At 35.5% G+C, this 57,671-nt stretch carries 51 protein-coding genes, 2 pseudogenes, 1 riboswitch and 3 other annotated features (1 of these 57 running past the window's edge); of the genes and pseudogenes, 41 read left to right on the top strand and 12 right to left on the bottom strand.

Features of this window, described 5'->3' with window-relative positions; all coding sequences use genetic code 11:
- The 6 genes from ACODS7_RS06500 to ACODS7_RS06475 all read left to right on the top strand — a co-directional run.
- On the top strand, positions 1 to 729 hold the 3' portion of the coding sequence (locus ACODS7_RS06500) for a cation:dicarboxylate symporter family transporter (protein ID WP_000713291.1). It extends 543 nt beyond the left edge of the window; the window shows 729 of its 1,272 coding nt (coding positions 544-1,272); its start codon lies beyond the left edge, outside the window; its stop codon occupies positions 727 to 729.
- A gap of 24 nt (positions 730 to 753) precedes the next feature.
- Positions 754 to 2,193 (top strand): aspartate ammonia-lyase, encoded by a 1,440-nt coding sequence (aspA, locus tag ACODS7_RS06495; RefSeq protein WP_000224200.1) that lies wholly within the window; start codon positions 754 to 756, stop codon positions 2,191 to 2,193.
- A 75-nt stretch (positions 2,194 to 2,268) separates the two neighbouring features.
- Positions 2,269 to 3,981 carry an oxaloacetate-decarboxylating malate dehydrogenase gene (gene malS / locus ACODS7_RS06490; protein WP_142333764.1) on the top strand — a complete coding sequence of 571 codons (1,713 nt, stop codon included), beginning with the start codon at positions 2,269 to 2,271 and terminating at the stop codon, positions 3,979 to 3,981.
- A gap of 63 nt (positions 3,982 to 4,044) precedes the next feature.
- Positions 4,045 to 5,343: a sensor histidine kinase gene (locus ACODS7_RS06485; protein WP_080681731.1), complete on the top strand. Its 1,299-nt coding sequence runs from the start codon at positions 4,045 to 4,047 to the stop codon at positions 5,341 to 5,343.
- A 2-nt stretch (positions 5,344 to 5,345) separates the two neighbouring features.
- The gene (locus tag ACODS7_RS06480) at positions 5,346 to 6,278 is read left to right on the top strand and encodes a response regulator (RefSeq protein ID WP_016082107.1); all 933 of its coding nucleotides are present in this window, start codon (positions 5,346 to 5,348) and stop codon (positions 6,276 to 6,278) included.
- 117 nt (positions 6,279 to 6,395) lie between these two features.
- Positions 6,396 to 9,590 (top strand): DEAD/DEAH box helicase, encoded by a 3,195-nt coding sequence (locus tag ACODS7_RS06475; RefSeq protein WP_098628963.1) that lies wholly within the window; start codon positions 6,396 to 6,398, stop codon positions 9,588 to 9,590.
- Between the two features lie 102 nt (positions 9,591 to 9,692).
- On the opposite strand, the gene ACODS7_RS06470 is transcribed toward ACODS7_RS06475, so the two are convergent.
- A complete protein-coding gene (locus ACODS7_RS06470) occupies positions 9,693 to 9,827 on the bottom strand; it encodes a DUF3934 domain-containing protein (protein WP_000047588.1) in 135 nt (44 codons plus the stop codon).
- A gap of 406 nt (positions 9,828 to 10,233) precedes the next feature.
- Positions 10,234 to 10,492, top strand: a binding site (T-box leader).
- A gap of 70 nt (positions 10,493 to 10,562) precedes the next feature.
- On the opposite strand from ACODS7_RS06470, the gene asnA reads away from it, so the two are divergent.
- Both asnA and ACODS7_RS06460 read left to right on the top strand, forming a co-directional pair.
- Positions 10,563 to 11,546 carry an aspartate--ammonia ligase gene (gene asnA / locus ACODS7_RS06465; RefSeq protein ID WP_000284912.1) on the top strand — a complete coding sequence of 328 codons (984 nt, stop codon included), beginning with the start codon at positions 10,563 to 10,565 and terminating at the stop codon, positions 11,544 to 11,546.
- A 142-nt stretch (positions 11,547 to 11,688) separates the two neighbouring features.
- Positions 11,689 to 12,138, top strand: coding sequence for a helix-turn-helix domain-containing protein (locus ACODS7_RS06460; RefSeq protein ID WP_098628962.1), 450 nt, complete (start codon positions 11,689 to 11,691; stop codon positions 12,136 to 12,138).
- 266 nt (positions 12,139 to 12,404) lie between these two features.
- Here the strand turns inward: ACODS7_RS06460 and ACODS7_RS06455 are convergent, their stop codons facing one another.
- Positions 12,405 to 12,857, bottom strand: a complete 453-nt coding sequence (locus tag ACODS7_RS06455; RefSeq protein ID WP_016082104.1) for a VOC family protein — start codon at positions 12,855 to 12,857, stop codon at positions 12,405 to 12,407.
- 228 nt (positions 12,858 to 13,085) lie between these two features.
- Positions 13,086 to 14,315: an aspartate kinase gene (locus tag ACODS7_RS06450; RefSeq protein ID WP_098628961.1), complete on the bottom strand. Its 1,230-nt coding sequence runs from the start codon at positions 14,313 to 14,315 to the stop codon at positions 13,086 to 13,088.
- A 202-nt stretch (positions 14,316 to 14,517) separates the two neighbouring features.
- A riboswitch (Lysine riboswitch) is annotated at positions 14,518 to 14,704 on the bottom strand.
- A 191-nt stretch (positions 14,705 to 14,895) separates the two neighbouring features.
- On the opposite strand from ACODS7_RS06450, the pseudogene ACODS7_RS06445 reads away from it, so the two are divergent.
- The 3 genes and pseudogenes from ACODS7_RS06445 to ACODS7_RS06435 all read left to right on the top strand — a co-directional run bounded on the left by ACODS7_RS06445 (position 14,896) and on the right by ACODS7_RS06435 (position 18,050).
- A pseudogene (locus ACODS7_RS06445) lies at positions 14,896 to 15,803 on the top strand (DoxX-like family protein).
- Positions 15,804 to 15,807: 4 nt separating this feature from the next.
- Positions 15,808 to 16,419 carry a DUF4166 domain-containing protein gene (locus ACODS7_RS06440; protein WP_029441962.1) on the top strand — a complete coding sequence of 204 codons (612 nt, stop codon included), beginning with the start codon at positions 15,808 to 15,810 and terminating at the stop codon, positions 16,417 to 16,419.
- Between the two features lie 5 nt (positions 16,420 to 16,424).
- Positions 16,425 to 18,050 (top strand): YndJ family protein, encoded by a 1,626-nt coding sequence (locus ACODS7_RS06435; protein WP_088115714.1) that lies wholly within the window; start codon positions 16,425 to 16,427, stop codon positions 18,048 to 18,050.
- Between the two features lie 29 nt (positions 18,051 to 18,079).
- On the opposite strand, the pseudogene ACODS7_RS06430 reads toward ACODS7_RS06435, so the two are convergent.
- Both ACODS7_RS06430 and ACODS7_RS06425 read right to left on the bottom strand, forming a co-directional pair.
- A pseudogene (locus ACODS7_RS06430) lies at positions 18,080 to 18,235 on the bottom strand (DNA mismatch repair protein MutT); the annotation flags it as partial.
- A gap of 29 nt (positions 18,236 to 18,264) precedes the next feature.
- Positions 18,265 to 18,729 (bottom strand): hypothetical protein, encoded by a 465-nt coding sequence (locus tag ACODS7_RS06425; protein ID WP_000823337.1) that lies wholly within the window; start codon positions 18,727 to 18,729, stop codon positions 18,265 to 18,267.
- 404 nt (positions 18,730 to 19,133) lie between these two features.
- Here ACODS7_RS06425 and ACODS7_RS06420 point away from each other — a divergent pair, with 404 nt between their 5' ends.
- The 4 genes from ACODS7_RS06420 to ACODS7_RS06405 all read left to right on the top strand — a co-directional run bounded on the left by ACODS7_RS06420 (position 19,134) and on the right by ACODS7_RS06405 (position 23,897).
- Positions 19,134 to 19,937 carry a polyphosphate kinase 2 family protein gene (locus tag ACODS7_RS06420; RefSeq protein WP_016082097.1) on the top strand — a complete coding sequence of 268 codons (804 nt, stop codon included), beginning with the start codon at positions 19,134 to 19,136 and terminating at the stop codon, positions 19,935 to 19,937.
- Between the two features lie 152 nt (positions 19,938 to 20,089).
- Entirely contained in the window at positions 20,090 to 20,629 is a 540-nt protein-coding gene (locus tag ACODS7_RS06415; RefSeq protein WP_000678333.1) for a PadR family transcriptional regulator, read from the top strand.
- 36 nt (positions 20,630 to 20,665) lie between these two features.
- A complete protein-coding gene (locus tag ACODS7_RS06410) occupies positions 20,666 to 22,414 on the top strand; it encodes an MDR family MFS transporter (RefSeq protein ID WP_098138294.1) in 1,749 nt (582 codons plus the stop codon).
- 208 nt (positions 22,415 to 22,622) lie between these two features.
- The gene (locus ACODS7_RS06405) at positions 22,623 to 23,897 is read left to right on the top strand and encodes an MFS transporter (RefSeq protein ID WP_016082095.1); all 1,275 of its coding nucleotides are present in this window, start codon (positions 22,623 to 22,625) and stop codon (positions 23,895 to 23,897) included.
- Between the two features lie 46 nt (positions 23,898 to 23,943).
- Here ACODS7_RS06405 and ACODS7_RS06400 read toward each other — a convergent pair whose 3' ends face one another.
- Positions 23,944 to 24,927, bottom strand: a complete 984-nt coding sequence (locus tag ACODS7_RS06400; protein WP_097984032.1) for a ketoacyl-ACP synthase III — start codon at positions 24,925 to 24,927, stop codon at positions 23,944 to 23,946.
- Positions 24,928 to 25,127: 200 nt separating this feature from the next.
- Here ACODS7_RS06400 and ACODS7_RS06395 point away from each other — a divergent pair, with 200 nt between their 5' ends.
- The 8 genes from ACODS7_RS06395 (at position 25,128) to ACODS7_RS06360 (ending at position 33,970) form a co-directional block, all read left to right on the top strand.
- Positions 25,128 to 25,664, top strand: coding sequence for a cobalamin biosynthesis protein CbiN (locus tag ACODS7_RS06395; RefSeq protein WP_142333769.1), 537 nt, complete (start codon positions 25,128 to 25,130; stop codon positions 25,662 to 25,664).
- Positions 25,665 to 26,149: 485 nt separating this feature from the next.
- Positions 26,150 to 27,409: a GTPase HflX gene (hflX, locus tag ACODS7_RS06390; protein WP_098628958.1), complete on the top strand. Its 1,260-nt coding sequence runs from the start codon at positions 26,150 to 26,152 to the stop codon at positions 27,407 to 27,409.
- Between the two features lie 211 nt (positions 27,410 to 27,620).
- Entirely contained in the window at positions 27,621 to 28,832 is a 1,212-nt protein-coding gene (locus tag ACODS7_RS06385) for an MFS transporter (protein ID WP_001149415.1), read from the top strand.
- Between the two features lie 10 nt (positions 28,833 to 28,842).
- Positions 28,843 to 29,760 (top strand): cysteine synthase A, encoded by a 918-nt coding sequence (cysK, locus tag ACODS7_RS06380; protein WP_000762271.1) that lies wholly within the window; start codon positions 28,843 to 28,845, stop codon positions 29,758 to 29,760.
- A gap of 78 nt (positions 29,761 to 29,838) precedes the next feature.
- Positions 29,839 to 30,351, top strand: a complete 513-nt coding sequence (locus ACODS7_RS06375; protein ID WP_098138292.1) for a GNAT family N-acetyltransferase — start codon at positions 29,839 to 29,841, stop codon at positions 30,349 to 30,351.
- Between the two features lie 92 nt (positions 30,352 to 30,443).
- A complete protein-coding gene (locus tag ACODS7_RS06370; protein ID WP_098628957.1) occupies positions 30,444 to 31,271 on the top strand; it encodes a DUF4037 domain-containing protein in 828 nt (275 codons plus the stop codon).
- A gap of 103 nt (positions 31,272 to 31,374) precedes the next feature.
- Positions 31,375 to 31,869, top strand: coding sequence for a hypothetical protein (locus ACODS7_RS06365; protein WP_243168810.1), 495 nt, complete (start codon positions 31,375 to 31,377; stop codon positions 31,867 to 31,869).
- A gap of 245 nt (positions 31,870 to 32,114) precedes the next feature.
- Positions 32,115 to 32,337: a binding site (T-box leader), on the top strand.
- 295 nt (positions 32,338 to 32,632) lie between these two features.
- Positions 32,633 to 33,970: a sodium-dependent transporter gene (locus tag ACODS7_RS06360; protein WP_001088185.1), complete on the top strand. Its 1,338-nt coding sequence runs from the start codon at positions 32,633 to 32,635 to the stop codon at positions 33,968 to 33,970.
- 43 nt (positions 33,971 to 34,013) lie between these two features.
- Here the strand turns inward: ACODS7_RS06360 and ACODS7_RS06355 are convergent, their stop codons facing one another.
- A complete protein-coding gene (locus ACODS7_RS06355; protein ID WP_098628955.1) occupies positions 34,014 to 34,718 on the bottom strand; it encodes a polysaccharide deacetylase family protein in 705 nt (234 codons plus the stop codon).
- Between the two features lie 324 nt (positions 34,719 to 35,042).
- On the opposite strand from ACODS7_RS06355, the gene ACODS7_RS06350 reads away from it, so the two are divergent.
- The 5 genes from ACODS7_RS06350 to ACODS7_RS06330 all read left to right on the top strand — a co-directional run bounded on the left by ACODS7_RS06350 (position 35,043) and on the right by ACODS7_RS06330 (position 38,361).
- The gene (locus tag ACODS7_RS06350) at positions 35,043 to 35,306 is read left to right on the top strand and encodes a CD3324 family protein (RefSeq protein WP_000878325.1); all 264 of its coding nucleotides are present in this window, start codon (positions 35,043 to 35,045) and stop codon (positions 35,304 to 35,306) included.
- A 160-nt stretch (positions 35,307 to 35,466) separates the two neighbouring features.
- Positions 35,467 to 36,153 carry a DUF421 domain-containing protein gene (locus ACODS7_RS06345; protein ID WP_243168809.1) on the top strand — a complete coding sequence of 229 codons (687 nt, stop codon included), beginning with the start codon at positions 35,467 to 35,469 and terminating at the stop codon, positions 36,151 to 36,153.
- A gap of 110 nt (positions 36,154 to 36,263) precedes the next feature.
- Positions 36,264 to 36,905, top strand: coding sequence for a FusB/FusC family EF-G-binding protein (locus ACODS7_RS06340; protein ID WP_000387074.1), 642 nt, complete (start codon positions 36,264 to 36,266; stop codon positions 36,903 to 36,905).
- Between the two features lie 142 nt (positions 36,906 to 37,047).
- Positions 37,048 to 37,935 carry an RCC1 domain-containing protein gene (locus tag ACODS7_RS06335; protein WP_098628953.1) on the top strand — a complete coding sequence of 296 codons (888 nt, stop codon included), beginning with the start codon at positions 37,048 to 37,050 and terminating at the stop codon, positions 37,933 to 37,935.
- Between the two features lie 225 nt (positions 37,936 to 38,160).
- Positions 38,161 to 38,361, top strand: a complete 201-nt coding sequence (locus ACODS7_RS06330) for a hypothetical protein (RefSeq protein WP_000919314.1) — start codon at positions 38,161 to 38,163, stop codon at positions 38,359 to 38,361.
- 163 nt (positions 38,362 to 38,524) lie between these two features.
- Here the strand turns inward: ACODS7_RS06330 and msrA are convergent, their stop codons facing one another.
- Positions 38,525 to 39,061 (bottom strand): peptide-methionine (S)-S-oxide reductase MsrA, encoded by a 537-nt coding sequence (gene msrA, locus ACODS7_RS06325; protein ID WP_001291883.1) that lies wholly within the window; start codon positions 39,059 to 39,061, stop codon positions 38,525 to 38,527.
- Positions 39,062 to 39,151: 90 nt separating this feature from the next.
- On the bottom strand, positions 39,152 to 39,910 hold the full coding sequence (locus ACODS7_RS06320; protein ID WP_000911802.1) for an SDR family oxidoreductase: 759 nt from the start codon (positions 39,908 to 39,910) through the stop codon (positions 39,152 to 39,154).
- A gap of 545 nt (positions 39,911 to 40,455) precedes the next feature.
- Positions 40,456 to 40,695 (top strand) — a binding site (T-box leader).
- A 151-nt stretch (positions 40,696 to 40,846) separates the two neighbouring features.
- Here ACODS7_RS06320 and ilvE point away from each other — a divergent pair.
- The 6 genes from ilvE to ilvA are packed head-to-tail and all read left to right on the top strand — an operon-like array spanning position 40,847 to position 47,747.
- Positions 40,847 to 41,746 carry a branched-chain-amino-acid transaminase gene (ilvE, locus tag ACODS7_RS06315; RefSeq protein WP_098628952.1) on the top strand — a complete coding sequence of 300 codons (900 nt, stop codon included), beginning with the start codon at positions 40,847 to 40,849 and terminating at the stop codon, positions 41,744 to 41,746.
- A 22-nt stretch (positions 41,747 to 41,768) separates the two neighbouring features.
- Positions 41,769 to 43,484 (top strand): acetolactate synthase large subunit, encoded by a 1,716-nt coding sequence (ilvB, locus tag ACODS7_RS06310; RefSeq protein ID WP_243168811.1) that lies wholly within the window; start codon positions 41,769 to 41,771, stop codon positions 43,482 to 43,484.
- Complete coding sequence (locus tag ACODS7_RS06305) at positions 43,481 to 43,711, top strand: ACT domain-containing protein (protein ID WP_016082082.1); 231 nt, start codon at positions 43,481 to 43,483, stop codon at positions 43,709 to 43,711. Before ilvB ends, ACODS7_RS06305 begins: the two co-directional genes overlap by 4 nt.
- A 14-nt stretch (positions 43,712 to 43,725) precedes the next feature.
- The gene (gene ilvC, locus ACODS7_RS06300) at positions 43,726 to 44,733 is read left to right on the top strand and encodes a ketol-acid reductoisomerase (protein WP_053564771.1); all 1,008 of its coding nucleotides are present in this window, start codon (positions 43,726 to 43,728) and stop codon (positions 44,731 to 44,733) included.
- A 46-nt stretch (positions 44,734 to 44,779) separates the two neighbouring features.
- Positions 44,780 to 46,453 (top strand): dihydroxy-acid dehydratase, encoded by a 1,674-nt coding sequence (ilvD, locus tag ACODS7_RS06295; protein ID WP_001255814.1) that lies wholly within the window; start codon positions 44,780 to 44,782, stop codon positions 46,451 to 46,453.
- 31 nt (positions 46,454 to 46,484) lie between these two features.
- The gene (ilvA, locus tag ACODS7_RS06290) at positions 46,485 to 47,747 is read left to right on the top strand and encodes a threonine ammonia-lyase IlvA (protein WP_029441978.1); all 1,263 of its coding nucleotides are present in this window, start codon (positions 46,485 to 46,487) and stop codon (positions 47,745 to 47,747) included.
- 80 nt (positions 47,748 to 47,827) lie between these two features.
- On the opposite strand, the gene ACODS7_RS06285 is transcribed toward ilvA, so the two are convergent.
- A complete protein-coding gene (locus tag ACODS7_RS06285; protein ID WP_000910605.1) occupies positions 47,828 to 48,055 on the bottom strand; it encodes a hypothetical protein in 228 nt (75 codons plus the stop codon).
- Positions 48,056 to 48,107: 52 nt separating this feature from the next.
- Positions 48,108 to 49,211, bottom strand: a complete 1,104-nt coding sequence (locus ACODS7_RS06280) for a CapA family protein (RefSeq protein WP_000854536.1) — start codon at positions 49,209 to 49,211, stop codon at positions 48,108 to 48,110.
- 203 nt (positions 49,212 to 49,414) lie between these two features.
- On the opposite strand from ACODS7_RS06280, the gene ACODS7_RS06275 reads away from it, so the two are divergent.
- The 3 genes from ACODS7_RS06275 (at position 49,415) to ACODS7_RS06265 (ending at position 52,392) form a co-directional block, all read left to right on the top strand.
- Complete coding sequence (locus ACODS7_RS06275) at positions 49,415 to 50,131, top strand: DUF554 domain-containing protein (RefSeq protein WP_098628951.1); 717 nt, start codon at positions 49,415 to 49,417, stop codon at positions 50,129 to 50,131.
- A gap of 18 nt (positions 50,132 to 50,149) precedes the next feature.
- The gene (locus tag ACODS7_RS06270; protein WP_029441980.1) at positions 50,150 to 51,010 is read left to right on the top strand and encodes a GNAT family N-acetyltransferase; all 861 of its coding nucleotides are present in this window, start codon (positions 50,150 to 50,152) and stop codon (positions 51,008 to 51,010) included.
- A gap of 167 nt (positions 51,011 to 51,177) precedes the next feature.
- The gene (locus ACODS7_RS06265) at positions 51,178 to 52,392 is read left to right on the top strand and encodes a multidrug efflux MFS transporter (protein WP_048565308.1); all 1,215 of its coding nucleotides are present in this window, start codon (positions 51,178 to 51,180) and stop codon (positions 52,390 to 52,392) included.
- A gap of 53 nt (positions 52,393 to 52,445) precedes the next feature.
- Here the strand turns inward: ACODS7_RS06265 and ACODS7_RS06260 are convergent, their stop codons facing one another.
- On the bottom strand, positions 52,446 to 53,207 hold the full coding sequence (locus ACODS7_RS06260; protein ID WP_043936845.1) for a DODA-type extradiol aromatic ring-opening family dioxygenase: 762 nt from the start codon (positions 53,205 to 53,207) through the stop codon (positions 52,446 to 52,448).
- 205 nt (positions 53,208 to 53,412) lie between these two features.
- On the opposite strand from ACODS7_RS06260, the gene ACODS7_RS06255 reads away from it, so the two are divergent.
- From ACODS7_RS06255 to scpC, 4 genes are all read left to right on the top strand, one after another.
- Positions 53,413 to 54,336 carry an alpha/beta hydrolase gene (locus ACODS7_RS06255; RefSeq protein ID WP_098628950.1) on the top strand — a complete coding sequence of 308 codons (924 nt, stop codon included), beginning with the start codon at positions 53,413 to 53,415 and terminating at the stop codon, positions 54,334 to 54,336.
- 154 nt (positions 54,337 to 54,490) lie between these two features.
- Entirely contained in the window at positions 54,491 to 55,180 is a 690-nt protein-coding gene (locus ACODS7_RS06250; protein ID WP_098138279.1) for a 5'-methylthioadenosine/adenosylhomocysteine nucleosidase, read from the top strand.
- A 169-nt stretch (positions 55,181 to 55,349) separates the two neighbouring features.
- On the top strand, positions 55,350 to 55,994 hold the full coding sequence (locus ACODS7_RS06245; protein ID WP_029441983.1) for a LytTR family DNA-binding domain-containing protein: 645 nt from the start codon (positions 55,350 to 55,352) through the stop codon (positions 55,992 to 55,994).
- Between the two features lie 127 nt (positions 55,995 to 56,121).
- Positions 56,122 to 57,671, top strand: a 1,550-nt coding sequence (scpC, locus tag ACODS7_RS06240; protein ID WP_488826310.1) for a succinyl-CoA:acetate CoA-transferase ScpC, incomplete at its 3' end; no start/stop codon positions are given.

Raw genomic sequence — 57,671 nt, 5'->3', positions numbered from 1 at the left:
GTACTCGAAGCAATGTTTTGGGTTACAAATCAAGTTATGAAATTTGCACCATTTGGTGTATTCGCATTAATTGCCGTTACGGTTGCAAAATTTGGTGTAGCAACATTACTTCCGCTAGGAAAACTAGTGCTAGCTGTATACGTAACTGTTATACTATTCGTTGTGATTGTATTAGGTATTAATGCACGAATGGTTGGAGTAAACATTTTTACATTAATAAAAATTTTAAAAGAAGAACTGATTCTTTCGTTTACGACAGCAAGTTCAGAAGCTGTTTTACCTAATATAATGAGAAAAATGGAAGAGTTCGGTTGTCCAAAGGCAGTTGCCTCTTTCGTAATTCCGACAGGTTATACATTTAACTTGACTGGATCGGCTATTTATCAAGCGTTAGCGGCATTGTTTGTTGCACAAATGTACGGTGTGCACATGTCACTAACGGAGCAAATAACGTTATTATTCGTTCTCATGTTAACATCCAAAGGTATGGCGGGAGTTCCAGGTGCATCGTTCGTTGTTGTATTAGCAACGTTAGGTTCAATGGGGCTACCACTAGAAGGTATCGCGTTAATTGCGGGAATTGACCGCATTTTAGATATGATTCGCTCATCTGTCAATGTATTAGGAAATGCATTAGCGGCCATTGTTATGTCGAAGTGGGAAGGCGAATTCGATAATGAGAAAGCAAAACAATATGTAGAAACAGTCAAAGAAACAAAAGCAGCATAAGAAATCGTTAAGGAGTGAATAATCATGGCAACATTAACTGAAGTTAAAAATGGTGTTCGAATTGAAAAAGATTTTTTAGGTGAAAAAGAAGTACCAAACTATGCATACTATGGCGTACAAACAATGCGTGCAGTTGAAAACTTCCCAATTACAGGATACAAAATCCATGAAGGTTTAATTAGAGCATTCGCAATTGTAAAAAAAGCAGCAGCACTTGCTAATACAGATGTAGGAAGATTGGAATTGAACAAGGGTGGCGTGATCGCAGAAGCTGCTCAAGAGATTCTTGATGGAAAATGGCATGATCATTTCATCGTAGATCCAATTCAAGGCGGAGCAGGTACTTCAATGAACATGAATGCAAATGAAGTCATTGCCAATCGTGCTCTTGAATTATTAGGAATGGAAAAGGGAGACTATCACTATATTAGTCCAAATAGTCATGTAAACATGGCGCAATCAACAAATGATGCATTCCCAACGGCGATTCATATCGCAACGTTAAATGCATTAGAAGGCTTATTACAAACGATGGGTTATATGCATGATGTATTTGAATTAAAAGCAGAACAATTTGACCATGTTATTAAAATGGGTCGTACACATTTACAAGATGCTGTGCCAATTCGTCTTGGACAAGAGTTTAAAGCATACTCTCGCGTACTTGAACGTGATATGAAACGAATTCAACAATCGCGTCAACATTTATATGAAGTAAATATGGGGGCAACTGCAGTTGGCACAGGCTTAAATGCAGATCCAGAATATATTGAAGCAGTTGTAAAACATTTAGCTGCAATCAGTGAATTACCGCTTGTTGGTGCAGAAGATTTAGTAGATGCGACACAAAATACGGATGCTTATACTGAAGTATCTGCAGCACTTAAAGTATGTATGATGAATATGTCTAAAATTGCGAATGACCTTCGCTTAATGGCATCAGGTCCACGTGTTGGTTTAGCAGAAATTATGTTACCAGCTCGTCAACCAGGTTCATCTATTATGCCAGGGAAAGTAAACCCTGTTATGCCAGAAGTTATTAATCAAATTGCGTTCCAAGTAATTGGTAATGACCATACAATTTGCCTTGCTTCAGAAGCAGGACAATTAGAATTAAACGTTATGGAACCAGTACTTGTTTTCAACTTACTGCAATCAATTAGCATTATGAATAACGGTTTCCGTGCCTTTACAGATAATTGCTTAAAAGGAATTGAAGCGAATGAAGATCGCTTAAAAGAGTATGTTGAGAAAAGTGTAGGAATTATTACAGCCGTGAACCCTCATATCGGTTATGAAGCTGCAGCTCGCGTTGCGAAAGAAGCAATCGCGACAGGGCAATCCGTTCGAGAACTTTGTGTTAAAAATGGTGTACTGTCACAAGAAGACTTAGAGTTAATTCTAGATCCATTCGAAATGACACATCCGGGGATTGCAGGAGCAACTCTTTTAAAGAAAAATTAAAAGAAGAGGGGGGACAAGCCCCTCTTTTTTGTTTACAATATAGAAATGCTATATATGAATAGAGGTAGGGATGTTATGAGCAAGTTTACAGTAGCTTCTAATGGTGCATTAGAAACAACATTAAGAGGAGCAGAAGTATTATCAACACCACTTTTAAATAAAGGGGTAGCTTTCACACAAAATGAAAGAGAAGAGTTAGGTTTAAAAGGGGTATTACCGCCAGCGGTTTTAACGTTAGAAGAACAGGCACGCCGAGCATACGAACAATTTAGTTCTCAGCCGGATGATTTATTAAAGAATGTATACTTAACTGCGTTACATGATCGAAATGAAGTATTATTTTATCGTATATTAACAGATCATTTACGTGAAATGTTACCGATTGTATATACACCAACTGTCGGTGTAGCAATTCAAAGATATAGTCATGAATATCGTAAACCACGTGGTGTTTATTTATCGATTAACGATCCATCAGGTATTGAAGAAGCATTCACCAATATTGGTGCAACAGCTGAGAACATTGATTTAGTCGTTGTAACAGATGGAGAAGGCATATTAGGAATTGGTGACTGGGGCGTTGGTGGTATTAACATTGCAATCGGAAAATTAGCTGTTTATACGGCAGCAGTTGGAATCGATCCTAGCCGCGTATTACCGGTAATTTTAGATGTAGGTACAAACCGTGAGGAACTATTAAACAATCCATTTTATATTGGAAATCGTCATCCTCGTATAACAGGTGAAGCTTACGATGAATTTATTGATACGTTTGTACAAGCAGTAAATAAACAATTCCCGAAAGCACTTTTACATTGGGAAGACTTTAGCTCTCGTAACGCACGAAAAATTTTAGATAAATACCGTCATGACGTTTGTACGTTTAATGATGATATTCAAGGTACAGGTGCAGTTTCACTTGCCGCAGTATTATCGGCAGTGAAAGCTTCTGGTGTACCATTAAGTGAACACCGCGTTGTTGTATTTGGTGCTGGTACGGCTGGAATCGGTATCGCAGATCAAGTTAGAGATGCGATGGTCCGCGTAGGCGTATCTGAAGAAGAATCATATAAGCGTTTCTGGTGTATTGATCGTAACGGGTTAGTTACAGATAATATGGAAGATCTTCTTGATTTCCAAATTCCGTACGCAAGACAAGAAGCGGAAGTAAGTGAGTGGAAGCAAAATGATGTGATCGGACTTGCTGAAGTTGTGAAACATGTAAAACCGACAATTTTAATTGGTACATCAACTGTTGCAGGCGCATTTAAAGAAGAGATTATTAAAGAAATGGCTTCTCACGTAGAAAGACCAATCATTTTACCAATGTCGAATCCAACACCGCTTGCTGAAGCAAAACCAGCAGATGTAATCGAGTGGACAGAAGGAAGAGCGTTAGTTGCAACAGGAAGTCCATTTGAACCAGTTACATATAACGGTGTAACGTATGTGATTGGACAATCAAATAATGCACTTATTTTCCCGGGGCTTGGTCTTGGAACAATTGTAGTACGTGCAAGCATTATGACAGATGGAATGTTCGCAGCAGCTGCTGAAGCAGTTGCAAGTATGGTAGATACAAGTCAGCCAGGAGCACCTATTTTACCAGAGGTCGAAGAATTACGTAATATCTCAGAAATGGTTGCAATTGAAGTAGCGAAAGTTGCAGTTGCAGAAGGTGTTGCAAGAGTGAACTTAAGTGATAACGATATCAAGATGGCAGTGAAAGAAGCAATGTGGAAGCCAGAGTATCGCCAAATAAAAGCGGTAGAAAAGGTTAGAATATAGAAACGAAGCCCGTTTATAACAATAAGCGGGCTTTCGCTTTTACTACTGAAAAAAGTATAGGAAGTGGCACCTTTGAATTGGAATCAATTATGGAAGAAAGATATGTCCCTTTTAATTATATTAATGGTCGTTGTTCCGATTGCTGGGGAGCTGAACTTTCATCCCTTTAATGATACGTTTCGAGTTAGCTTCGGTACACCGCTATTCTTCTTTTTATTATTATTTTTAAGAAGAGTACCAGCAGGAGTTGCAGGTATTCTTGTTGGTATATCTGTAGTCTTATTCCGAGTATGTCTTGACTGGATTATGCAAGGTTCATTTTATATGACAGAATCATTTTATTTGCGTTATCCTGTGTTCTTCTATTATTTTATTTATGGCAGTCTTTTTTCGCTTTGCAGGGTAAATAAGTTCCATCAGAAACCAATCATTATTGGATGCCTTGGAATTTCAATTGAAATTGTTGCAAGTATGTCAGAACTTGCGTTTTATCACATGTTAGTACTCGGTACAACAATAACGATTTCTGAAGTAAATAAACTTATTATTATTGCTATTTTTCGTAGTTTCTTTGCACTTGGTTTTTTAAATATGATGAATTTATATGAAACGAAATTAAAAGAATCGCAAGTTCGAAAAGAAAATGAAAATATGTTAATGCATCTTTCTAATTTATATGTGGAATCTGTTCATTTGAAAAAGACGTTACAAAATGCGGAGTTAATTACACAAGAAGCATATCAACTATATCGAAATTTACAAGTAAGCGCTGATTCAAATAGTAAAACAGCATTGAAAATAGCAGGGGAAGTGCATGAAATAAAAAAGGATAATCAAAGGATATTTGCAGGATTATCTAAACTGTTATTAGATAAAAATGTGGCTGAATATGTAGAAGGACATGAGTTAGCAGAGATGATTGTTAGAATAAATGAGAAGTATGCTGAAATGCTAGAAAAGGATATACGTTTTTCTAAACATATAGAAGGTGAGCATGCTGCATACCATGTGTATACAGTGCTATCAATTTTTAATAACTTAGTTGCGAATGCTGTTGAAGCAATTGAAGATAAAGGTTTCGTTATTATTAAGCTATATAAAAGAAATCAGCATATATTTTTTGAAGTAATTGACGATGGGCCTGGTATTACACAAAAGTATAAGAAATTAGTATTTAAGCCAGGATTTACTTCCAAGTATGATCAAACGGGAACACCGTCAACTGGTATTGGGCTTTCTTACATAAATGAAATGGTAACAGAGCTAGGCGGAGAAGTGAAATTAGAAGACCGAGAAAATAAAAGAGGATGTAAGTTTATCGTTTGTTTACCGGAGGATAGTTTAAAGCGGGAAGGGGAATAGATTTGTTTTATTATATCGTAGACGATGATGAAGTTTTTCGTTCGATGCTTTCGCAAATTATTGAAGATGGAGATCTTGGAGAAGTAATTGGTGAGGCGGATGACGGAGCTTTTATTGAAGCCGATCAACTAAATTTTAAAAAAGTAGATATTTTATTTATTGATTTGTTGATGCCGATGAGGGACGGAATTGAAACAGTTCGTCACATTGCATCAACTTTTACGGGGAAAATCATTATGATTTCTCAGGTGGAATCGAAGCAGCTTATAGGTGAGGCATATACACTTGGTGTAGAATATTATATTACAAAACCATTAAATAAAATCGAAGTTGTATCTGTTGTACGCAAAGTGATGGAGCGTATTAGATTGGAGCGTTCTATACATGATATTCAAAAATCATTGAATAACGTGTTTCAGTGGGAAACACCGCAATTGCGTACTGAATCAGTGCAAGAAGGAAAAAAGATAGGGGATTTAGGGCGCTTTTTACTATCAGAACTCGGTATTGCGGGAGAGAATGGAAGTAAAGATTTACTTAGTATGCTGGAATATTTATATGGTCAAGAAAAGGCACAGGCATTTGAGTTTGGCTTTCCTGCGTTAAAAGAAATTTTTCATCATATTACGATAAGGAAATTAGGGGATATAGCTTTAGATGCGGATATTGATAAAGAGAAAAAAGCGTCTGAACAAAGAGTACGTCGAGCTATTTATCAGTCGTTAAATCATTTGGCTTCTTTAGGATTAACAGACTTTTCAAATCCAAAATTTGAAAGCTATGCTCCAAAATTTTTCGATTTCACTGTAGTTAGAAAACGGATGACAGAAATGACGAAAGATGAACTCGCACCTTCTGGTCATACGCGAATTAATACGAAGAAGTTTATTCAAGTGTTGTATTTTGAGGCGAAGAGGTTGATGGAGATAGAGTGAAAAAGATGCTTATAAATAAGCATCTTTTTTGTTAAATCAACATTTTATATTTTCTCGTGGAGCATGTAAAATGTTAAGTAAGAGAAAATGGTTTTATATTAAGGAAGTGTCAAAGCGATGAGTTTCACATTGAATAAATCGATTATTAAAGAAGTGTGCGGAGAGACCTCATATAAAAGAGGTGAAGCCTATTATAAATCAAATAAAGTGATAATAAATCATTATGATGAAAATAAAGAAATTTGCGAGGCGACAGTAAAAGGGAACGAGGATTTCCATGTTACAGTAGAAAAAGCTAAAAAGGGTGATGTTGTTGCGAAATGTAGTTGTCCTTCATTAGCGTCTTTTCAAACGTACTGTCAACATGTTGCAGCAGTATTAATACAAATAAACTATAATCAACAAACAGGTGGAATGAGTTCCGCTAGTAACAGAAGCGATCAATTGACAAGTGGTATGTTTCAGCTGTTTGCGGACAAACCACTGAGGCCAAAAAGTAAACAACACCGTTTTGATACACGTGAAATATTAGATGTTGAGTTTATATGTACACCAGTAGCTACGAGAAGTGGTGGGGCTCTACTTGGAATTCAATTGAAACTTGCCAAAGTGTATTTCATAAATCATATTAGAGAATTTCTTTCTAAGGTGGAGAAAAGAGAGTTTTTTCATTGTTCAAATGAATTTACATATACACCAGATGTACATAGTTTTAAACAAGAAACGGATGCAATTATTCAGCAGCTCATTAAAATGTATCATAACGAAAAAATGTATGAGGATGCGCTAGAAGTACATGCGAAACAAGATGAAAGTATGATATTTATACCACCAGCTTCATGGAAAGATATGCTCTCTTCACTTTCTAAAGTTGAATATGTACAGCTGAAACAAAATGAACAACTGTTTCAGGGATTACAAGTTTCAAAAGGTTTGTTGCCGTTACACTTTGAATTTACGAAGGGAAATAATGGCGGATTTACACTTCATATAGATGGTCTAAATCGTGTGCAAGTTATGGATATGTATAACAATGCACTTTATGATGGGAAATTATATCACTTACACATTGAAGATTGTATGCGACTTATTGAATTACAAAAGATGATGAGTCGCTCAAATAGTAATCAGTTTTATATTCCAGAAAGTAAGATGGAACATTTCGTCGCGAAAGTTGTACCAGGATTAATGAAACTCGGAACTGTACACATTGATGAAGTAATATCGGATCGTGTTGAAACACCTTCGCTAAAAGCGAAATTGTATTTAGACCGCGTGAAAAATCGCTTATTAGCAGGCCTTGAATTTCACTATGGGAACGTCATGATTAATCCGCTAGAAGAGGATGGACAGCCGTCTGTTTTTAATCGTGATGAGAAAAAAGAAAAAGAGATTTTAGACATTATGAGTGAAAGTGCCTTTGCAAAAACAGAAGGCGGTTACTTTATGCATAATGAAGAAGCTGAGTATAACTTTTTATATCACGTCGTGCCAACATTAAAAGGTTTAGTTGATATTTATGCGACGACAGCAATCAAATTGCGAATTAGTAAAGGGGATGCAGTTCCTCTTATTAGAGTGAGAAGAAAAGAAAGAATTGATTGGTTGTCATTTCGTTTTGATATAAAAGGAATACCAGAAGCAGAAATTAAAGGTGTATTAGCGGCTCTTGAAGAGAAACGTAAATATTATCGATTGGCGAACGGTTCGTTTTTGTCGCTAGAGAGTAAAGAGTTTAATGAAATTAATCAGTTTATAAAAGAATCAGGTATTCGGAAAGAATTTTTACATGGAGAAGAGGTAAATGTTCCGCTTATTCGGAGTGTAAAATGGATGAACGGACTTCATGAAGGTAATGTTTTAAGTTTGGATGATTCAGTTCAAGAGTTAGTAGAAAACATTCAAAACCCGAAAAAATTAAAGTTTGCTGTGCCAAATACTTTAAATGCAGAAATGAGAAAGTATCAAGTATACGGGTTCGAATGGATGAAAACACTTGCTCATTACCGTTTTGGCGGTATTTTAGCAGATGATATGGGACTTGGAAAAACGTTGCAAAGCATTGCTTTTATAGATTCTGTTTTGACTGAGATTCGAGAAAAGAAACTGCCAATATTAGTCGTTTCACCATCATCTCTTGTTTATAATTGGTTTAGTGAATTGAAAAAATTCGCCCCGCATATTAGAGCAGTTATTGCAGATGGAAACCAAGCAGAGCGCCGGAAAATTTTGAAAGATATAACGGAATTTGATGTCGTAATCACGTCATATCCATTACTGAGAAGAGATATAAGATTATATGCAAGACCATTTCATACACTATTTCTTGATGAAGCACAGGCGTTTAAAAACCCTACAACGCAAACGGCAAGAGCTGTGAAAACAATTCAAGCTGAATACCGTTTCGGACTAACTGGTACACCTGTAGAAAATTCATTAGAAGAGCTATGGTCTATCTTCCATGTCATCTTCCCGGAATTATTACCAGGAAGAAAAGAGTTCGGTGATTTAAGGCGTGAAGATATAGCGAAGCGAGTGAAACCATTCGTATTAAGACGATTAAAAGGGGACGTATTAAATGAGTTGCCAGAGAAAATAGAGCACTTACAATCATCGGAGTTATTACCCGATCAAAAGAGTCTCTATGCTGCTTATTTAGCGAAGTTAAGGGAAGAAACGTTAAAGCATTTAGACAAAGACACGTTACGTAAAAATAAAATTAGAATTTTAGCTGGTTTAACGAGATTGCGACAAATTTGTTGTCATCCCGCTTTATTTGTTGATGATTACAAAGGAAGTTCAGCTAAATTTGAACAATTGTTAGAGATTTTAGAGGAATGTAGAAGTGCAGGGAAGAGAATATTAATTTTTTCTCAATTTACGAAGATGCTTTCCATTATTGGTCGTGAGTTAAATCGACAAGCAATTCCATACTTTTATTTAGACGGGAGTACACCAGCGCAGGAACGTGTAGAGCTGTGCGATCGGTTTAACGAAGGAGAAGGAGATCTATTTCTCATTTCTTTAAAAGCTGGTGGTACCGGACTTAATTTAACTGGTGCAGATACAGTAATATTATATGATTTATGGTGGAATCCAGCTGTTGAACAACAAGCGGCCGATAGGGCGTATCGAATGGGACAAAAAAATACAGTGCAAGTTATAAAGCTAGTAGCTCAGGGAACAATTGAGGAGAAAATGCATGAACTGCAAGAAAGTAAGAAAAATTTAATCGCTGAAGTGATTGAGCCGGGAGAAGAGAAATTGTCCTCAATCACAGAGGAAGAAATTCGAGATATTTTAATGATTTAATATAAAAAAGCTATGCCTTCAAATTTATGAGTGCATAGCTTTTTTTGTTGTAATAATTATATTTTGTTTTGTACAAAGTAAAGAAATCAAATGTTATTTAAATTACTTCTTTGTACCTTTACTTTTGTATGGTTTGGCAGCTGCCTTTTTCTTTGCACTTGATTGCCAACGGTTCCATCCTTTACTTCCTGTACCTTGTCCTACACCTTTTTTCGGTTTTGCTTTCGTTTTACTCATATGATCACTCCGTTATATAAAAATCTTATTTGATAATAGTCAATGATTTAGAAAATACTCTTTATAAATGACTATGATTGCTTTAAGTAAAAATAAACTGCTTGAATGCTATAGTATATCATGAAATTGCAAGTAAACTGAAAGGAATTATAAAGAAAATGAAAATAATAAGAAATACTGCGGATTCTATATTCCGAACGATCACATTAATTGTTGTGTATACGTTAGTTTCGGTCAGTGAAACATTTTTTGGATTGACGAGGCAGAAAAAGTAAAGATGTTAAATTAACAACAATCAATAAAGCCGTAAAATAAAGAATTGAAAAACATTTTAAAACTTTTTGTTGACTTTCTTTATTTTTTGTATAGAATAATCATTAATAAAATGTTTCAGAGATGTGACAACAAAACGACTATGAAAGGACGAGTAGTAGTAGGACGTAGTTTAAGCGAGTCAGGGGTGGTGTGAGCCTGATACGAAGCCTATTATGAAGAACCTCCTGGAGTTGCTAACCGAAATCCTTTATAGGAAAGTAGACTTAGCCGGGAACTTCGCCGTTACAAGAAGAACAGTATCGAGATATTTCATCTCCGTATTGTATAAGTGAGCAACCTCTGTTGCTAATTTGGGTGGTACCGCGGAACCAAAGCCTTTCGTCCCAGTTTTTTGGGAAAGAAGGGCTTTTTTTGTTGGCTTCTTTTCACAACATCCAAACATTTTAGGAGGAAACCACCATGTATCAATCATTAATGACAGTAAGAGAGACTCAAATCGCAATTAAGGAAGTTAAAACATTTTTCGAGGACCAATTAGCAAAACGCCTTGAACTATTCCGCGTATCTGCACCATTATTCGTAACGAAAAAATCAGGATTAAACGATCACCTAAACGGTGTAGAACGCCCAATTGAATTTGATATGTTACATTCAGGAGAAGAATTAGAAATTGTTCATTCACTAGCGAAATGGAAACGATTTGCATTACATGAATACGGATACGAAGCTGGTGAAGGTTTATATACAAACATGAACGCGATTCGTCGTGATGAAGAACTTGATGCAACACATTCCATTTACGTTGACCAATGGGATTGGGAAAAAATCGTTCAAAAAGAATGGCGTACTGTCGATTACTTACAAAAAACAGTACAAACAATTTATGGAATATTCAAAGATTTAGAAGATCACTTATTTGAAAAATATCCGTTCCTTGGAAAGTATTTACCAGAAGAGATTGTTTTCATTACTTCTCAAGAACTAGAAGATAAATATCCAGAATTAACACCGAAAGATCGTGAACACGCAATTGCAAAAGAACACGGTGCAGTCTTTATTATCGGAATTGGTGATGCACTTCGTTCAGGTGAAAAGCATGACGGACGCGCGGCTGATTATGACGATTGGAAATTAAACGGTGATATTTTATTCTGGCACCCAGTACTACAATCTTCATTTGAATTATCATCAATGGGAATTCGTGTTGATAGTAAATCACTTGATGAGCAGTTAACGAAAACTGGTGAAGACTTCAAACGTGAGTATGATTTCCATAAAGGTATATTAGAAGACGTACTACCATTAACAATCGGCGGTGGCATTGGACAATCAAGAATGTGCATGTACTTCTTACGTAAAGCACATATCGGTGAAGTTCAATCTTCTGTATGGCCTGACGATTTACGTGCAGCTTGTAAAAAAGAAAACATTCATCTGTTTTAATAGAAGTGAGGGAATAACTTAAATATAGAGCTATTCCCTCTTTTTTTAATTGTGTAAACGAATGGTTTACAGAGAGTTTTACTAATGGTTTCTTTCATTTATATCTCTTTTTATGTAATAATTTGTTAAAGGAGGGGACGTTATGAGCATAAGAGAACAGCTAAAAAAACTACGAGAATCAAAGGGGTTTTCGCAAGAGGATGTTGCTAAAAAGATTGGTGTGACAAGGCAAGCAGTATACAAATGGGAAAATGATAAAAGTTATCCTGATATTGATAATCTAATTTTACTAAGCGAAATGTACAATGTTACGCTTGATGAGTTAATAAAAGGGAAACAGAATATTAAAGAAAAAATACATATTGATGAAGAAGATGAGGATTTTGAAAAAGAGAATGAGTTTGGTTTTTATATTGGATTTGGTTTGTTAATTATGAGTGCGTTTATTGATTATGAAAAAGTACAGGTGGTTGTATTAGGAATGGCGTTATTCATGATGGTTTTTTACTCTGATGTTAAGAAAGTTATTTTGAATGAATATAGATCATTTTTTCAAGGGAAAGAGCGAAAAGATATATGTGATAAAAAGTGAGAAGAGTTAGTTATATTTCCTAGGAAAGGGTATAACGAATATTTTAATTGTTTTATAATGATTTTGGGATATTGGTAATATGAAAGCTATTTGGGTAGATCCTTGAAATCTATATGTAAAATGATAATAAAGTTATTTAATTTTAAAAGCTCAAACAAGCATAACCCCGTTCTAAAGTTAGGACGGGGTCAAAAATATAATAATAAAGTCGCTTAAGAGTCTACGTTTTATTCAATGATAGCGCCTTTTTACAAAACGTCACTTGCTTATTTATTACTGAGTTCTTCCGCTAAACCGATTAAAATTCCTTCGACTCCACGAATGTAGCAGAGACGATACGAGTCCTCGTACTGAATTACTTCGCCAACGAGCTCTGCACCATGCTTAGTGAGTCTGGATACCATTTCTTCAATATCTTGAACGGTGAACATGACGCGTAGATAACCGAGGGCGTTTACAGGAGCATTTCGGTGATCTGCTATAGTAGGAGGGGTGAGAAATCGCGAAAGTTCAATTCGACTGTGGCCATCTGGAGTGACCATCATAGCAATCTCTACGCACTGAGAGCCGAGTCCAGTTACGCGACCAGCCCATTCACCTTCGATAGTGGCTCGCCCTTCGAGGTTCAAGCCAATCTCCTCAAAGAAAGAGATTGCGTTATCAAGGGATTCTACAACGATGCTGACATTGTCCATTCGTAGTAATTTGTTTTTTGCCATATTCTTATCTCCTTATGTATAAAAGTTTATTATTTAATCATCCTCATAATTATACTACTAAGTAGTTACAAATTCCTTTCAGTCAAAAACACCTTGTCGTAGTATAGGAAAAGGTGACAAGGTGTTTTTTTATATGTCATATAGCATCTTGTTAACGAACAGCTTTTATTTAATAGGAAGGAAGTAGATTAATATGATTTTTTTATAAGTGTTACTGAGCATATCAAATTAGCTCATTTGCACTAAAGGCTCAATTTTCGCCATAAATGATTGATGCAGCGCCTCAACCCCTGTTACTAAATGAAGGCGGTCAATAACGACAGACACTTTAATTTCTGATGTACTTACCATTTTAATATGAATATCTTCTTCTTTTAAAGTAGTAAACATATTTGCAGCGACACCAGGGTTAGATACCATGCCAGATCCTACAATTGATACTTTTGCTAAGTGATTTTCATGTTCTACAGATTCGTAGTGAAGAGTTTCTTGATTTTGTTCCAAAACTTTTAAAGTTTCTCTTAAATCATTCGAGTGAATGGAGAAGGAGAGATGTACAGTTCCTTCATTTGTAATACTTTGAATGATGATATCTACATTAATGTGTGCTGCTGCTAATGTAGAGAAAACTGTTGAAAGCGATCCTTGTTCTAGTCCTTTAATTGTGACACGTGTAATGTTATCCTCAAATGCAATACCTTTAACGATTGATTGTTGTTCCATGTTACATTCTCCTTTTACAATTGTTCCGTTTTCTTGTTCCATACTTGAGCGAACTTCTAAAACTACGTTATGATTTTTAGCAAACTCAACAGCTCGCGGGTGTAATACGCCAGCACCAAGATTTGCAAGCTCTAACATTTCGTCATAAGAAATTTCGTCTAATTTGTAAGCATCTTTTACAACTCGTGGGTCCGTTGTATATACGCCTGTCACATCCGTATAAATATCACATTTTTTTGCTTTAAGTGCAGCGGCTAGTGCGACAGCAGTCGTATCAGAACCACCACGGCCAAGCGTTGTAATTTCATTTTCTACACTTATACCTTGGAAACCAGCTACGATAACAATCGTGCCTTCAGCAAGATAAGATTGAATACGATCTGTATGAATGTCAGTAATCCGTGCACTACTATGTACAGATTCTGTCGTAATACCAGCTTGCCACCCTGTTAATGAAATTGCATGATAGCCTTTTGCTTGCAGTGCCATTGTTAATAATGAAATAGTTACTTGTTCTCCTGTAGATAGAAGCATATCCATTTCACGTTTACTTGGATCTTCTGTAATAACGTTAGCGAGTGCGACAAGTTCATCCGTGCTTTTTCCCATTGCTGAAACGACAGAGACAACGCTATGACCTCGTTCATATTCTTCAATGATTAAATTTGCTACATGTTGAATGCGTTCGACGCTTCCGACAGAAGTGCCACCAAATTTTTGAACAATTGTTTCCATTACAAATTCCTTCTTTCGTCTATTTTTAAGAATAGATTAGGAAATATATAGATCCCAATACTCCTGTAGTTACCAGAAAGACAAACAAAAAACACCATCTCAAATAAGTGAGGATGGTGCTGTTACAGGAAAAGGGAAACAGAAAACGGAGCTAATAAAAAAACCGCCAAAAAAGGAATATCATAAAAAATGATATCTCTTTTTTGTAGATAGCTCTTCATACATACACGTCTGTACATATGACAGTTCTGTTTCTATTCGAAAACAGCCCCAATTGATAAATGCAGAGAAACTTATCAATTTCGGCAATACTTCCTTTCATCTAAGTTCATAGACATCTCTGTGTCTCCATTAGAATACTCATAAGTATCGCAACCTCTATCTCACGTTTTAGGCGAGAGTGTTTGATTTATGAAGTTGTTGGTAACATTTGTTTTATAATAATTTAAATTTTTCGGGGAATCAAGTGTTTTATATATATTTTTAAAATTCTTTCTTTTTACAGGGAAGTTTGTGAAAAATGTAGCAAAATAAATTCATTGCATGTACATTAAACTTATAGTGCATAGGAGGTGGGAGAATGAAAAGGAAACAGCCTATTTATGTTGCGACAAAAATGAAAACGAAGATGGAAAAATTATGGGGATATACGCAAGAACCAGATATACATACAGAGTGGGATGCTCGCTTTACTGAAATTTCGTATTTAGAGAAAAAAGAAGGAGAACCACAGAAGTTTTTGTATAAAACAAAGATTGGATTTGGGCTTGAAATAGCTGGAGAAGGGGAATCAATAGGTGAAATAAGAAAAGAAACTGGTGAAAGAATTTCCTCTTTAAAATTTTGGACGGATAATACATTATCTCTTATTCAAATAGGACGTGGTTATTGGAAGTATACGCCGAATAAAGAATACATCCATTTTGAGACACAATATGATTATGATACAAGATTTGGTCGTATAGGAAATGTAATAGATTCCTATATTTTTCGTCCGTTATTAGGTTGGGCGACGGCTTGGAGTTTTGATGCCTTAAAATTATGGTTAGAAAAGGGGCTTCATCCTAGGTTACTAATTAGAAGAACAATGACGTATTGGCTCGTATGTTTTTTATTTGCTTTTGTATGGATATATCAAGGGATAGTGCCAAAACTACTGTTTACTCATTCAGAAGAAGTAAAGATGCTTTCTGTATTAATCGGTTCAAATGAAAATAGTGTATATATACTTAAAATAATTGGGTGTTAGAAATAATTTTCGGTGTCGTATGGCTGTTGCCACTAACAAAACGAAAATTATTTATCCTGCATATTATTGTGTTATTGGTTCTAACGATAGCGGCAGGATTTACGAATATTGCAAGCTTTACAGGTCCGTTTAATCCGATTACATTAAATATTCTTCTAATGGGGTTATCAATTGTCGGTTATATAAATAGTTTCGATTTACCAAGCGCGAAAAATTGCAAGAGGACGAGAAAGGGATAAGTGTATGGCTAATATGTATGAACGATTATTAGGGGATATCTATAAAAATCTTCATCCTGAATTGCAGAAGCGTTATGCGATTACAGAAGAAAATAGTTTTACAGGGGAAGGAAAGATGGATGAAATTTACGGTGGTTCTTTTTTCGTAAAATTCATATTAAAAATTGCATCGAGGTTTCGAATGTTTTTCTCAGAACGAGGAGAGGAAATTCCATTTACGATACAAAATACAGCTGAGCGAGATGAATATGGACAAGAATTAGTAAGGTGGAATCGTACTTTTTATTTTCATAATAAGAAAAGATATTTTAATGCAGTTATGCAATTGGATGAAAAAGAAAATGAAATTGTAGATTATTTTGGCGAACCACATTTACTCGTTTCTACACTGCATTTTCATATCGATGAGTTAGGTGCAATGCATATTTCTTCAAAGAAACAATGGTTTTATATGTTTGGAAGAAAAATTCCGTTACCAAAATTTTTGTATGGTGAAGCAAAAATTGTTGAAAGTTATGATGATGAACTACAATGTTTTCGAATTCATGTACAAGTACGAAACCCGTTAATTGGCTCGCTTTTTTCATATAAGGGAACATTTGTGGAAAGGAAATAAACGATATGAAAAATATAATATTTGGGCTTGCTTGTTATGTTGTTTTTCTATTATGTGAGCGGTCGAATACAAATCCTGTTGAAGCAATTATATTATTATCTGTTTTATTATTTATACCAATATCGTTTTGTATTATTGATAAAAGAAAAAGAGATGGATCGTATTTATTATTTTATAAATTCGTATCGTTTTTATATCCAATCGCAGCAATTTGTGCAATGCTAGCTTTCGTCACAAATCACTATGTATTTGCGCTAGTTTGGTTTGTATATACAGGAATTGTTGCGTTATTTGGTGTAAGTAGATTGCTAGAAAGAGGATGGAAGCCGTTAGAAGAGACCGCCATAGATAGTGCGTTTATTTATTTGTTTTTAGGTGGTTTTTGGTTTTTTGCTTCAGTAGCAAAACTTTCAATTATGCATTTTAGCTCGGACATTGTTTTACTCACAGCTGCACATTTTCATTATTCGGCGTTTCTATTGCCATTATCAGCTGGTTTAATAGGGAGAAAAAGAGAAAAGAGAAGTAAAGTATATGATGCTATTATGTTTATCATCATGATTTCACCTATGACAGTTGCAATAGGAATTACATACTCGAGAATATTTGAATTTTTTGCAGTGTTTCTATATTTATGTGCGATTTATGGATATGGATTTTACGTTTGGAGAGCAAAATTTAATACTATCAGTGCAAAGATTCTTCTAATCATTTCGTCTAGTACGCTCATGGTTACAATTATGTTCTCACTCATATACTCATATGGGAATTTGAAGCATGTAATGACGATTACAATTACCCAAATGGTTTGGATTCACGGTGTTGTCAATGGAATTGGAGTAGCGTTACCAGCATTTGTTGGCTGGATGATCGAAAAGAGTGTTCCGAATTATAAATACTACGGAAAACCAATGAGTAAGTTAAGAGGAAATGTGGCAATTGGTGAAGCGTTTTTATATGGCAGAAATTTAGTAGACAGTAAGGAATACAATGGTTTAGTTGATAAAATGAATGATTTTCATAGTGAGGCATTTGAAGCAACGAAGATTCCTTTAACCATTATTCATTTTTATGAAAATACAACAGAGTATGAGTTGCAATCGAATATTAAATGGGCTCATTGGTTCCGCCCATTTGCATTTTGTTATGAGAAAATGAGCAAGCGTGTAGGACAAATACATTTAGGAATGGGCGACAAGTGGGAACCGATGCATGGCTCTATCATTGGTGTAATGGATGAGGAAGATGGAAGAGAGAATGTAAGAGCTTGGCTAAGGAAAAATGAAGCAGGTGAATCTATTTTTGTAGCTCTTTATTCAAAGCATACAAATAAGGATGAGACATATATGAATATCGCCTTGCCTTTACCTTATTCGAATATGACTGGTATTTTGAGGCTATGTAATGATAATCATGATTTAATCATTACTAGTAAGTTAAGAGAAAATGGCCAGGGAGATGAGGGGATTTATTTACATACTCGGTTCTTAACAATCCGTTTACCGTTAGCAGAGACTTTCATCATTACAGAGGGTAAGGATGAAATGTTAACAGCTCATCATAGCATGTGGCTATTTGGACTTGAATTTTTACATATTCATTATAAGATTGAAAGAATTGCACAGAGGTAAGAAAGGCTTGGATAGGTTTCCAAGCTTTTTTATGTATGGGTAATTGTCATAGAAACTTGTTTATCTAGCTCATCATCCCAAACACGTTGAATTTCAAAAGTGCCTTTTTCAAAAAAAAATGGGAATCTTTCTTTAAACCAATCTTGCATAGGAAGATTTAGTGCTGTATCGATTGGTATCCATAAGAAAGAATAAGCCCTAAAGAAATTAGGACTTATTCTTCATTAAATACAAATGTTTGTTTCATTTTTTTACCTTCATTTACCGGATGGCCGTTATAAGAGAAATTCTTTTCTTCCCAAGTGATCACAACTTTAAAATTATGACTATTAAAGTCTAATGGGAATACCATGTAGTCAAAGCTTGTATGACTTTTAGAAATATTTTCATTAGGTGTAGTAGGTTTAAAGGTAGCCTTAGAGGTAGGATTGTTATCAAGTATTTCCACGGATACGTTTGATACATCATGACCGATGTTTTTTACGAGTAAACTATACGTATCAAATACACCTTGTTTCGGCTGGATTGCTTGCTTGTTTGAGTTATGAGATTTATCAATTTCGACATACCATTGTTTAGACTTTGATGCAATCGGTAGTGACTGAAATGTGTAAGCACTAGCTTGCATTGGTAGTGCTAAACATATAAGCGTAAAGAGAGTTAATATTTTTCGTTTCATTTTTTGAGAGCTCCCATTCTTTAATGGATTTACTTGTTATTATCTTCTTTTTACGAGTAAATATACCATATAATGTAAAGTGGGTATTGTGAGTAGTGAATTAATATCTTATTCACTACTCTTATAGCTGGCATAATTACGTATGTAGTAAGAAAGAATAAATTTATTTTTTCTATACTTAGATTGCCGCCCTTTTTAAAAGGGCTATTTTTACGTTTTAATAAAAAGAATATACTAAGAGTTCCGTATAAATTATTTATTTTAATGTAGTTAAATGTGCTTATATATGTGAAATTAGAGAAGGAAGCTGTGTAGAGATGTTTCTACACAGCTTTTTAGGATATGAAAAAATTGCCAAAAATATGTTAAAATAACATTGTCATACAACAAGGGGGATTTGTTTTATGGAAAATGGACATCTTGCTAAAGTAGACTTAACGAAAAAAATTGAATCAAAATCTAAGTACAATAAGAAACTCGAAAAATATCAAAGGCGCTTATTAGCATTACAACAAATTTTGAAAGAAGAAAAAATCGCGGTTATGCTTGTTATGGAAGGATGGGATGCGGCTGGTAAAGGTGGGGCAATTAAGCGGGTGACGGAACATCTTGACCCACGTGGGTTCCAAGTAAATCCAATTGGAGCGCCTGCACCTCATGAAAAACGTTACCATTATTTGCAACGTTTCTGGCGCAAAATTCCACAGTACGGGCAAATTACTATTTTTGATCGCTCATGGTACGGTCGTGTGTTAGTTGAGCGTGTTGAAGGTTTTGCTACAAAGGAAGAGTGGATGAGAGCATATGATGAGATTAATGATTTTGAAAAACTACTAACAGATGACCATTACATAATAGGGAAGTTCTTCTATCATATAAGTAAAGAGGAACAGTTAAAGAGATTTAAAGATAGAGAGAAAAATCCTTTGAAAAGATGGAAAATTACAGACGAAGATTGGCGTAATCGTGAAAAATGGGATGAGTATGTTGAAGCGATGGAAGACATGTTTGAAAGAACAAGTAAGCCAAATGCGAAGTGGCATATTATTGAAAGTAACGATAAATTGTATGCCCGTGTGAAAACGTTAAAAATCATTATTTCATTCATAGAAGATTATTTCTTAGAACATGGTATAGAATTGCCTTCTTATTATTATGAAATGAAAGAGGATATTGAAGTTTTGCAAGATGTAGGTGTTAAAGAGTAAATAAGAAAATGGCCCTGTGAATTGGTGAAACCAAATTATGGGGCTTTTTTATTTAGAAACATTTTACAATTAACAGAATAAGGTATATAATCAATAATCATATTAACATTGTTAATATGATTATTGATTATATGATATGTGGGGGTTTTACTTTGAAGGGAAGAGATGTTGTTTTAGGTTTATTAATGGAAAAGGAATTGTCTGGTTACGATATTAAAATTGTGTTTGAAGACGTATTTACTCATTTTTTTGATGGAAGTTTTGGAATGATTTATCCAACGTTACGACAATTGGAGAATGAGGGGAAAATAAAAAAAGAGGTTGTCATGCAAGAGGGAAAACCGAATAAGAAAATGTACTTTATTACAGATGAGGGGCGTGAAGAATTTTATCAATACATGCAGACACCTGTAGAGAAGGATGTTTTACGTTCGGATTTTTTAATGAGAATGTATTTTGGTAACTATAGTGATGATGTAACAATAAAAAAATGGATTAAAGATGAAATTGAAAGAAAAGAAGCGTACATTGCAGATCTTCGATTGAAATATGAAAAGTGGAGAGTAGGTATTACTTTCGTCGAAGAAATTTCACTAGACGTAGGTATTGCATCGTATAGTGCACAAGTGGAGACTTTGAAGAAAAAATTAGAAGAGTTAGAGGCGAAAGAAAACAATAAAACAGAAGAATGAAAAACGCGTTCACAATAAATAAAGGGGTATATAAAGATGGAGCAATCAAAGGGTATTAAGATTGTCTTTTTAATGTGTCTAGGTATCTTTCTTTGTATGATTGATACGACAATTATGAATATAGCTTTACCGGCAATACAATCGAGTGTAAATACTTCATTAGAAAAGATGTCTTGGGTATTAAATGTTTATACAATGACGATTGCAGTACTTGCCATTCCGTTAGGGCGGATAGCTGATATCTTTGGAAAAGCAAAGATGTATATTCTTGGTCTGATGATTTTTGGTGGTGGATCGGTACTTTGCGCTTTTGCTAATACAGGTGATTTTCTTATTTTTTCTCGTTTTATACAAAGTATTGGGGCAGCGATTTTATTTCCAACAAGTATGGTAATTGGTGTATCAGCTATGCCATTAGCTAAAAGGCATGTTGCGCTTGCGATTTTAGGAGTAACACAAGGATTGTCAGCTGCTATGGGACCAGTAATAGGTGGAATTATTACGCAAAATTTAGGATGGAGATGGGTGTTCTTCGTTAATGTTCCGGTTTGTATAATAGGAATCGTGTTATGTTGCATCATGCTACAAATAAAAAATGAAGAACGTATTATCTCAAAAATAGATTGGATAGGACTACTATTAAGTAGCACAGCAATTTTTTCATTTACTCTCATATTAGTAAAAGGTAATACATGGGGATGGCAAAGTAATATTGCTTTGTCTTGTTATATAATTAGTACTATTTCTCTTATTCTATTTGTTTTAGTAGAACGAAAGATTCATAACCCAATGGTGAATTTAAAGTTATTTCAAGATCGAATGTTTGTCGGAGCGTCGATCGTTGTTATATTAAGTAATTTATTTTTAATTGGAGTTACTGTATTGCTTCCGACGTTCTTGACGAAACTACAAGGTCGAACGGAAATTGAAGCGGCTTTTTTAGTGACACCTATTTCAGCAATGATATTTTTTGTCTCACCAGTTGCAGCAACTTTAATTAAAAAACTCGGAAAAGTAACTATTATTTTGTCAGGATTTCTTATTATGGGGCTAGCCTACTATTGGTTGCAAATGATCGATGTTCATTCAACAAATATAGAAATTATTATTCCATGTATGATATTAGGTGTTGGATATGGTTTAGTAGTGGGGCCAATTACAGTTTTAAGTGCGTCTTCATTTGAAGGAGAATTACTAACTGCTTCTCAAAGTGTTGTATCAATGTTACGACAAGTTGGAATTGTATTGGCGGTCGCAATATTTGTCTCTAACTTAACTCACAATTTAACTGTAAATAAAGAAAAGGTATATCGTTATGCAGAAGAAAAGGTGCGGAATATTCATGTGAATAGTGCTGAGCAAGCTGAAATTTTACAAATGACTAAAGAGAAAATAGAGAATCAAAGTTTAGAGTCTAATATAAATAAGAAACAAAATGCAATGGCAATGGGATTAAGTAAAGAGAAAAAGGAAGAATTGATTCGCGACAAGACGGCTGAAATATTAAGAGAAGTTCCAGTAGAATATAGAGATGTAAAAAGAGAAGAAGTTATGAGGCAAGTGACAAAAGAAGTTGAAAAACAAGAGGAAAGTATAAAGAAAGAAGTACTCACATTTTCAAATGATGTGAATCATTATGCCAAGAATCAGATGGCTATGAGTTTTACAGATTTATATAAAGCAAGTGTGCCAATTATTTTAATTTGTGCTTTCGTAAGCTTGTTGTTTTGGGAAGGGAAAGCTTTGAGTAAAAAGAGAAGGGGAAGATTAGTAGAAGAAGCGTAAAGAAAAACAGGCTATAGCAGCCTGTTTTTTTCATTGTTTTCTCCTTGCATATTGTGAATAGTAGTATTTTTAATATAGCATGGGATAAGTCGAGTATGATTAGAAAGTTTTTTAGAATGAAAGGGATGAATGGAAAATGCCATTGAATATGTAACGTTATACATAGTACATTAACAAGAGGGATTAATTTTAAAAGGAGGATGGAGAATTGCTAGATAAGGCAGGGGCTTTAATAGATAATCATGTGTACACAGAAGAAGAGCAACAAAAACTATACAAACGAACGTTAATAATCGTCAGCATTTCACAAATGTTTGGCGGTGCAGGACTAGCTGCTGGTATTACAGTAGGTGCACTTCTTGCGCAGCAAATGCTTGGAACAGATGCATTTGCAGGATTACCAACTGCTATGTTTACATTGGGATCGGCATTAGCAGCTTTCATAGTAGGGAAGCTTTCGCAACGATATGGACGCCGGATAGGTCTTGCAACAGGGTTTATAGTAGGTGGATTTGGAGCAATTGGTGTTGTAATGGCAGCTTTAACAAATAGCATTATTCTTTTACTTATTTCTTTACTCATATATGGTGCCGGTACAGCTACGAATTTACAAGCTCGTTATGCAGGTACAGATTTAGCAGATAAGAAGCAGAGAGCAACGGCTGTTAGTATTACGATGGTAATGACGACTTTTGGTGCAGTTGCAGGACCAAATTTAGTAGGAGTAATGGGTAGTTTTGCTCAATCAATTGGAGTTCCTAAACTTGCAGGTCCGTTCATATTATCGGCAGCAGCATTTATACTGGCGGGTCTAGTTCTTTTTGTTATGCTTCGTCCAGATCCTTTGATTATTGCTAACATAATAGAAAGATATAAACAGGAACATACATATAAAGGACAACCAATAACAGAAGAAGCGAAAGAAAATAAACGAGGTATTACAGTTGGAGCAATCGTAATGATACTTACGCAAATAGTGATGGTTGCGATTATGACGATGACGCCAGTTCATATGGGACACCACGGTCACGGTTTAAGTGCAGTAGGACTTGTGATAGGTTTTCATGTAGGTGCAATGTATCTTCCATCTCTCGTTACAGGAATGTTAATTGATAAAATTGGCCGAACTACAATGAGCATAGCTGGTGGAGTGATTTTACTTGCAGCGGGTGTCATAGCTGCGATAGCGCCAAGTGATTCTTTATTATTATTAATCGTTGCTCTGTCTTTACTTGGGCTAGGATGGAACCTCGGATTGATAAGTGGTACAGCACAAATCGTTGATTCCACAACACCGTCTACACGTGCTAAAACACAAGGGAAAATAGATGTTTTTATTGCGCTAGCTGGAGCTTCTGGTGGAGCAATGTCAGGTATGGTAGTAGCGAATTCAAGTTATGCGGCATTGTCATTGGCTGGAGGCGTGTTAGCGTTATTACTTATTCCTGTTGTGATATGGTCTCGAAAAGGGGCAAGAAATTAAATGAAAAAGAGGTTCTAGTTACTGACTAGAGCCTCTTTTTATACACTTAAATTAAATTCCACTCTACAATAAGCCCTAAATGCGTAAGTCCGCCACCAAATCCGTATAGTAAAAGTGTGTCTCCGTTATTTAATTTCCCTTCTTTTATAGCTAAATTTAAAGCGAGTGGAATGGTGACTGAAGAGGTATTCCCCATATATTCCACGCTCGTTAATGTTTTTTGTATTGGAATTTGAGATTTTTCGCAAATAGATTCGATCATTCGTAAGTTAGCGCTGTGGGGTATGAACCAGTCTATATCATCTACTTGCATATTTACGGTATGTAATAAATTTTTTATGCCTTTTGGTACTGTGCGTGTTGCCCATTTATATACTTCTCTTCCATTTTGAACGATTTTTTCATTTGTTTGCAGTGGTGTGCCATTCATAGTAGTAGATAAGTTTGTTCTATATAGATGAATGCCGCCATCACCGTTTGTTCCCATGTGAGCAGCGATAAAGCTTTGGGTGTTTTCATCTCTTTCTAATAAAATAGCTCCAGCACCATCACCGAATAAAATACAGGTCGTTCTATCGGTATAATCAGTAACTTTAGATAATGTCTCTGTCGCTACGACAAGTACTTTTTCATGTGATCCAGAAGTGATTAAGCTATTACCGACGTGTAGTCCATATGTAAAACCAGCACAAGTTGCATTTAAATCAAAAGCTAGTGTATGAGGTATGTTGAAGTATTGTTGTATTTGGCAAGCAACACTAGGGAAAACGTAATCAGCAGTAGTAGTAGCGACAATGATACAGTCGACATCTTCTAAGTTTTTCTTATATGTTGTACATAAATTTTCAATTGCTTTAATGGCTAAGTTTGAGGAGTATTCTTCATCGCTAGCGATTCTTCTTTCCTTCATTCCTGTTCTTTGTACAATCCATTCATCATTCGTATGGACCATCTTTTCTAAATCGTTATTAGACAATATTTGATCTGGAACATAAGTACCAATTGCAGTAATACGAGATTTAGAATGCATAGGAACATCTCCTAACTTTTATTTTTATAACCTGATACTAATATCAGGTTATAAAAATGTCAATAAAGATTTTTGTTGTATTAAAACGATAATGATTAACTTGCTATGAAGGAATTTGGCGAGTGCTGTAAAAATAATATACGAGAAGTTTCTAAAATTGATAATGAAGGGAGTTCAGCTCCTTGAAAAGAATTTTACACATGTTTCCTGTCATCATCATTTGTAGCTTTATTCTTATTATTTTTCCTGAGAAATCTTATGCTTGTGATTGTATTAAAGTATCAACAGAAGATGCATTACAAAAAAACGATGTAGTGTTTGAGGGGAAAGTAATTGAGGTTGGAAGGAAAGAAGAGGTCGGAACTGAAGTGTTATTTGAGGTGAAGAAAATTTGGAAAGGGACAACTTCTTCGCAAATTATCGTATATACAAAGGGTGGTGATTGTATGTTTCGCTTTGTAGAAGGAGGAGAGTACTTAGTATTTTCTACTCAAAGAGGATCAGAAAAACAATTACATACACATAGTTGTAGTGGAACGAAGAGATTGGAAGAGGCAGGGGCGGACAAATCGGTTGTAAGTCAAATTGCAAAAGAGTCTGTTCCGACGAAGAAAGTGGATTTAAAGGGTGAGATGGTGAGCGGTTTGAGTTTGTGGCAAGTGGCTATTATTTCCATGGGGCTTTTATGGATAATTGCTTTTGTTATTTTTATTGTGAGAAAAACTCGCAAAAAATGACGATTAAAGTAAAAATATAACGATTTTCTTTAGTGTGATATAGGTTGTTAAACCTTGTGAAAGCGAATTACTTATGCTACACTTTATGTAACTTAAAATGAACGGAGGGGCTTCCTTTGATCTTAATCAGATTACGTCTCAATACTTTGTGCCAATAATTGAATAGCGCTCAAAGGCTCTGTCTGTGTACAGAGTGAACGGGATTGGTCTGCCTATTTTAAAGGAACCCTTTATTAAGCTTATATGTGAAAAAGAGGGAGGGACGAATACGCCCTCTTTTTGTTTTGCCTTTATAAATAGAATGGGATTGTATAAGTGAACACTTATTGTGGATACGTATACAATCTTGGGACTTTTTGACTATAAAATAGGATGAAAGCATAGCTTTCTTCTATTTCTTCGGTGAACCCTTATCCGTTTACGAAAACACAGGCAGCGCGACCTGTGTTTTTTATTTTACGTAATCGAAATGGAGGAATAAATATATGGAAGAAGTATTACAAAGAGCAGTTTTAGTTGGAGTAAATGTAGGTAATGAAGATGATTTTGCATATTCGATGGAAGAGTTAACAAATCTTGCGGAAGCTTGTGATGTAGAGGTAATTGGGCAAGTAACGCAAAATTTACAACGAGTAAATCCATCGCATTATATCGGAAAAGGAAAGATTGAAGAAGTAGCAGCGTATGTACAAGAAATAGATGCGAATATGGTCATCTTTAATGATGAATTATCTCCTTCACAAATTCGAAATTTAGAAGAGGATTTAGATTGTAAGGTAATTGATCGTACCATTTTAATTTTAGATATTTTTGCGCAACGTGCGAAAACGAAAGAAGCACAGCTACAAGTAGAAGTAGCACACCTTCAGTATATGATGCCTCGTTTAATCGGCCTTCGTGAATCGTTAGGGAGACAGAGTGGCGGCGTTGGTACGAAAAATAAAGGTGTCGGTGAGAAGAAGTTAGAGTTAGACCGTCGTAAAATTGAAGAACAAATTTCAGTTTTGAATAAAGATTTAGAAGCGCTCGTTGCCCAGCGTCAAACGCAGCGAAAGCAGCGTAAGAAAAATGAAATACCTGTTGTGGCATTAGTAGGTTATACGAATGCAGGAAAGTCAACGACGATGAATGCAATGCTTGAAATTTATAATGGTACAGAAGAAAAGCAAGTATTTGAAAAAGATATGTTATTCGCGACGTTAGAAACATCTGTACGAAATATTGATTTACCAGATAATAAATCATTCTTATTAACAGATACAGTTGGATTTGTAAGTAAATTACCACATCATCTTGTGAAAGCGTTCCGTTCAACGTTAGAAGAAGTAGCGGAAGCGGATTTACTTATTCACGTCGTAGATTACGCAAATCCAAATTATGAACAATTAATTGATATTACAAATGAAACGTTAAAGAAAATTGGAGTAGAAAATATTCCAACGATCTATGCTTATAACAAATCAGATATGGTGGATGTTGAAATTCCGAAAGTACAAGAAGATCGCGTGTATTTATCTGCGAAGAAACATGTTGGCATTGAAGAGCTGGTAGAAATGATTCGCTCCCATATTTATAAAGAATATACGAAGTGTGAAATGTTAATTCCATATGATCAAGGACAGGTAGTTTCGTATTTCAATAATCATGCACACGTTTTATCTACGAGTTACGAAAACGAAGGTACGAAATTAGAGGTAGAATGTAAGACGAGCGATTACGAGAAGTATAAGTGTTTTGCAATTTAATGTAAGAGGCAACCCAGTATGTGATTGGGTTGTCTTTTTTTGTAATGTTTTATCGCTGAAAGTTACAAGGATGCAAGCCAATGACGGGAGTTAAGTTATATTTCTGGAAAAAGAAATGAAAGCAGTATAGAATAGAAATGTTTCAAAACTCAGAATTTATTACACCTACTGTAATAAATATATATTTTGTACAGAAAGGGGAGATTCATATATGCAGGCAGTTTCACAAAAAAACACTGTAGAAACACCGACAATATATCGAATTTTATTTGCGATTAGCTTTGGACATTTTTTAAATGATTCGATGCAAGCAGTTGTGCCGGCGTTGTTTCCTATTTTGGAAAAAACAATGAATTTATCCTATATGCAAGTAGGATGGATTGCGTTTGCGTTAAATATGACGTCATCGATTATGCAACCGGTGTTTGGAATGTATTCAGATAAGAAGCCGTCACCATTTTTATTACCACTCGGGATGTTTTCAAGTATGCTTGGAATGATTGGACTCGCGTTTGCACCAAACTTTATTATTGTTATTATTTCTGTTTTATTTATTGGTTTAGGTTCCGCAGTCTTTCATCCAGAAGGCGCTCGTGTTGCGTATATGGCGGCAGGTGCAAAACGAGGGTTAGCGCAAGCGATTTATCAAGTTGGGGGAAACACGGGGAATTCTTTAGCTCCAATTTTTACAGCGCTAATTTTCGTTCCGCTCGGTCAAATTGGTTCATTAGGTTTTACAGCATTTGCAGCAGTAGGAATTGTATTATTAATTTTCGTATCGAATTGGTACAAAAATGAATTAGCAACCGGCGCTATAAGAAGGAAAAAGAGAGCTGCGCTTGAGGCGGAAAATGCAATTGTAAGTACACACATTAAATTCGTTATTATACTTCTTGTTTTTCTTACTTTTGTACGTTCTTGGTACGGTGCTGGTATCGGTAATTTCTATCAATTTTACTTAATAGAGCATTACGGTTTATCTATAAAAAATGCACAGTATTTCGTATTCGCATTTATGATTGCTGGTGTGTTAGGAACTTTCTTCGGAGGACCGTTAGCAGATCGATTCGGTAAGAAAAAGATAATTGTATTTTCAATGCTTGGCTCAGCTCCACTTGCACTTTTATTACCTCACGTTTCGCTCGTGTGGGTTGTACCGTTATTTTTATGTATTGGTTTTATTAGTTCAAGTAGTTTTAGTGTAATTGTTGTATATGCACAAGAGCTTGTACCTGGAAAAGTGGGAATGGTGTCAGGATTAATCGTAGGTCTTGCGTTTGGACTTGGAGCATTAGGTGCAGTAGTTCTTGGGAAATTAGCAGATATATATAGCCTGCAATTTATTATGCTATTATGTAGTTGTCTACCATTAATTGGACTCACTTCATGGTTACTGCCAAGTGATAAGAAAACGATAGAATAGGGGATGCGCTATGAAATTGTGTGAAAACGTTACGGAATTAATAGGAGATACACCTGTCGTCCGATTATCTAAATTTATTCCGGAAGACGCAGCAGATGTGTATGTGAAACTAGAAATGTTTAATCCATCGCGCAGTGTGAAAGACCGTGCTGCTTATAATTTACTTCACGTTGCAGAAGAAAATGGTCTCATCAAACCAGGAGATACAATTATTGAACCGACAAGCGGGAATACAGGGATTGGTTTAGCGATGAATGCAGCAGCTAAAGGGTATAAAGCGATTTTAATTATGCCAGATAATATGTCAAAAGAGCGTATTAATTTATTGAAAGCATACGGAGCAGAAGTAGTTTTAACACCAGCAGAACAAAGAATGCCAGGAGCAATTGCGAAGGCGTTAGAACTGCAAAAACAAATACCGAATAGTTTTATCCCGCAACAATTTGAAAATCCAGCTAATCCGAATATTCACCGTTATACGACTGCGCTTGAAATTTACGAACAAATGGATGGAGAGCTGGACGCTTTTGTTGCAACGGCAGGAACAGGCGGAACGATTACAGGGACTGGTGAAACGTTAAAAGAGAAATTACCAAACTTATATATTGCAGTAGTGGAACCGAAAGGATCTCCCGTTTTATCAGGTGGTGTACCAGGTCCTCATAAACTAGTAGGAACAAGCCCAGGGTTTATCCCGAAAAACTTAAATACAGAAGTGTATAACGAAATTATTCAAATTGCAGACGAAGAGGCTTTAACGACAATGAGAAACTTAGCTAGACAAGAGGGATTATTAGTTGGGCCGTCTTCTGGAGCATCTGTTTACGCTGCAATCATGATAGCGAAACGTCTAGGCGCTGGTAAAAAAGTTTTATGTATTGCGCCTGATACAGGTGAACGTTATTTGAGCATGGGGTTATTTGAATAAAAAGGATAGAAACACCTTAATAGTGAATAGCTGCTATTAAGGTGTTTGTTTTATGGAATGAAGAGGGAGAGAAGAACAATGAAACTATTAAAACCAATCCATGAATATAGTGAGCATATTATGGCGTATAGACACGCATTTTTACACTCAGGGGAACAACCACATGGAAGTAGTTCTTTACAAAACTTTGATTCTCTTGATGAATGGTTTGAAAAAGTGAGTAAACAAGAACTAGGAGAGAATTTACTAGCTAATCGAGTGCCATCTAGCCAGTTTTTAAGTTTTGAAAAAGGGGAACTTATAGGCTTTGTGAATATTAGACATAGATTAAATCCAGAATTATTACGGGAAAGCGGTCATATTGGATATAGTGTCCATCCAAATAAACGTCGCCACGGTTACGCTACGAAACAACTAAAGCTTGCATTAGCTGAAGCGCAAAAATTAGGATTACAGAAAGTGTTAATAACTTGCGATAAATCCAATATCGTTTCTGCTAAAACGATTCAAAAGGTTGGTGGTGTGTTAGAAAATGAAGTAGTTTCTTCTCATACTGGTGAAATTGTTCAACGTTATTGGGTAGAAATATGATTTGGTAGAAATTCGAAAAGGTAATGCAAGCTGTAATATCGAAATAGATAAATGAAATATAGGGGATTACTGCAATTTTAGGGGGAAATGAAATGGGATTAAAAGAGAAAGCAATAGAGATGTCAGGGATTTATAGGCAAAATCCGAAAGTAGAAGCTATTATTTTAGCAGGTTCAGTAGCTAGAAAGCTAGAAGATGAACATTCAGATATAGAATTACATATTTTATGGTCAACACCGCCAGAAGATGAGGACCGTAGGGCTCCTATTCATCATATTGATGGGACAATATTATCGTATCATCCGTATGAGGAAGAAGAATGGTCGGAAACGTATTTAACGAAAGAGGGAATCAAATTAGAGATTAGTAACTTTTTAACAGAGACAGTAGAGAAAGTGATTTCGGATGTGGTGAATCAATATGATATAAGTTATGAAAAACAATGTATTGTATCATCCGTTCATGATGGTGTTAGTTTGTATGGAGAAGGGAAAGTGAATGAATTAAAAGATAGAGTAGCGGCATATCCAGATGAACTAGCAAAACGAATGATTTCAGAAAATCTATGGTTAAGTAATCGTTGGCACAATCGAAAGGCGCTTTTAAAACGGAAAGATTGGCTTATGCTTTATGACGTTATTTGCGAAGTACAAAGGAACGTATTCGGTGTTTTATTTGGTTTGAATAAAATGTACGTACACGATCCGGCGTTTAAATGGATGCCTAATAATGTGGAACGAATGACTATTAAACCTGAAAAATTATATGAACGTATGGCGGATACATTAATAGGGAATCCAGAAAATAGTGTGCAGGAGTTAGAGTTGCTAATAGAAGAAGTGTTGCAACAAGTTCATACATACGCGCCAGGAGTAAATGTGGATGAGCAAGAAAAATCTATTTTTTATTTTGTGAAATAGAAAATAGTAATAAGGGGGAAGTTATGGGTTTTTTAATAGGTTTTTTAAAAAAGTTGAAAAAGTAAATGAGCAAGAAGCCACTCTTCATGAATTAAGTGAAGAATTGTATGTTGAATCACCGGTAGAGGAAGCGACTAGTTACTGGGTATCAATGGCACAAAATATAATTGTTAATGCTGTAAAGGCGGCTGACAATGATGTGGAACGTGCCTTCGTATTATTGAATTTGAAGAAAGGTGAGGCTTCATTTGATATTTTTTATCAAATAAATGGACAATTGTATTTCTGGGATCAGCTAGAAAATGAGACGATAAGAATTAGAATTCAGAACGAGTTGTTACCGCAAGCCCTAGAAGTTTCAAAGGCAGTAAATGAGCAATTTCGTGAAGCTGATCACCCTATAATTTCGTTCGCACAATTGCAGTTTGAATGGGAAACGAAAGCCTGGTTCTCACATATAATTTGGGAAGATAGCCTTGCTGCTCAATTGTCCAAAACTCAAATTCTAAATGAATGGTTTTGTGTAATTAAAGAAGAAACGAAAAATAGGCCACTGGATAGTGATGCAAAATTTTCTTGGTATCCATCAAACTCTTAAAAAACTAATACAGATAGAGGCAGGTTATGTTTCTAGGTCAGTTGTATTATTGAATAAGTATCAATAATACGTAATTCTTTTTCTATTGCCTGTTAGAATTCGTTATGTACTAATCCACTTGTTTTCTAAACTAAAACTCACATTTCGAATTTTTAAATAGATTGTAATACATAAAAATTCAAAATATAAGTTGACACTATTTTTAATGTGTGATAAAAATGATAGTAATCAATTCGGAAAATAATATTTGGGCAATGAAAGGGTATAGTAGTGAATATCTCCCTATTTCAGAGAGCTGATGGTTGGTGTGAATCAGTATATAGATTATTCATGAAGTTCGTCCTGGAGCATCTTTCATAAATCTCGCATTATGAGGAAATGAAAGACGGTAGTTTATACCGTTATCAAATAAAGTGGTGAAGATCTTTTCACAACTAGGGTGGTACCGCGATATTTATCGTCCCTACGTATTTACGTAGGGACGTTTTTTATTTAGGTCCTAACTTTGGTGTGGCTTCATAACTAGGGTGGTACCGCGATATTTTATCGTCCCTACGTTTTTGCGTAGGGGCGTTTTTATTTAGGTTGCTTCTTAGTGTTCTTCACAACTAGGGTGGTATCGCGATATTTTTGTCGTCCCTACGTATTTACGTAGGGACGTTTTTTTATTAGGGAGGAAGTGAACGTATTAGAAAAGAGTATTGATAGAACAATATAAATACGAATTGTAACAAAGAAAAAGAGACAGAGAGGAGATTAACAAATGAATTCACAGCAATGGACATCGAAATTAGGTTTCGTATTAGCTGCAGCAGGTTCGGCAATTGGCCTTGGGGCGATTTGGAAATTCCCATATATGGCCGGCATTGGAGGAGGCGGAGCATTCTTCCTTATTTTCATCGGTTTCACATTACTAATTGGTTTACCGCTATTATTAGCTGAATTTGTTATTGGAAGAAGTACACAAAAAGAGGCTGTCGATGCATATAGAGAGATTGCTCCTAAAACGTTATGGCCTTGGTTAGGTAAATTAGGAATTGTAACATGTTTCATATTACTTTCTTTCTACAGTGTTGTAGGAGGCTGGATTTTATTATATTTATGGAATGCAATTACAGGTAGACTATGGGAAGGAAATGGAGCATACGAAGCTACGTTTGGTGAAATCATTTCCAATCCATATTTAGCAGTTGGATCACAGCTATTATTCATCCTTATTACTATTTTCATCGTAAGTAAAGGTGTACAAAATGGTGTTGAAAAAGTAAATAAATATTTCATGCCAGCATTATTCGTTTTATTCTTTGTATTAATCGTTCGTGCACTTACATTAGATGGTGCTGGAGAAGGCGTTCGTTTCTTCTTACAACCTGATTTCTCACATGTAACATCAGAAGTTATATTATACGCAATGGGGCAATCGTTCTTCTCATTATCTGTCGGGGTAGCCGTTATGGTAACGTATAGCTCGTACTTACCGAAAGAAGAAAGCTTACCACGTTCAGCATTTTCTATCGTAGCCTTAACTCTTGTTATTACATTACTTGCAGGACTTGCAATTTTCCCAGTTGTGTTCGCATTTGGAATGGAACCATCTCAAGGGCCGGGACTATTATTTATCGTGTTGCCAGCTATTTTCAGTAAAATGGCATTCGGAAAATTATTCTTCATCGTTTTCTTATTACTATTCTTCTTCGCTACGATTACATCAGCAATTTCGATGTTAGAAATTAGTGTTGCATCGTTAACATCAAAAGGTAAAGGGAAACGTGAAAAAATGGCCTTAATCGTAGGGTTATTAATCTTCGTTGTTGGGGTACCATCAGCATTATCATTCGGTATATTAAGTGATCTGAAGATTTTCGGAAAGACAGTCTTTGATTTAGCGGACTATGCAGTAAGTAACGTTTTAATGCCACTTGGTGTATTATTAGTTTCTATCTTTGTTCCTTTAAAAATGAAGAAAGATGTATTAATGAAAGAGCTAGGTGTAAGTAAAAATAAAGGTTATAAACTATTCGTATTATGGTTATTCTTACTTCGCTTTATCGCACCAATTGCGATTATTATCGTATTCTTAAATGTACTTGGCATTATATAAAAAGAAAGGTGGCGTATCATACAAAGATACGCTACCTTTCTTTTTATTTTGCTCTTTTTTGCAATTCATTTACTGTTACGAACTGATAGCCCTTCTTAGATAAAGAATCTAAAATACCTTCAATCGTTTTTAAATTGTCATCAGACTCATCATACATAGAATGCAGTAAAATGATAGAACCTGGTTTTACATTTTTATTAACATATTTAATTTTATCAGCCGCAGATTTATAAAAAGTATCGGGCTCAAGATCCCATATAATCGTTTCAATATTATTTTTATTTAAATAATAGGGTAGTCCAATTAATTTTTTTCCGTTAGGCGGTCTAAAATCAATTTCGTCTGTAAATCCTGTTTGGCGGATTAATGAATTCGTTTTTTCTATTTCATCTTTAATAAAAGAAGGTGTTTTGAAAATCATTCTTTTATGAGAATATGTATGGTTTCCAAGCTGGTGCCCAGATTGCGCGATAGCTTCTCCTAATGATAGACTTTTCTCTAATTCATTTCCAATTAAAAAGAAAGTAGCTTTAGCGTTGTATTTATCTAGTAACGGTAATATTTGTTTTACATTGTTAGTAGGGCCATCATCAAAAGTTAAAGCGATCACTTTTTCATTTGTTTCTACGCGTTGTGTTAAATCTCCAAATAATTGAAAGCTTCTTGCGTTCATCAATTTGTATGTTCCGAATAATGCCGTGATAATAAAGAATAGTGTAACGATTGTAATGATAATTTTTTCCCTCATAACGTAACCTCACAATGATTTTTGATTCAATAAAAAGTATTATATCAAAATTAATTATTTATTGCTGAAAAAGTATGAAGATGCAAGGAGAGGGATTTTATCATATAATAAAATGCAAAAGGTATATTAGGAGGTGTTTATATGGCGATTATAATTCAATTGCCAGACACTGCAACGTCTCATGCAAAGCCAAGTATAGAAATGGCGATACTTTGCGTGAGGTAGACAAGTAATATACAATCGCCTATATGAGCTCGTATCATTTTTTATATTTGGCTTTGCACCTTATTGAAATGAACCATAAAAAATAAGGGGCGAGCAGAAATGAAATACGTAAAAGCTAATGCTGTTTTACCAGAGAGTTTAATTACTGAAATTCAAAAGTATATACAAGGTGAAACAATTTACATTCCGAAACAAGAAACGAAACATTATAAATGGGGTACACGATCTGGCGGAAGAAAACAACTAGATGAAAGAAATAAAGCAATTAAAGAAGCGTTTAAAAGTGGGATTGCTATTCATCAACTTGCAGAAGAATATTTTCTTTCTGGGGAAACGATTAAAAAGATTGTGTATTCTAAATAAGAGGAAAAGAGTCTGATTCATATATTACTTTGAATCAGACTCTTTTTGTTTTATGTGTATTGGATATATGAGGTGTGAACGGGCATGATAATAGAAAAAATGTGCCGTTTTTTTATTAAATGGTATACAGAGCACTTGAAAAGTAGAAAGGTGAACATATATGAATCATATTGGACAAATAACGATAGAGCTTTTAGTTGGTTTTTTTGTTCTATTAATTGCTACAAAAATATTAGGGAAAACACAAATATCTCAGCTAACGCCATTTGATTTTATTTCTGCAATCGTCCTAGGTGAGCTCGTTGGAAATTCAATATATGATCCTAAAATTAAAGTATGGTCTATTTTATATTCAGTATTTGTTTGGGTAATTTTAATTTATATTATAGAAGTGATAACACAAAAAGTAAGAGCAACAAGAAGGTTTTTTGAAGGGTATCCTTCAATTATTATTTGTAACGGAAAGATTGATCGTGAACAATTAAGCGTAAATCATTTGGATATAAACCAATTACAACAAATGCTTAGGCAACAAAAAGATATATTTTCAATCCGAGAAGTTGAATATATGATATTGGAACCGAACGGAAACATAAGCGTTCTGAAAAAAAGTAAATACGAATCTCCTACTATAAATGATTTAAGTTTAAAACATAAGCCTGTATACTTACCAATTTCATTAATTAGTGATGGAAAAGTAGTTAAGGATAATTTGAGGGAAGCGGGATTTGATGAAGGATGGCTTTATAAACAAATAAAGCAAAAAGGAATTACTAAATTTGAAGACGTATTATATGCGGAATGGAAAACAGATGATGGCTTCTTTTGTCAGGAAATGCAGCGGTAGAGAATAAGTGATATATGTAATGTTTGTTTCTAAGTTATCTTTTACATATCAAAAAACGTAATCATTGTATACAATAAAACTAGATCAACAATTTGTATGGAGTGATAAAGATGGAAGCGTTTATTAGAAGTGATCAATATAATTTTATAAAATCACAAGCTTATATTTTAGCAAACGGGCATGCAACGGCAAATGATAGAGGTGTAATTCAAGCGTTAAAATCGCTTGCGATTGAAAAGATAATACATGTATTTGAGAATTTAACGGATGAACAGAAAGAGTTAATTGATACGGTATTAACAGTTCAAAATAGAGAGGATGCAGAATCATTTTTAATGAAAATAAATCCGTATGTAATTCCGTTTCAAGAAGTTACAGCACAAACATTAAAAAAATTATTTCCTAAAGCGAAAAAGTTAAAACTTCCTGATATGGAAGAAATGGATATGAAAGAAATATCTTATTTAAGCTGGATTGATAAGGGGTCAAGCAGGAAATTTATTATAGCGAAAAATGATAAAAATAAATTTGTTGGTCTGCAAGGAACGTTCCAAAGTTTAAATAAAAAAAGCATTTGTTCGTTATGTCATGGACATGAAGAAGTAGGAATGTTTTTAGTTGAAATTAAAGGAGATGTACCAGGAACTTTCGTTAAAAAGGGAAACTACATTTGCAAAGATGGTGTAGCTTGCAATCAGAATATGAAATCGCTAGATAAATTGAACGATTTTATTGAACGCTTGAAGAAATAACGAGAAAACCTCTAGTATTTAAACTGGAGGTTTTTATTTTTTGAAGAAGTAAAATAAGCTTTCTTTGTAAATGTAGATTTATAATGAAATTTGATAAAAATATCTATTATGATACAGTTGCTTATATGCAAGGAGGTAAAACATGGATTACCTTTTATTGAAAGAAAAAGTGAAGCGATGGCCCAAAGATATGATAGCGGCGGGGCGTTGTCATACAGTTGGCCTGAAATCGGATGGCACGGTAGTAGCGGTGGGCCGGAATAAAGAAGGGGAATGTAATGTAAGTGGCTGGCGAGATATTGAAGCAGTCGCAGTGGGCAATGTTCATATGGCAACGAACACGGGTAATGCTCATACAATCGGTCTTACATGTGACAGTACTGCGGTAGCAGTGGGTTGGAATAAGCATGAACAATGTGATGTAAACGATTGGCATAATATTGTAGCGGTTGCGGCAGGGTGGCGTCGTACTATTGGCCTGAAATCGGATGGCACGGTAGTAGCGGTGGGCCGAAATAAAGAAGGAGAATGCAATGTAAGCAGTTGGCAAGGTATTGTGGCAGTCACAGCGGGTGACTGGCATACAGTCGGTCTTAAATTGGACGGCACATTGACGACTGTGGGGAATAATCGATATGGTCAATGCAATGTAAGTAGCTGGCGAGGTATTGTAGCGGTCAAGGCTGGGTATCTTCATACTGTTGGTCTTAAACGAGACGGTACGGTAACAGCAGTGGGGAATGATAAACATAACCAGTGTGATGTAAGTGGCTGGCGAGATATTGTAGCAATAGCGGCTGGTACGAATCATACAATCGGACTTAAATCAAACGGTACCGTGGTGGCAGTGGGTTGGAATGAGTATGGTCAATGTAACGTAAGTGATTGGAGAGATATTGTAGCGATAGCGGCTGGTTGTGCACATACAGTCGGACTAAAATCAGACGGCACGGTGATCGCGGTAGGTAATAATGAATTTGGCCAATGCGATGTAGGTAGCTGGCGCGACATTCGGTCTCCTGGCAAATAGTCAATTTACAATAAATCATTAGTAATATTATTCTATTTTAGGAGTAATTATGGAATAGGATATGTAGAAAATAATTAAACTTAAATCTGCTGAATAAGAATCTCTTTTGAAAAGGGATTCTTATTATTTTTCATAAAATGAGGGTGTAAATGGAATTTTTGAACAAATTTTATTTCAAAATTACAGTAGAAGATATAAATTAAAAAGTATAGAGGAGATAAAGGAATGCTTAAAAGGTTTTTACTTTCTTTACCGGATGTTTTACTTATATGTATCGTTCTCTACATAATGTACACAAATTCTTTTAGTTTTGGACAGATGCTAGTAATTTCCATTGCAATCGGAATTATTGGTGGTCTTGCTATTAGAATTTGTAAGGATGTATTCACGTATATAAGATGGACAATTAAACAAAGAAAAAATTGAATATGTTTAATAGTTATTAGGAGGGAATGAAATGACTAAGAAAAAGAATAGAGTGAAAAACGAGATAGTACTTTGGTCACTAACAGCAATTGTTCTATTAATTGTATGGTACTTTTATCAAAAATAAAAACGCATCGTACTCAAAAAGCACGATGCGTTTTTATTATTTCTTTTGCCAATTTTCTTTTATAAAGTCTTCACGACCAGATTCCTTTTGCTCAGTAGCATATTTCTCTGGATTCTTTTTATAGAAATGTTGGTGGTATTCCTCTGCTTCGTAAAAAGGTGCAGCAGGACGAATTTCAGTCACGATTGGATCTTTAAACATACCGCTTTCTGCAAGAGCTTGTTTTGATTTTTCAGCAAGCCCTTTTTGTGTTTCGTTATGATAAAAAATAGCGGTACGATAAGATGGACCACGGTCAAAAAATTGTCCGCCATCATCAGTTGGATCGATTTGTGGCCAATATAAGTCTAGTAATTTCTGATAAGGAAAAATAGAAGGATCGAATGTAATTTGAACAACTTCTAAATGTCCAGATGTTCCAGCTTTTACTTGTTCATATGTTGGGTTTTCTACATGACCTCCTGCATAGCCAGAAAGTACTTTATGAATACCAGGAAGTTCATCAAATGGTTTTACCATGCACCAAAAGCAACCGCCTGCGAAGGTTGCGAGTTCGTATGTTTTTTCGGACATTGCTGTAATCCTCCTAAATGTATATGTTTTATATAGTATTATATAAATTGTTTTATTGCGCAATAAAAAAGATTTGAAAATATATGTTTTTTATAAACAAGATCCTCCGCTCACATCAATTAATTGTCCAGTAACCCAGCGGCTGTCTGGAGAAGCAAGGAATGCAGCAGTATCGGCAATGTCTTCTACTTCACCTAAGCGATTGAAAGCGGAAATAGTAGTAGCGTACTGCTTCATCATCGGGTCGCTCAAGAGTTCTGCATTCATATCTGTTTTAATAAATCCTGGAAGTATTGCATTCACCGTTATTCCTCGTGCTCCAAGCTGTTTTGCTAGCGTAAAAGTCATTGTATTAATAGCGCCTTTCGTCATACTATATGCAACAAAATCAGGTAAAGAAATGCGGGTGGCAGCGGATGAAATATTAATAATTCGGCTATTGTCACGTAAACGTGGCAGTGCTTGTTGAATGATAAAGAATGGTGCTTTTGCATTTACTGAAAACATTCTATCAAAAAATTGTTCAGTCGTTTCTTCAATAAAAGCACCAGGACCAATGCCAGCATTGTTTATTAAAATATCAAATTGTGTTTCACCAGTGCGCTTTTGTAATTCAGTATCTAAAGCTTTATAAAGGTTTTCTACACCGTGTAAGGATTCTAAATTTGCGCCGATAGAAAAAGCTTGGCCACCATTTGATTGAATTTCATGAACAGTTTCTTCAGCGTCATCTTTTCGATTACCGTAATGAACAGCAACCAATGCACCGTCATTTGCTAAACGTTTAGCGATCGCTCGTCCAATTCCTCGGCTTGCTCCTGTAACTAACGCTACTTTCCCTTTTAACATAGTTTCCTCATCTCCTCATAAACTTTATAAGTTTTTCTTTATGTAGTAATGCAAACATACTTAAGTAATATATGAGTGTATGTAAGTAATGCATTCCAATTTTGATTTGAGAAAAAATAAATAGAATGAATTTTGATTTTTTTGAAAAAACATGTTGACAAGGAAAAGAACAACGTCCTATAATACTTGTAACAAATAAAAGTTAATTAAGAATTTTCTAACTTTATATGTTGTATATGCAAAGAAGAGGAAAGTAGATGATTATGATCGTTTCAGAGAGCTACTCCAAGGCTGTGAGGGTAGTAACAATCGAATCATTGAAGATCGCCTCGGAGCATCGCTTGCGAAAGGGAAACTGAGTAGAGGGCGGCGGCATCGTCTCCGGTAAAAGGACGGAGGTCTGATTGGACCTACAAAGCTTATATTTCGTGAGAAGTATAAGGAAGCTGAGTGGTAACGCGAAACTCTCGCCTCAGCAATCAAAGCTACTAAATTGTAGTAGTTGATTGCTGAGGCGAGAGTTTTTATTTTAAAAAATAGAATAAGAGAATGCGTGGAAGAGGAGAGTAAATGATAAAGATTGTTTCAGAGAGCTGCCCCGAGGCTGTGAGGGTGGTAACAATGCACTCATTGAAAATCACCTTGGAGCACTACTTTTGAAAACTAGTAAAAAGTAGCGGGGTTGTTCCCGATAGAAAAACAAAAGTCTAATTGGACTTGCAGAGCTTATATTTCGTGAGAAGTATAAGGAAGCTGAGTGGTACCACGATTCCCTCGTCTCAGCAATGGATTGCTACAAGTATGTAAGTAATCGATTGTTGAGACGAGTATATTTTTAATATTTATATACTGAATATTCTGTTAAAAATACTCATCTCAGCAATCGATGTAGAAATAGATTGCAAAAAATAGAGAAAAAAAGAGGAGCGATGTGAGATGGGAAACCAGTACATTTACATGAATGGGGAATTTGTAGAAAAAGAAAAGGCAGTTGTTTCAGTATATGATCACGGTTTTTTATACGGAGACGGTGTATTTGAAGGGATTCGTAGTTACGGAGGAAATGTATTTTGTTTAAAAGAACATGTGAAACGATTGTATGAATCAGCGAAATCTATTTTACTAACAATTCCAATGACGGTAGAAGAAATGGAAGAAGCAGTTTTACATACACTCCAAAAAAACGAATATGCTGATGCTTACATTCGCTTAATTGTCTCAAGAGGAAAAGGTGACTTAGGGCTCGATCCGAGAAGTTGTGTGAAGCCGAGCGTAATTATCATTGCAGAACAATTAAAGTTATTCCCACAAGAATTTTATGATAATGGGCTAAGCGTTGTATCTGTTGCATCAAGACGTAATACGCCAGATGCGTTAGATCCACGTATTAAGTCAATGAATTATTTAAATAACGTACTTGTAAAAATTGAAGCAGCACAAGCAGGAGTGTTAGAGGCTCTTATGTTAAATCAACAAGGATATGTTTGTGAAGGTTCTGGTGATAATGTTTTCGTTGTGAAAGATGGAAAAGTATTAACCCCGCCATCCTATTTAGGAGCATTAAAAGGTATTACGAGAAATAGTGTTATCGAGCTATGTGAGCGACTGAGTATTCCGTGTGAGGAAAGACCGTTCACTCGCCATGATGTATATGTAGCGGATGAAGTATTTTTAACAGGAACAGCAGCGGAGTTAATTCCAGTTGTAAAAGTTGATTCCAGAGAAATTGGAGATGGGAAACCAGGAAGTGTAACGAAACAATTGACCGAAGAATTTAAAAAATTAACGAGAGAAAGAGGAGTACGTGTTCCCGGGCTGACGGAAAGCTTAGCGTAAATAAGGAGAGGAGTTAATGGAAATGAAGCAGCAGTATACAGCGTATGAGAAATTACAGTATGAAGAAATGACAGGCGCGGGGCATGTGATTCAATATTTAAAGAGATTAGGTGTAACGACCGTTTTCGGCTATCCGGGCGGAGCAATCTTGCCAATATACGATGCTTTATACGAAAGTGGTTTGAAACATGTTTTAACTCGTCATGAACAAGCTGCCATTCATGCGGCTGAAGGATATGCGAGAGCTTCTGGAAAGGTCGGGGTAGTCTTTGCTACCTCTGGCCCAGGGGCGACAAATTTAGTTACGGGCTTAGCAGACGCTTATATGGATTCGATTCCTTTAGTTGTCATTACCGGGCAAGTTGCAACGCCTTTAATTGGTAAAGATGGATTTCAAGAAGCGGATGTTGTCGGAATTGCAGCACCTGTTACGAAGCATAATTACCAAGTTCGTGATGTGAATCATGTATCACGAATTGTGCAAGAAGCTTTTTACATCGCCAAAAGCGGGCGCCCGGGACCAGTATTAATTGATATTCCAAAAGATGTTCAAAATGAAAAAGTCACCAGTTTCTTTAATGAAGAAGTTGATATTCCGGGGTACAAACCAGAACTTGTACCAGACAGCATGAAACTTAGAGAGGTGGCTAAAGCAATTTCAAAATCTAAGCGTCCACTTCTTTATATTGGAGGAGGTGTCATTCATTCAGGTGGATCCGATGAACTTTTCGAATTCGCAAGGGAGAACCGTATTCCAGTCGTTTCAACTTTAATGGGACTTGGTGCATATCCACCGGATGATCCATTGTTTCTAGGGATGCTTGGTATGCATGGGACATACGCTGCTAATATGGCGGTAACAGAATGTGATTTACTACTTGCATTAGGTGTTCGCTTCGATGATCGTGTAACAGGAAAATTAGAACTTTTTTCTCCGAACTCGAAAAAAGTACATATTGATATTGATTCTTCTGAGTTTCATAAAAATGTAACTGTAGAGCATCCGATTGTTGGTGATGTGAAAAAAGCGTTACACATGCTGTTACATATGTCTATTTATACACAAACAGACGAATGGCTTCAGAAAGTAAAGACATGGAAAGAAGAATATCCACTTTCTTATAAGCAAAAAGAATCTGAGTTAAAACCACAGCATGTGATCAACTTAGTAAGTGAACTAACGAATGGTGAAGCGATTGTCACAACAGAAGTAGGTCAGCATCAAATGTGGGCTGCTCACTTCTATAAAGCAAGAAAACCTCGGACGTTCCTTACCTCTGGAGGATTAGGAACAATGGGGTTTGGTTTTCCAGCAGCAATTGGTGCTCAGCTAGCTAAAAAAGAAGAACTTGTCATTTGTATTGCAGGTGACGCTTCTTTTCAAATGAACATTCAAGAACTACAAACAATTGCTGAAAATAACATCCCTGTAAAAGTATTTATCATAAATAACAAATTTTTAGGGATGGTAAGGCAATGGCAAGAAATGTTTTATGAAAATCGTTTGTCAGAATCAAAAATTGGATCACCAGATTTTGTGAAAGTAGCAGAAGCTTATGGAGTAAAGGGATTAAGAGCAACAAATTCAACCGAGGCAAAACAAGTGATGTTAGAAGCATTTGCTCACGAAGGTCCTGTCGTAGTTGATTTTTGTGTAGAAGAAGGTGAAAACGTATTTCCTATGGTTCCGCCAAACAAAGGGAATAACGAAATGCTTATGAAGAGGTGGGAAGAATGAGTCATACTTTTTCACTCGTTATTCATAACGAGCCAAGCGTCTTATTACGTATAAGTGGGATTTTTGCTCGGCGTGGTTATTATATTTCTTCTTTACATTTAAACGAAAGAGATACTAGTGGTGTTTCTGAAATGAAACTCACAGCAGTTTGTACTGAAAATGAAGCGATATTACTTGTTAGTCAGTTGAAAAAATTAATTGATGTTCTGCAAGTAAATAAATTATAAGGGGTGTATGGAATATGAAAACATATTATGAAAAAGATGCAAATGTAGAGTTATTACAAGGAAAAACTGTTGCAGTAGTTGGTTATGGATCACAAGGTCATGCGCAAGCACAAAATTTACGTGATTCTGGTGTAGAAGTTGTAGTTGGTGTTCGTCCTGGTAAGTCGTATGAAGTAGCGAAAGCGGATGGATTTGAAGTAATGTCTGTTTCAGAAGCGGTTCGAACCGCACAAGTTGTACAAATGTTATTGCCAGATGAACAGCAAGCTTATGTGTATAAAGCAGAGGTAGAAGAGAATCTTCGTGAAGGACAAATGTTACTTTTCTCGCATGGATTTAACATTCACTTCGGACAAATTAATCCGCCAAGTTACGTAGATGTAGCGATGGTCGCGCCAAAAAGTCCAGGTCATCTCGTTCGCCGTGTATTTCAAGAAGGAAATGGTGTTCCAGCATTAGTCGCAGTGCATCAAGATGCGACGGGAACAGCGCTACATGTAGCACTGGCGTATGCAAAAGGTGTAGGGTGTACACGTGCGGGGGTAATTGAAACGACATTCCAAGAAGAAACCGAAACGGACTTATTTGGAGAGCAAGCTGTACTTTGCGGCGGGGTAACTGCACTTGTGAAGGCTGGATTCGAAACGTTAACGGAAGGTGGGTATCGTCCTGAAATTGCATACTTTGAATGTTTGCATGAATTAAAGCTAATTGTCGATTTAATGTACGAAGGTGGATTAACGACTATGCGCCATTCTATTTCAGATACGGCAGAGTTTGGAGATTATGTAACAGGATCGAGAATTGTTACAGATGAAACGAAGAAGGAAATGAAGCGTGTTCTTACAGAAATTCAGCAAGGTGAATTTGCGAAGAAATGGATTTTAGAAAATCAAGCAGGGCGTCCGACGTATAATGCAATGAAAAAAGCAGAGCAAAATCATCAGTTAGAAAAAGTAGGAGCAGAGCTTCGTGAAATGATGAGCTGGATTCATGCACCGAAAGAATTAGTAAAGAAATAGAGTAAGAGAGTATAAATGAAAAATATGTAAGAGGGGATTTGACAAGATGAGAAGTGACATGATTAAAAAAGGTTTTGATAAAGCGCCGCACCGTAGTTTATTAAAAGCAACTGGTTTGAAAGATGAAGATTTTGATAAACCTTTCATAGCAATTTGTAATTCTTTTATTGAAATTATTCCAGGGCATAAACACTTGAACGAGTTTGGGAAACTTGTAAAAGAAGCCGTTCGCGCGGCAGGTATGGTACCATTCGAATTCAATACAATTGGAGTTGACGATGGTATTGCGATGGGACATATCGGTATGCGTTATTCTCTGCCGAGTCGTGAAATTATTGCAGATTCAGTAGAAACGGTTGTAAATGCACACTGGTTTGACGGCATGATTTGTATCCCAAACTGTGACAAAATTACACCAGGTATGATGATGGCTGCACTTCGTATTAACATTCCGACTGTGTTTGTTTCAGGCGGCCCGATGGCGGCTGGAAAAACGTCAAAAGGAGAAGTTGTTGATTTAAGCTCTGTTTTTGAAGGGGTAGGAGCTTATCAATCTGGGAAAATTTCAGAAGAAGAATTAAAAGATATTGAAGATCATGGCTGTCCATCTTGTGGCTCTTGTTCGGGTATGTTTACCGCGAACTCTATGAATTGTTTATGTGAAGTGTTAGGTTTAGCTCTTCCTGGTAACGGGAGTATTTTAGCAATTGATCCAAGACGTGAAGAGTTAATTAAACAAGCAGCAGAGAAATTGAAAATTTTAATTGAAAGAGATATTAAGCCGCGTGATATTGTAACAGAAGAAGCAATTGACGATGCTTTTGCACTTGATATGGCGATGGGTGGATCAACGAATACAGTATTACATACGCTAGCACTCGCACAAGAGGCAGGACTAGATTATGATATGAACCGTATTGATGCAGTTTCAAGACGTGTACCTCATTTATGTAAAGTAAGTCCAGCCTCAAATTGGCATATGGAAGATATTGATCGTGCGGGCGGGATTAGTGCAATTTTGAAAGAGATGAGCCGGAAAGAAGGAGTACTTCATCTTGATCGAATCACTGCTACTGGGCAAACATTAAGAGAAAATATTGCTGAGGCAGAGATTAAAGATAAGGAGGTTATTCACTCTCTCGAAAACCCTCATAGTGAAGAGGGGGGCTTACGTATATTAAAAGGAAATCTTGCTAAAGATGGAGCGGTTATTAAAAGCGGTGCAACAGAGGTAAAGCGTTTTGAAGGGCCTTGCGTTATTTTTAATTCACAAGATGAGGCACTTGCTGGCATTATGCTTGGGAAAGTGAAAAAAGGAGATGTAGTTGTCATTCGTTATGAAGGACCAAGAGGTGGCCCTGGTATGCCAGAAATGTTAGCCCCAACATCAGCAATTGCTGGAATGGGATTAGGTGCTGAGGTTGCATTATTAACGGATGGACGTTTCTCTGGAGCTTCACGTGGAATTTCAGTAGGACATATTTCACCAGAAGCAGCAGCTGGCGGGATGATTGCACTTCTTGAACAAGGGGATATTGTATGTATTGATGTTGAAGAACGCTTACTAGAAGTAAGAGTGAGTGATGAAGAATTAGAAAAGCGTAAAAAAGAATGGAAACGACCAGAACCGAAAGTAAAAACTGGCTGGCTTGGACGTTATGCACAAATGGTAACATCGGCGAATACAGGGGCTGTTCTGAAAATCCCACATTTTGATTGAGCCAATTTAAAAGAGATAAGGATGATATATAATGGTGCAAAAGGTAAAGGAGAGAGTGAAAATTGAAGATATCTTAATGGCGCATAATTGCCTGAAAGATATCGTTATTAAAACACCGTTACAACGTGATACAGTTTTATCTGAGAAATATGATTGTGACGTTTATGTAAAACGAGAAGACTTACAATTAATTCGCTCTTTCAAAATTCGTGGTGCGTACAATTTAATTCAAAGCTTACCGAAAGAAAAATTACAAAACGGTGTTGTTTGCGCAAGTGCTGGTAATCATGCGCAAGGAGTTGCTTATACGTGTAATTTATTGAAGATTACGTCAAAAATATTTATGCCCACAACAACACCGAAACAAAAAGTATCACAAGTACAATTTTTCGGTGGTGATTTCGCAGAGATTGTATTAGTTGGTGATACATTCGATAGCTCTTTCCAAGAAGCACAGCGCTATTGTGAAGAAAATAAGATGACATTTGTTCATCCGTTTGATGATCCGTATGTCGTTGCAGGTCAAGGGACAGTGGCAGTTGAAATTATGCATGATATGGAGAAATCAGTTGATTATATCTTTACAGCAATTGGCGGTGGTGGATTAGCATCAGGAGTTGGTACATATGTAAAAGGTGTTAGTCCTACTACAAAGGTTATTGGTGTAGAGCCAATGGGAGCTGCATCTATGAAAGAGGCTTTTCTTCAAAATGAAAATGTCGCATTGGAGAAAATAGATAGTTTTGTTGATGGGGCAGCTGTTAAAAAAGTAGGAAAGTTAACATTTGAAACTTGTAAAGATGTAATTGACGATATTATTTTAGTACCAGAGGGGAAAGTTTGTACGACGATTTTAGAACTGTATAAGAAAAATGCGATTGTAGCTGAACCGGCTGGTGCACTCTCTATTGCAGCGCTTGATTTATATAGAGATGAAATAAAAGGTAAAACAGTTGTATGTACGCTAAGTGGTGGAAATAATGATATTGATAGAATGCAAGAAATGAAAGAACGTTCTCTCGTTTATGAAGGGTTAAAGCATTATTTCATCATTGAATTTCCGCAGCGTTCAGGTGCGCTAAGAGAATTTCTTGATAAAGGATTAGGACCAGAAGATGACATTACGCGCTTTGAGTATATTAAGAAACATAATAAAGAAAATGGTCCAGCATTAGTCGGCGTAGAATTAAAACATAAAGAAGATTATGAGCAATTAATTACTCGCTTTAAAGAAAATAATATTCAATTTATGGAGCTTAATAAAAACCCTGTTTTGTTTGATTTACTTATTTAATAGAAGGAAAGAGTTAGCACCCAAATAAAAAAGATAGATACAAGCGGGGAAAAATAATGCTTGTTCTATCTTTTTTATAGTTAAACTAGATACTCATTAAATTCAAGAAGAATAAAGCTAGCTAACCAAAAAAATATCGCAATGCGAATAATTACATACATTGTAAATTCAAAGGGAGTAAGATTTCTCTCTCGCTTTATTTTTTTTAATAGTCTCACAGAATAAAAGGAACATAAAAGCAGGATTGCTATAGACATTTTATAGATGTTTTCTAAGAGGTTTATATTTTCTAATAACTCTTTCAGCATGTTTATCACCTATTCTGTAAAGTATATTACAGAGAAATAGATCTTGAGCTGTCTAGTTTCGTTTGTTTTTTATTTTCCCTGTATCATCAATTTCTACATCAGTTGAAATTGTTTGTAAATATTGAAGAGCTTTTTTCTTTTCTCCTTCATTTACAGGGGAAACTTGGTTGTTGCGAATGATATAAGGATTGAATGACATTTGGACATCCTTTCCTTTAAAAGTTAAAGTTAATACGCCAGTTTCAGCGCTTTTCCCATTCACATAACTCGGGAATAAAAAGTTACCTAATGAGTAAGCGATAGGAACTTTATTATAATACTCAAACCCTTGTAACCAATGTGGATGGCTTCCGACAATTGCGTTAGCTCCTGCTTCAACCATTTTAGGTACATATTGCTTTTGGTATTCTACCGGACGATTTGATTTTTCAACGCCCCAATGCATATAGACGATTAAATAGTCTGCATCTTTCTTTTGTTCTTTAATTGTTTTTGTTACAAGATTTAAATCATAGCCATTCGCAACGCCAGGTTTATTCTCACCAGCTACCCAATTAGAATCAGGCATAAATCGAACGAAGGAAAGAAATTTGAACTTTTTCCCTTTTACGGTCATTTCTCGTGCTGTATATGCATCTTTCGCATTTTTTCCGGCTCCAATGTAAGGGAACTTTAATTTTTCTACGTGAGAAATCGTATCTAATAATCCATCTTGCCCATAATCAAGTGTGTGGTTATTCCCAATATTTACGATGTCATATCCAGTGTTTTTAATAGCTTGTAGTGTAGATGGATCACTTTTAATCCAAAACAATTGCCCAGGTGCTTTCTTTTCTTTCGTTGTAAATGCCGACTCTAAATTCACAAAAGAAATATCAGCTTTTTTTATTTCTTCTTTTACATGTTGGAATGGGTAATCAGCCCCATTCTTTTCGATTATAGGACGTAATTGCCAATCAAACATTGTATCACCAGAGAAGGTGAGTGTGATTTCTTGGTCTTCTATTTTCTTTTCGCTTTTTGAAGCGGTTTTACTAGATTTGTTTTGCAAATCGGGTTTGTCTTTTGCTTTTGAAATAAAAGAGTAATTGATTAATAAAACAATCGGTGTAATGAAAAAGGCTATTAACAAAAATCGTTTTAGTAAAGTTTTCATATATACCTTCCCTTTTAATATTATCCCGCAATTAAATTAACACTGAATCTATTAAAGGTAATTAAAGTTACAAAAAATAGCGGGTTATGTAGTGGAAAACATTTGTTAATATTCTCAATATTAAGTTAACATATAGATAACCTGTAAATCAATGTATAAACCAAAATATAGAAATAAAGAATTCGAAGGGTGAAGAATGAGAAATGGTTATATTAGGAGCAGTTGTAAATGGGATTTGTATTATATTTGGTACTTTACTTGGTAAATTATTTAGTAGGATTCCAGAAAGTATGAAAGGGACGATAATGCACGCAATCGGTTTAGCGGTTACTGTGCTTGGGCTTCAAATGGCATTAAAAAGTGAAAACTTTCTTGTTGTCATACTGAGTTTAATGATTGGTACGGTAATTGGAGAATGGTTACAATTAGAAGAAAAGTTAAAACATTTAGGGGATTGGCTAGAAAATAAAGTTGGATCGAAAGGGAAAGGTAGCATATCAGAAGGTTTTGTAACAGCTACTTTAATTTTTGCAATTGGCGCGATGGGGATACTTGGTGCACTTGACAGTGGGATTCGCGGAAATCATGATATTTTATTTACAAAGGCGATTATCGATGGATTTATTTCTATTATATTAACGACAACTCTAGGAATTGGCGTAGTATTTTCGGCGATTCCAGTTGTTTTATATGAAGGTGGTATTGCAGTTTTTGCAACACAAATTAATAGTTTTGTCCCGAAAGAATTAATGAACCAATTTATAGTGGAGATGACGGCTACGGGCGGTATTATGATATCTGCTATTGGATTGAACTTGCTTAGTATTATTAAAATCAAGGTGGCAAATTTACTTCCAGGTATATTGGTAGTGGGTGTAATTGTTTCAATTATTTATGGTTACGGTTTGTTAGTAAATTAGTAGAGGATGGAAATACATATGGAGGAATTTCAATTTACAAAACGTGTGCATAAAATATTGGAGATTGCAGCAAAAGAGAGTGAGTGTAACATAATTCACCCGGTCCATCTGTTTATAGGTATGTGTAAAGAAGGTACAGGAGTTTGCGCTGAGTTATTTATGTATTTGTTTCATAAAGTGGGTCCAGATTTTTTAGAAAAACTTTCGTTACGAAAACGATTCGAGTTACATAATCAAGAATATAAAAAAATAGGGCAATATAAACTATCTTATAAAGCGATAGAAATTTTACAAATAGCGAAGAAACGTATGGAACGCTTTCAGCAAGTAGTAATTAATGAAGGACATATTATGTATGCATTATTTCGTATAGATACAGATATTGGTGAATTTATACATACACAAATGCAAGAAGATATATTACGTATTACAGCTGTCCCGAGAGACTTAGTGGTAGATTTAAATCGTTTTAAATCTATTTATAATACATTATTTTGTCATATAAGAAGAGCTAGTCCTTCTGATTTTGATAAGTTATCACGATTTGTAGCGGATGAATTTGGTGAACGGTGGTTACAGTCGGTTGTTTATGGATTTCGGACATATAACGAAAAGTTACCTATCTATATTGCACAGCAGGAGGAAGTAATAATTGGTTTCGCCTGTTACGATGTAGTGAGAGGAAAGAAAGGATTGTTTGGTCCGATGGGCATAGCGAAACAAAATCGTGTGAAAGGTGTAGGAAAAGAATTATTGCATCATTGTTTATATAATATGAAGCAAGATGGATATGAATATGCGATTATTGGACAAGCAGGTCCCATTGAGTTTTACGAGAGAAATTGTAATGCTCGTTTAATACCGATAGATAATAATTAACCAACTTCATTTAGGGGAGTTGGTTTTATTATGAAAATGATGTAGAGATGTAGTGGTTTTTACTAGAAAATAGCGGGTTTTGTAGTAAATCTTACATATAAAGCAAATTACTAAACTTTTTACAAGAAAGGGTGTAGAATGGGTATCTAAAGAAAGAAGGTGTGAAAATGGCCAGCTGGAAACGAAATTTGATGATTTGTTGGCTAGGTTGTTTTACCACTGCAGCCGGTATGAGTTTAGTAATTCCTTTTTTATCTTTTTATATTGAGGAATTAGGAGTAACCGGCACTTCTAGTATTGCACAGTGGTCGGGACTTGCATTTGGTATAACATTTTTAATGGGTGCGATCGTGTCACCAATATGGGGAAAGCTTGGTGATATACATGGACGGAAATTGATGCTGATTCGTGCGAGCCTTGGTATGGCGATTATTATGACGCTTATGGGGTTTGTAACGGATGTGTATCAACTAGTCGCACTAAGATTTTTGATGGGAGCAGTATCTGGTTTCCTTTCAACGGCGATGACATTTATTGCAGCAGAAACTCCGAAAGAACATTCAGGTTGGGCAATTTCTACAATTTCAACTGGTGGTGTGAGCGGTTCGTTACTTGGCCCGTTACTTGGAGGTTATTTGTCTGAGTTAATTGGAATGCGTCATGTCTTTCTTGTTACAGGAGCTTTTTTATTCCTTTCCTTTCTCATCGTTTTTTTCTTCCTGCATGAAGAAAATCACTCTGCTCAAGCAAAAAAAACACAGCCGAAAAAAGTATGGACGATGGTCCCAGCGAAGCATTTAATTATTAGTTTATTTGTAACAACATTTATTATTCAACTTGCTAATATGTCAGTTCAACCCATTGTTACATTGTACGTGAAAAATTTAGTAGGTCCTCATACTGCACATATTGAAACAATTGCGGGAGCAGTTATGTCAGCGACAGGATTAGCAGTTATTTTGGCAGCACCAAGACTAGGAAGATTATCAGATCATATCGGTCCTCAAAAAACGTTAGTTGTAGCGTTATTTGCAGCAGGAATTATTTTTATCCCGCAAGCATTTGTAACCTCAGCTTGGCAACTATTAATTCTTCGATTTTTATTAGGTATCGCACAAGCAGGATTATTGCCTTCCGTACAAACTCTACTAAAACAACATACACCAACCCATGTTACGGGACGAATATTTGGATATAATCAGTCGTTTCAGTTTTTAGGAAATATGATTGGTCCAGTGCTCGGGGGACAAATTGCAGCGCATGCAGGCTTCCAATATGTTTTCCTCTCTACATCATCACTATTATTTATTGCGTGTATTTGGGTTTATTTTCATAATAAGAACGAAGAAGTATCAGAGAAACGACATTTGGAAGTTAGTTAACTAAGTGAATGAAAAAGAAAAAGGATGAAGCAACGATTGCTTCATCCTTTTCTTTAAAATTGAAGACAGAGATAACTTAATGTACCAAGCTCATAACTACGGTGAATGACTTCACCGCTATTCTCGCCACTTCCCATTGCAATAAACAAAGGAACAAAATGCTCTGCTCTTGGTACTGCTAATTGTGCATGAGGGGCATTATTCTCCCAATTAAACAATGCATCTTTATCGTTATTCTGCATATGTTTAATAATCCAATCATCAAATTCAATTGCCCATTGTTCGGGTGTCGTTTGATTCCATTTCAAAGCTCGTAAGTTATGAACGGTAACACCGCTACCGATTATTAAAATATCTTCTTGTCCAAGTCCTTTAAGTGCTTCTCCAATGTTAAATTGCTCTTTTGCAGGAAGGAATGGATTGACTGAAATTTGGATGACAGGAATATTTGCTTCTGGATACATGCGGTGCAGAAGAGTCCATGAGCCATGATCTAAACCTCTCGTCATATTATGATGGACTGGAATACCTTTGTTTTTAAATTTTGTTTCTAACATAGATGCAATGTAAGAAGAACCTTTCGCACGATATTTGATTTCGTATAACTCAGGAGGAAAACCTCCAAAATCATAAATTGTTTCATATTCGTTATCTGATGAAGAAATTGTTAATACCTCACTTTCCCAGTGAGCAGTGAAAATAACAATCGCTTTCGGTTTATATGTTTCTCCAAGTTTTTTTAAAAACCTTGTATAGTCTGTATCTTGAATAGCAAGCATCGGTGATCCATGTGCTAAAAATAATGATGGCATCATATTAGAAACCTCCCAAAAATATAATAAGTTACTTTATGTAAGTAACTATATAATTTTATTTTAAGTTCGTCAACATAATAGTTATTGAGCTAATTGGAAAAGCGAGTCATTTGTCATAATGAAAGCAATTGCATATAATACATAATAAGAATAATGAATGGATATTCATTTTTTGATATACATAATAGAGTTGGGGGCTGACGAAATGAACGTACAGGAAAGTTTCGTTACGGCATTGGATGGATCGGAAATTTATTTACGTAAGTGGCTACCAGAAGGAGATCCGCGAGGGATTATTCAAATTGCACATGGTATGACAGAACATGCAGGTGTTTATACAGACTTTATTGCTGCGTTATTAAAAGCAGGGTATGGTGTTTATGCACATGATCATAAAGGGCATGGGAAAACAGTAAAAAGAGAAGAAGATTATGGTCATTTTGAACCAAATGTAGGTTGGAGTAAGGCTGTGTCTGATGTTATTTTTGTATCAGAAACAATAAGAAAAGAGCAGACATGCCCGTTATTTTTACTTGGACATAGTATGGGCTCTTTTTTATCAAGACGTGCTGTACAACTGAAAGGTGAATTATATGATGGATTCCTTATTTCAGGAACTGGTGGAAATCCAGGGCTTTTAGGCAGTATCGGTCATAAAGTAGCGACAATTGAGATGAAATTACGCGGGGAAAAAACGAAAAGTCCGATGCTAAACTTTTTATCTTTCGGAAACTTCAATTCACATTTTAAACCAAATCGTACAAAATTTGATTGGTTATCTTCAGATAATAATCAAGTTGATAAATATATTGCGGATCCGTTATGTGGATTCATTTGTACGACGAGTTTTTATCGAGAATTATTTTCTGGTGTATTAGAAGTAAATAAACTAGAAGTGTTCAAGAAAACACCGAAAAACCTTCCAATACATATTTTTTCAGGAGATCGTGATCCTGTTGGGGATATGGGGAAAGGTGTAAAGGAAGTATATGAAAACTATAAAAAATGTGACGTGAAAGATGTAACGCTACGTTTATATGAAAATGGCAGACATGAAATGTTTCATGAAGTAAATAAGGATGAAGTATTTAAAGATTTAATTTCGTGGTTAGATGCGCATAATAAATGAGAAAGATAATCCCAAACTGTTTGTAGTTTGGGATTATTTATTATACATAAATAGGGACAATAAATTCTTAAATTCACTTTACTTAATAAAAAATAAATCTTATTCTATATAATTAAACAGATAGCAAGCTCTGTGTAAGTAAGGAGATGAATGTATGAGATTTGGAATTATCGGTCCATCAGAAGATGAAATTACGCCTTTTATTGAAGAAATGTCTAATAAGGAAATAACGAATCTTGCGATGTTAACATTTCACAGTGGGAAATATGAGAATGTAGAAGTTGTTGCCTTATATTGTGGTGTATGTAAAGTTAATGCAGCTATTGCAACTCAAATATTAATCGATAAATTCAATGTAACGCATATTATTGTCACAGGTGTTGCAGGAGCAATCGACAAAGTATTGGAAATTGGAGATACAGTAATTTCAACAGAAATAGCATATCATGATGTTGATGAAGGGATATTAACTGAATATCATCCTTGGATGGAAAGTGTATATTTTAGAACGGATAGAAACCTGCTTGAATTAAGCAGAGAAGTGGTTGAGAACAATCAATTCGCTCAAAATGTTTATTTTGGAAAAGTTGTTACTGGAGAAGCGTTTATTAGTGAGAGTGGTCGTACAGAAATAATCTCTAAATACAATCCACTTTGTGTAGATATGGAAACTGCAAGTATAGCCCACGTCTGCTATGCAAATACGATTCCGTTTTTAGCAGTGAGATCAATAACAGATACAGAAGAAGCGTCTGGCATAGAAGTGTTCGAAGATAATTGTGTATCTGCTTCGCATAATTCAATTTATTTTGTTAAAAAGTTACTAGAGTCTTTAAAAAAATAAAGAAATATTGTATGAGAGGAAACCTCACTTTTCTGAAGTGAGGTTTTTTGTAGTAACGAAGTAATAGTGAATAAAACTAATTTTAAAAGTAACTTAAAATCAAACTTTTTATAAAGCAACAGATGCTCGTTCATAATAGTAGTATAATAGTGAATGAGGTGTTAATAGAATGGAAGATAGAACGTTAGGTTTATTACTAGATGTTGTTGGTGAATTATTTTCAGATGAAATTTCAATTGCTGTTTCGAATACGAAAGAATATATTTACTACCGGCCAAGTAAACGAATTGATTTAAAGATTAGTGTCGGGGATCCTATAAAGGAAGGAACGATTGCTCATAAATCGATGGTGATGAATCAAAAAACATCTGAGTTTATTAATCGGGATGTTTTTGGTATTCCTTATCATGGAATGGCTGTACCATTTTCAAACAATGGAAAGCTTGAAGGGTGCGTAACGGCAATTTATCCAGCTTTAACGGATGGAAAGTCAGTCGTTACTTTAAAAACAACAGACGGCTGGATTCCGGTTCCTTTTTCAAAGGTTATGTATTTAGAGGCTAAAGATAAAAAGACGTATGTGAATTCAGAAGAGTTATCAGGAACACATAAATACTCTCTACAAGAATTCGAATACTTGCTTCCGAAAGATTCATTTATTAGATGTCACCGTTCGTTTATTGTAAATGTTAATCATATTAAAGCGATTTATCCTGATACCCATTCTACTTTTGTACTTTCGATGGATAATGGTGAGAGGGTACCAGTTAGTCAATCATACGCTAGTTATTTCCGTAAGCTTCTAGGATTCTAAATTTTTCTGCTTTAGAACCTAGATTTGCTGTTCTGTCTGAATTTTCGGCATTGTATACTAAAATCCCTATTTTGATAGTGTTAATGTGTAAAATAATTATGAATATTCAATGAGAGAGGGATTACATATGGAGAACAATTTAGATAGAATCAGAGATCAACGTCTAAAAGATCGGGTAGTTACACCTGAAGAAGCAGCTTCCTGGATTCAAAGTGGAATGACTTTAGGCTTAAGTGGGTTTACACGTGCAGGTGATGTGAAAGCAGTCCCATTTGCGCTTGTAAACCGAGTTAAGAATGATGAATCTTTTAAAGTAAATGTTTATACTGGGGCTTCTTTAGGCTCGGATGTAGACAAATTATTTGCTGAGGCAGGAATTTTAGGGAAACGATTGCCTTTCCAAGCTGATGCGACAATGCGAAAAGGAATTAATAACGGAGACTTTTTATTTGTAGATCAGCACTTATCTCATACAGCAGAGTTACTTCGTGCTGACGTTCTAGATATAGATTTCGCTATTTTGGAAGCGGTTGCGATTACAGAGGACGGAATGATTATTCCAACCACTTCAATTGGAAATTCCTTAGCGTTTTCCTTAAATGCTAAGTCTATTATTATTGAAATGAATATGGCTCAATCCGCGCAATTAGAGGGGCTACATGATCTATATGAACCAGGTAAACAAGGAGAGAGGCTTCCAATTCCGCTTGTGAAAACGGATGACCGAATTGGAACAATCGGTATTCCAATTGATCCTGAAAAAGTAAAGGGAATTGTGTTTACGAATCAATTGGATTCGCCATCGACAATTGTTCCTCCGGATGAAGAAACTGTTATTATGGCACAGCATTTAATAGAATTCCTTCGAGAAGAAGTCAAAGTAGGCCGATTAACAAATCGTTTAGCGCCGTTACAATCAGGAATTGGTTCAGTGGCTAACGCCGTATTGCATGGAATGTTAGATTTAGAATTTGAAGATTTAGAAGTATATTCCGAGGTTTTACAAGATGCAGTTTTTGATCTTATGGATGCTGGAAAAGTCAATTTTGCTTCTTGTTGTTCTATCACGCTTTCTGAAGAGAAAATGCAACAAGTATTTTCTAACTTTGAAAAATATCGTGACAAATTAATGATGCGTCCACAAGAGATTTCCAATCATCCTGAAATTATTCGTCGCCTTGGATTAATCTCAATTAATACTGCATTAGAATTAGATATATACGGAAATGTTAACTCTACTCACGTTTTAGGTACAAAAATGATGAATGGTATTGGTGGGTCTGGCGATTTTGCAAGAAATGCACGCCTAGCTATCTTTGTTACTAAATCGATTGCGAAGGGTGGGAACATTTCAAGCATCGTTCCTTTCGTTTCACATGTAGATCATACAGAACATGATGTAGATGTTATCGTCACTGAACAGGGGTATGCTGACTTAAGAGGGCTTGCGCCAAGAGAAAGAGTGGAACTTATTATTGAGAATTGCGCACATCCAATGTATCGTGATCAACTACGTGCTTATTACGAAGAAGCAAAAACAAGAGGTGGACAAACTCCTCATATTTTAGAAAAAGCTTTTTCTTGGCATACGAATTATGCTAAAAATGGAACAATGCTTGCAGTGAACTGCACCCCAATTGTTAGACACAGTCTAACAATTGGAGGTGCAGTTTTTCT

Source organism: Bacillus sp. FG16 (assembly GCF_057809515.1).
The sequence above is the reverse complement of the archived record's forward strand: the minus strand, read 5'-3'. Positions and strand labels throughout refer to the sequence as shown.

Coding starts and splice junctions, on each gene's coding strand:
- ACODS7_RS06455 (WP_016082104.1), bottom strand. CDS start 12,857: ATGGCAAAAAACAAATTACTACGAATGGACAATGTCAGCATCGTTGTA.
- ACODS7_RS06470 (WP_000047588.1), bottom strand. CDS start 9,827: ATGAGTAAAACGAAAGCAAAACCGAAAAAAGGTGTAGGACAAGGTACA.
- ilvB (WP_243168811.1), top strand. CDS start 41,769: ATGAAGCAGCAGTATACAGCGTATGAGAAATTACAGTATGAAGAAATG.
- ACODS7_RS06360 (WP_001088185.1), top strand. CDS start 32,633: ATGAATTCACAGCAATGGACATCGAAATTAGGTTTCGTATTAGCTGCA.
- ACODS7_RS06440 (WP_029441962.1), top strand. CDS start 15,808: ATGGCTAATATGTATGAACGATTATTAGGGGATATCTATAAAAATCTT.
- hflX (WP_098628958.1), top strand. CDS start 26,150: ATGGAAGAAGTATTACAAAGAGCAGTTTTAGTTGGAGTAAATGTAGGT.
- ACODS7_RS06375 (WP_098138292.1), top strand. CDS start 29,839: ATGAAACTATTAAAACCAATCCATGAATATAGTGAGCATATTATGGCG.
- ACODS7_RS06345 (WP_243168809.1), top strand. CDS start 35,467: ATGAATCATATTGGACAAATAACGATAGAGCTTTTAGTTGGTTTTTTT.
- ACODS7_RS06350 (WP_000878325.1), top strand. CDS start 35,043: ATGAAATACGTAAAAGCTAATGCTGTTTTACCAGAGAGTTTAATTACT.
- ACODS7_RS06435 (WP_088115714.1), top strand. CDS start 16,425: ATGAAAAATATAATATTTGGGCTTGCTTGTTATGTTGTTTTTCTATTA.
- ACODS7_RS06330 (WP_000919314.1), top strand. CDS start 38,161: ATGCTTAAAAGGTTTTTACTTTCTTTACCGGATGTTTTACTTATATGT.
- ACODS7_RS06260 (WP_043936845.1), bottom strand. CDS start 53,207: ATGATGCCATCATTATTTTTAGCACATGGATCACCGATGCTTGCTATT.
- ACODS7_RS06370 (WP_098628957.1), top strand. CDS start 30,444: ATGGGATTAAAAGAGAAAGCAATAGAGATGTCAGGGATTTATAGGCAA.
- ACODS7_RS06425 (WP_000823337.1), bottom strand. CDS start 18,729: ATGAAACGAAAAATATTAACTCTCTTTACGCTTATATGTTTAGCACTA.
- ACODS7_RS06355 (WP_098628955.1), bottom strand. CDS start 34,718: ATGAGGGAAAAAATTATCATTACAATCGTTACACTATTCTTTATTATC.
- ACODS7_RS06265 (WP_048565308.1), top strand. CDS start 51,178: ATGGCCAGCTGGAAACGAAATTTGATGATTTGTTGGCTAGGTTGTTTT.
- ilvD (WP_001255814.1), top strand. CDS start 44,780: ATGAGAAGTGACATGATTAAAAAAGGTTTTGATAAAGCGCCGCACCGT.
- ACODS7_RS06305 (WP_016082082.1), top strand. CDS start 43,481: ATGAGTCATACTTTTTCACTCGTTATTCATAACGAGCCAAGCGTCTTA.
- ACODS7_RS06320 (WP_000911802.1), bottom strand. CDS start 39,910: ATGTTAAAAGGGAAAGTAGCGTTAGTTACAGGAGCAAGCCGAGGAATT.
- ilvA (WP_029441978.1), top strand. CDS start 46,485: ATGGTGCAAAAGGTAAAGGAGAGAGTGAAAATTGAAGATATCTTAATG.
- ACODS7_RS06410 (WP_098138294.1), top strand. CDS start 20,666: ATGGAGCAATCAAAGGGTATTAAGATTGTCTTTTTAATGTGTCTAGGT.
- ACODS7_RS06270 (WP_029441980.1), top strand. CDS start 50,150: ATGGAGGAATTTCAATTTACAAAACGTGTGCATAAAATATTGGAGATT.
- ACODS7_RS06275 (WP_098628951.1), top strand. CDS start 49,415: ATGGTTATATTAGGAGCAGTTGTAAATGGGATTTGTATTATATTTGGT.
- ACODS7_RS06250 (WP_098138279.1), top strand. CDS start 54,491: ATGAGATTTGGAATTATCGGTCCATCAGAAGATGAAATTACGCCTTTT.
- aspA (WP_000224200.1), top strand. CDS start 754: ATGGCAACATTAACTGAAGTTAAAAATGGTGTTCGAATTGAAAAAGAT.
- ACODS7_RS06255 (WP_098628950.1), top strand. CDS start 53,413: ATGAACGTACAGGAAAGTTTCGTTACGGCATTGGATGGATCGGAAATT.
- ACODS7_RS06395 (WP_142333769.1), top strand. CDS start 25,128: ATGTTTCCTGTCATCATCATTTGTAGCTTTATTCTTATTATTTTTCCT.
- ilvC (WP_053564771.1), top strand. CDS start 43,726: ATGAAAACATATTATGAAAAAGATGCAAATGTAGAGTTATTACAAGGA.
- ACODS7_RS06460 (WP_098628962.1), top strand. CDS start 11,689: ATGAGCATAAGAGAACAGCTAAAAAAACTACGAGAATCAAAGGGGTTT.
- ACODS7_RS06280 (WP_000854536.1), bottom strand. CDS start 49,211: ATGAAAACTTTACTAAAACGATTTTTGTTAATAGCCTTTTTCATTACA.
- ACODS7_RS06340 (WP_000387074.1), top strand. CDS start 36,264: ATGGAAGCGTTTATTAGAAGTGATCAATATAATTTTATAAAATCACAA.
- ACODS7_RS06450 (WP_098628961.1), bottom strand. CDS start 14,315: ATGGAAACAATTGTTCAAAAATTTGGTGGCACTTCTGTCGGAAGCGTC.
- ACODS7_RS06285 (WP_000910605.1), bottom strand. CDS start 48,055: ATGCTGAAAGAGTTATTAGAAAATATAAACCTCTTAGAAAACATCTAT.
- cysK (WP_000762271.1), top strand. CDS start 28,843: ATGAAATTGTGTGAAAACGTTACGGAATTAATAGGAGATACACCTGTC.
- ACODS7_RS06400 (WP_097984032.1), bottom strand. CDS start 24,927: ATGCATTCTAAATCTCGTATTACTGCAATTGGTACTTATGTTCCAGAT.
- ACODS7_RS06335 (WP_098628953.1), top strand. CDS start 37,048: ATGGATTACCTTTTATTGAAAGAAAAAGTGAAGCGATGGCCCAAAGAT.
- ACODS7_RS06385 (WP_001149415.1), top strand. CDS start 27,621: ATGCAGGCAGTTTCACAAAAAAACACTGTAGAAACACCGACAATATAT.
- ACODS7_RS06420 (WP_016082097.1), top strand. CDS start 19,134: ATGGAAAATGGACATCTTGCTAAAGTAGACTTAACGAAAAAAATTGAA.
- ACODS7_RS06475 (WP_098628963.1), top strand. CDS start 6,396: ATGAGTTTCACATTGAATAAATCGATTATTAAAGAAGTGTGCGGAGAG.
- malS (WP_142333764.1), top strand. CDS start 2,269: ATGAGCAAGTTTACAGTAGCTTCTAATGGTGCATTAGAAACAACATTA.
- ACODS7_RS06245 (WP_029441983.1), top strand. CDS start 55,350: ATGGAAGATAGAACGTTAGGTTTATTACTAGATGTTGTTGGTGAATTA.
- msrA (WP_001291883.1), bottom strand. CDS start 39,061: ATGTCCGAAAAAACATACGAACTCGCAACCTTCGCAGGCGGTTGCTTT.
- asnA (WP_000284912.1), top strand. CDS start 10,563: ATGTATCAATCATTAATGACAGTAAGAGAGACTCAAATCGCAATTAAG.
- ilvE (WP_098628952.1), top strand. CDS start 40,847: ATGGGAAACCAGTACATTTACATGAATGGGGAATTTGTAGAAAAAGAA.